We start from the raw sequence: 55586 nt of genomic DNA on the forward strand, positions 1-55586 counted from the left end.
GAAATCGAAGCTATGATCGTGCGTATTCCTCGTTGAATGATCCAGACGCGACATCTGTATCTGGACCCACTTTTCGCCGTATAACTTGTAGCTCGGCAACGAGGAGGACCGTCCCGACGGCGACAGCAAATGCCTGGGGAGTTGGGAAGGCTCCAATCGCAGCAGTGAAGGTAGTCACATAGGCCATCGGATGGGTGACGTGGAGGGCGTAGAAGACAGCCGTGCTGGCTACAAATGCGAGTAATGCGCTCCCGACAATCCGGAGCCCCGGCTCCGACATCGGCTCGATACTCGTCGGGGCAATCCCCTGAGCAAGAACAGTATACGTAATCCATCCGGTGACGAGCGCGGTTAGATGGCTGACCACAACTGTCTTCGGCGAGTTCTCCGAATCATGCGGGGAGAAGACGAGAAGATAGGCTGCGGGCGCAAGAGCGACGAGGATGCCCCAGAAGCCAGTGGCAATTGCAATTCCTGCGAGCACGGCGAGGAGAACGACGCCGTGACCGCTTGCCCAGATCACTCGTTGATCCATCGATTGTTTACGAGGATGGAGTTTCGCCCTCAAAGAGTGTTGCGTACGAGTGTGGAGCGGCGTGAACAACCGTGGCGCTACTTCGGTTCGAGTACCCGACGAACAATGCCCCCGCCGTAGGTGACTGATGTCTCCGAGAGCCGATGTAGTGAATCGTCGTTAGTGGCCACCGGAGACGAAGTGGAGGCCGACAATTCCAAAAATAATTACGGAGATGAAGAGGAGGCGGGCACTAGTCGCCGGTTCATCGAATAGGACGATGCCGAGCGAGGCGGTGCCCACGGCGCCGATCCCCGTCCAGACAGCATACGCAGTCCCGATCGGCAGATCCTGAACTGCTCTCGCGAGCAACACCATACTGATGATGAGCGCAGCGACTGTCCCCGCCGTCGGAATCGGTTCCGAGAGACCGTCAGAATATTCCAAACCGATTGCCCAGACAATCTCGAACAGGCCAGCGACGAAGAGAACGATCCACGACATTCCCCTAGATATTGCTCACAAATCGGACTATAGGTTTCGATACCGCCTTCGAGTCGCTATCTATGAGCTGGCGATTCGACGGAATAGGCCAGTCGGATCCTCAACAATGACGTGATCACCATCACAGAAATCCGGCCAGTTTGGGGCGGCACAGACGTCCACCGAGAGGTTGACTACGCTGGGTGTTGAACTGCCACACCAGAGATCATGACCTCCTCGACCCGCATCGAAGATACGTACGTCGCGGCACTACAACATGATCTCGTAGATGTTCCCTCGGAAGCCACGCTGGTGGGGGTGGTTCGACGACCAACCGGCTGGTTCCGAACGACTATCGACGAGAACTACCCCACACTCGGTCCCCCGGAGGACCTCCTCGACGCGTTCAAACAGCGTCACGAGGACTTCAAGATGCGAGGAATATGTGACGAAGGTGCGCATAATGCGGCCTGGGATGAGGTCGGGTTCGAGGACCGGTACCGATCACATCTTACCGACGCTGCGGAGGCCCAGGATGCAGTCGCTGAACTCATAGACCGACTGCGTGATGGAGAGCAACTCGTTTTCGTCTGTTTCGAGAACACTGATCAGAAACGGTGTCATCGAACACTTCTCAAAGAATACCTCACCACAGAGCGGTAGTCAGCTACTCAGTCCAATTGCGAGAACCCAGTTAGCAGAATACTACCGATATCTCATCCGCTTCCCTCAGTTGGGCTCTCTCTTGACTTGTTTTCAAACTCTGTGATGTAGCGAGTCTCCGTCTGCTTGTGGCTGGTCGTGTCAGTTCCTTCCTCTTCTTGAAGGGTCAGCTGAATTCCTTTAAAGTCATCCGGCGGATCAGAAGCGCGGCGAAACTCCAGCATCTCCCCTGAGTCCGTCTTGACGTACACCACTGCGCCACGACATTGCTGTACCGTCCCTTCGTAGTGGTTCCCGTCTGCATCAGTAGCCCAGATCCGATCGCCTGTCCCACAGTTGCGATGCGCATAATATCCGCCTTCAGAGATTGGTGCCCTATCGTTCATACCGACACAAGCGATACTCCGTGGAAAGCAAATAATACCCTTATGAAACAGTATAACAGTCACATTCAACGACGGGATTAGTCTTGGTTGACGGGCGATTTATACTTTGAAGTCACCGTGCCGTCGTCCGCACGCCACTGCCAGTACCAGTACTCGTTGTCGTTGATCGTCTTCTTCGTCAGCGTCGCCTTCGTCGGGACACCTTCGGGAAGTGGATCACCATGACCGTCGAATAGTGGCTCCGATTCCTCTCCAACTTCCTCCGTGTCGTCAGTCTGCCACTCCTGTCGGCGTTTATCATCTGCTCGGCGTTGAAGGAGTCGGATTACATCGTCTATCTCGGACGCTGTCAGCTCGTTCAACCAATCGTCGACTGGACCAGGAACTTCGGTCATCGTTGGTTAGACTGTGGCGCACGTTGGTTAACTCTTCACGTGGATCGGGCTAGTTGGAGACGCATCATACCCCACTGTTTCCAGTACTGGGCTGACAATACCACCTGACCGCTTCCGGGTTCTGCCCCGTAGTAGTCAGTATAGAGTAAAGGGAGAGTACTAGCGACGACGTGTACCAGTCTGAGAAAGCGGAATTCCGTCCATCGCTCCAAGCGACGGGCAGAAGTAGTCGTTACTTGCGGACGAGGTTCGTCGCGCGGGGTCCCTTCGGGGATGATTCGATGTCGAACTCGACTTCCTGTCCCTCTTTGAGGTCGTCGCCGCCGACGTCCTCCATGTGGAAGAACACGTCCTCGTCGTCGTCTACCTCGTCGCTGTCAGTCGAAATGAAACCATAGCCGCCCGTGTCGTTGAAGAAGTCAACCTTACCGTGTGCCATTGCAAATAAACCAACTCTTCGGTGGCGCATAACACTTCCGAGAGTCGCGCTCCCACGACCCCGGTTGTACTGGGCATGGAGAGCGATCGATCGCACGGACAGTGCAGTCGGAGTTCAGCAGTCTATTCATCATTGGGGGCCAAGTATTTACGCTGTGGTCACGAGGTATTCTCTGCATCGCCATGCAACCGTGCCACAACTGCCAGACGGTCATCGACGAGTATCTCCTGGATAAACAACTCGAACCCCTGCGCGAACTCACGGTTGACGAGTTCAACGTCTGTGCGGACTGCGCGACCATCGTCGCGGATGCATGCGTGAAGTGCGGCGGCGCGGTATACGTTCCTCGAAGCGAATCCGTCACCCCTGACTACTGCCCGGCGTGTCGCTCCGATCTCATCGATCGCACTGGCCACGACCCGGGCTGGACGCGTGGTCACGTGTCCACCTGAACGGCGACCGCTCTCGGATACTATTTTCATTGATGCGGTCGTTCAAGCGGCATATCTGCTGAAGGTGGTAGTTGAGCGGCCATCAGCCCCTCCAACCAATCATCAACAGCGTCAGGTATCTTGGTCGTCGTTGGTTAACCTGGTCTATTGTTGGTTAAGGCTAACAAAGTGCGCCAGGCTACTACGGCAACTCACCGCTCACCGCAACTAGATCCTCCTCCGTCCGCCAGCGATACAGCCGCCCTTCGCGGTCGAAAAGATCGAACACCCCATCTTGCATCCATCCGAACGGGTGTTCTTCGTCCTCGTATTCCCGTTTGAGGACGCGGCTCGTCACGAGGCGTACCGCGAGCGGTTGGGTGTGCCGACGTTTGACCCACGACAGGGAACTGCGTCGGCACCGCTCTGGTATGTGACTGAGGATCCGGAGGTATTGTATCGACTCCGTGCCGCTGACATCGAGCGCTGGGGGCATCTTCGGTCGCTGTTGGAAGTCGGGGCTATCGATGGGCTTCTGTCGGATATGTCCCGTGAGCAAGTCCGCAGGCACGGCGCTGCACTAGAGGTATTCGTCGAAACCTATACAATGGGGCGTGGGAAGGCCGTTAACCGCGATGTCTTAGAGACTAGTGGCGCCGTCAGCGACAGGTTCATCGATAAAGCCAGTAAGTTGGCGGATCGCGTCGACGGCGATCCGACGGCGGTCCTCGACGGCCTCTCGAATCAGATAAACTACTTCCGCGAAGATGAGGTCGACGACTTACGCGACTACCTCCGTGAAGAAGGGTTCCTCGATCCGAGGCCGACGAGGCCGGACGAACAGATCCGGTCAGCGGTGGTCGATACCTACTGTCAGCACGGGCTAGAGCCGACGACCGCGGCAACGGCCGCAGATGAACTCCTGTCTCGGATCTCGGCGAGTCCGAAACCCAGTGAGTTAGATGATTGATTGGCCCTACGGCACGAGAATTCCATCAACACGGCGGAAGGAGCTCGAAGCCACGCTGGCACTCGTTAGAGTTGGTGATCGGACCCTTAACCAACAGACGACGATAATACCGGAGGTTTGTTGGTTAACTCGCTGCTTGATCCCTATGTGAACCTCAACCACTCGTTCAAGTGTCCATGATGACTTATAAAGACACAGACCCCGTCGTTCAAGTGAAACTCGTCTCGACTCCCTCCTTCGTCCGTTACTCGCGGAGAGCTGTCTAGTGAGATAGCGTCTGCTTCCTGTATTAATTCTCCAGTACGGATACTATTAGTAGATCAGTGTGATAAAGCTTTGCACCACTAGAGATAGCGCGGTCTAGCGATCGCCCCCGTTCTAGAGCAGATTCACTCGAATAGTGGGGTCTCTGTCCCCCCCACCGTCTTTAAATACCCACGAGGACACTTGAAACACTTGAACGGGTGGTCCGGTACAACTAAGATGATTCCGATCCCACACCTCCGACAACGATGGGTGGCTTCGACTTCACACCGGCAAACTTCCCCTTCAAGGACCGGAACGCCCTGTTGGACGACTATACCCCCGAGGAACTCGTCGGCAGGGACGAAGAGCTCTCCGAGTACCATGCAGCACTCCAACCGGCGATCGACGGGAGCCAACCGGACAACATCTTCCTGTTCGGCAAGACCGGCGTCGGAAAGACAGCGGCAACGAAATTCCTCTTAGACAAACTCGAGACGGCTGGCAGCGAGTACGGGGTTGACGTACTCACGCGGATGATCAACTGCGACGGGCTGGATACGAGTTACCGAATCGGGGTTGAACTCGTGAACACCTTCCGTGAAGGAGACGAGAAGCTCAGCCAGACCGGTCACCCACGGTCGAAGGTCTACGACTTGATGTGGCAGACGTTCGACGACCACGGCGGAACTATCATTCTCGTGCTGGACGAGATCGACCATCTCCAGGACGACTCACTACTCTATCAGCTCAGCCGAGCCCGCGAGAACAACCTCTTGGAGGAGGCCCGAGTCTCGATCGTCGGCATCAGCAACGACCTCTCCTATCGGGAGCGGTTGTCCCCGAAGGTTCGGAGCAGCCTCTGTGAGCGGTCGATCAACTTCCCCGCGTACGACGCGAACGAACTGCGGGAGGTCCTCCGGCAACGGGAGACGATCGCGTTCCAGGAGGACGTGCTACAGGACGACGTTATCCCACTCTGTGCAGCATACGGCGCACAAGAGAGCGGTGACGCACGGAAGGCGCTCGATCTCCTCCTGAAGGCTGGTGACGTCGCGCAGATGGACGGAGGCGAGAAGGTCACTGACGACCATGTTCGGACCGGTCGACAGACTCTGAAACAGGAGGCGGTATCGAACGGGATTGTTGGACTGAACGAGCACGAGCGCACCCTACTCTATGGAGTAGCAAGCTTCGAGGCAGCAGACGAGACGCCTGTCCGGAGCCGTGACCTCTACCGGCGGTATGATACCTTCTGTGAACAGGAGGCGAAGGACGCGCTCACCAGCCGCTGGATGCACGACCACATCGACGAGTTGGAGATGCTCGGGTTGATCGAAGTCGAAAAGCGAAACGAGGGGTCGACTGGCGGCCAGTACAAGACGATTATGCTGGACCAAGACCTCGGGCTCGTTCTCGACGCATTGGACGAGACGATCGAGGCAGTCGGCATTCACCAGAGCATCCAAGGGATGATCGCGGGCTAGACCGAGTATACCGATTCCAGCGTTAGCTTTGGTCGACAGGGTACTTGTACTTCGAGGTCACGGTCCCGTCGTCGGTGCGCCACTGCCAGTACCAGTACTCATTGTCGTTGATCGTCTTCTTCGTCAACGTTGCCTTCGCGGGGACGCCCTCGGGAAGTGGATCGCCCTGGACGTCGAGTGACTGACTTTGGGTCGTCTCGGTTGTGCTCTCGTCGGTTTGCCACTCCTGTCGGCGTTTGTCCTCCGCTCGACGTTCGAGAAGCCGCGCCACGTCGTCAAGTTGGGCGGCCGTCAACTCGTCCAGCCAGTCGTCGACGGTATCGGGTATCTCAGTCATTGTTGGTTAACTTGCGTCTCTTGTTGGTTAGTGCTGTCGTCTCTCTTTTCTCTTACCTCCACTCCCAACGTTAGTTCTCACTGACCGTCGTCACTGACGTGCGCTGAAAGAGATCATCGATAGCGCCGGTATCTGCTAGTATACAGCGGATCATACAGAAGGAAAAAGAGGTAGTGAGAGTACCACCCATCGGCGGATTAGGGAACTCCGTCAACGGCGTCACGCAACTCGCCTTGGTTCGACCACGGGAAACACTGGTCGTGGAGTTCAAACAGCCGGAATTCGTTGAGATGAACCCAACTGTACGAGACAGCCTCATCAGCGTCGTCAACGCGCTCAGCGATGTGTTCGTGAAGATCCTCTACCGTCACATCGACGCCGTTGCGCTGAGCGGCGCCCGCGATCGTCTCAAGCTCATCATCAATCTCCTCATCGGTCAGACCTTCGCTGAAGTAGACGTTCACCGCTGCGGCAGTTGCATCGGCCGCTGAGTCGATTCGGCGGTCAGTCATCCACGCATAGTCACGTGGCAGCACGTACGAGCGCTCGAAGAACGATGTTGTACTGATCTTGCCCAGCTCAGTTACCTCGCCGCCTGCATCCTGTTCATAGACGGCTACGATATAATCGGCGTACGCTGCCAAGAGTACGAATCGAATTCGAAAGACTGGGAGCCGCTCAATATTGAGTTCGGGAAGGTCGCCCATCAAGAACGGGTAGGTCCCGAGTCGTTTGTCTAGCTCGTTTTGGACGATCCGGAGCCGGCGGATGTATGGGTCGCGGTAACTCCCGAGGATGAAATACGACGTCTCAGGCGTTTGGAGATGCGGCACCTCTCGGTTCGCGAAACTCAGAATCTCAGCCGCTTCATCCGGCTCCAACTCCAACCCTTGCAGCGCCTCGTCGACGAACTCAAACACATCCGCACTCGGCGGGTCGTCGCGACCACTCATCGTCTCATACCTGCATTCGTGCCGCTAAATACCTGCCGACCAGTATGGCTCAAGAACTTCTAAACCACATCAGTTGTTCCAAATCATTATCTGCGATTGCCCACTATACTGGGTAAGGAGAGATGAGTGACGTACCTGCCGCCGACGGACCATTTGAGGAACAGCGGCAGATCTACGACCTGCTGTCACAGGAGACGCGCCACTTGGCCTTGCAGTTCATCCTCGGTCATCCTGCCAGCCTCCCATCGCTGGATGAACTCGCGCATATGCTCCCGAAGAACAAAGCGGCGATCCGGGAGCAGTTGCAGGTCCTCATCGACGCGAACGTCATCGCTCGATATGACCACCCGCCGAACGCAGATGCTCGTGACCTCCCATCGCAGTTCTACGGCCTCACTGAGTACGGTGTAGGGGTACTTGAGGAGTACAATTATCTCAGCGGCCTTCCGGTCGCACGGGCAGTGTACGGCCGCACGCGGCTCTCTGAGAAGGCGCATCGACATCAGGATGCACCACGACCAGAACTCCCTGCGGCCGTCGCTGAGCGTCTCTCGCTTGACGAACCCAGCGGCTCATTCGATCGGATCGCGCGCTATATCCGGGAACGCAAATCCGACACACACAGTGTTGACGATCAAATCGCGCTTGTGCGTGCCTTCTACGATGCGGGTATCACCCCCGATCACGAGGGGCTGAAACGCACGGAGCTTGGGGAGATACTTGATGTCGACCTTGAGTACCAACCGCAAACAGTCCTTACTCACTTGGTCGATCTCGGCCTCCTCTCGGAGACGACTCCCCCTGGTCCCGATGTCTTCGCGATCAGTGAACAGCGTGATGAGATCGTCAACGGTGCGGTAACCGAGGAAGCAGAGCGGAATCTAGAGGCACTCATCGGGCACATTGACGACAAACTCCAGCCGATCACGCTGGATGAGGACGCTACCGAGCTTACCGGAAAGCAGACAGGGCTCTCGTCACCATCGGTTGCTATCGCTGACGGTGCTGGGCGGAGCATCCGGAGTATCTTAGCGACGGAGTTCAACGTCACTCCTGAACGGGTTCCGGAGACGCTTCGCTCAGGAGATCCGGTGGATCGGCTCAATACTGCTGTCAATGCGATCGAAGCAGCTGAGGAAGTGACGACATCTGAGGAGTACGGTCGAATTGTGTTCGTGAATCAGGCGTACCGCTATCGGCTGACAGAGCAGGCGATAGAGTTGATCGGAGCGTAACACTCCTTCCCTTCTGTTCCCAGTAGGTTTGAGCGCGCCCAAGGCCTCCAACCGCTGTGGGTCGCTGTAGACACGTGAGAGGGCTCTGTCAGAGTTACCGCTGGACCAGCCAGCTATTAGCTATCCCAGCCGTCTATGCCTGATTCGATATCTAAGATGTCTATTCCTGCCTAGGTGGCTATGATATCTATCTCGTCTTAGATAGCACATCCAGATATCCCATACCAGAACGAGTAACTGCTCTCAAGTATCTCGCTCGCCTGCTACTCGTTATTCGTCTTCACTATCTATGTCGTCTAAGACATCTTCAACGGTTTTCCCTTCTAAGCCCGCTTTCACCAGGGCGGGGTAGAAGTGACGGTTCTTCTCGAGCTCCTCTCCGTATTCTCGCTTGTGCTCCAGTTTCACCTCGTCGAATCGGAGGTCGAGTCGCGAGTGGAGATCCTCCGGGAGGTACATCAGAACGCTCGGGAGATCTTTGATGCTCCGCTGGTCGCTGATTGAGGCTTCGGAGGAAGTCGTCTCTTCCGGCATATCCGTCTTAGACGACTTAGACTTCTTAGACGAATTAGCGTCGTCCAAAGACTCGGACTCGCTTTCATCGCCACCAAATCGCTTGCTGAGCCGGTCTTGCATTCGCTTTCCGTCGTTGTCTCGGTCGGTCATGGGAGACTCTCCAGCCCCTCGATATGCTCTGCGATGCGCAGTAGTTCGTCCTGCTGGTCACAGTCCTCGTCGTGGGCGAAGATGGATGTGCCCGCGTTCGCAGCACGTTTGATTGCAGCTCGATTACGGAGTTCGAAGACGGGGATGTGCCCTCCGAAATTCTCGCTGAACCACTCCAACATCGCCTTTTGCTCACCGTCGAGGGGGTAATCGATGTTGCTCACGACGAGCGCCTGTTCTTGAATCGGCTGATCGAAGTTCTCCTCAAGACTGTCGATCTGTTTGAACAGGAGATCAAGCGCCCGAATAGAGGTATCCTCGGCCTCGACAGGAATGAGAACATTGCCACAGGCCAAGAGAGCGTTGTCCGTGAGTATCCCAAGCGACGGAGGACAGTCTATCAAAATCACGTCCCAGTCCTCGGCGTCTTCCAAAAGCATCGAGAACCGCTTTCGTGACTGCATCGCCGACACAAGGTCCTGCTCCAGTGTGAACATATCAATATTCGCAGGAACGACGTCGAACTCCTCGTGGGCGATGACTAAGTCGCTGAGCGTGTGCTCTTGTGGCGCTCGAATAGCGTCATTGAGGTTTGTCTTTTCGGCGCTGTATTCGTCGTCGAGCCCGACTGAACTCGTGAGATATCCCTGCGGATCAGCGTCGATCACCAGAACTCGGTTGCCTCGTTCGGCGAGCGCGCCAGCAATATTGACGGAGTCAGTTGTCTTCCCGACGCCTCCTTTCTGATTGACGATCGCGAGGGCTACTGTCATACGTGGCTATGCTATCTAAGAGGACTTAGACCGCATAAAAGTGCGTCAGACAACTACTGGCTCGAGAATCTAATCCTCAATACAAAATCGGCGAGGGCAATCAAGTTCTGTATCTAACTGCGGGAGGAGATTCTGCTTGGAAAATGCGGCGACGAATGAGGTACAAAGCTCTTGTCGGAGCTTCGGGGTAAGATGGTCCTGTTGTGGGGTTTCTCGTCGATGTTCATACGTAAGTTCGGTGAGTTGGCTTCGAATGCTCATCTCTCCCATGAGCGAAGGTTCTCTCTGTCCGATGGGCTTTCCATAGAGTACCCAGTCAATGCCGTCGGTCCCGATCCCGACAAGGTACTGGAGTTTTTGATTGGTTGTATATTTGATGAATGTATCGTCTTGTAAATATCCTTTTATTTGTGCGGCTGCGGCTCCCTCTCTTTCTTCCCGTCCGAGGCGTTTAGCCTCGACAATACAGAGAGTTCGAGCTGGTGGATCGTCAATCTGAAAATCTGGTTGCTTCTGTTCTTCTTCGATGAGCTTCGCTGGGCGCCATCGAACATCCTTGTAACCGAGAGCGCGTAGAAGGGGAACGATGAGATATTGTTCAGTGAAAAACTCTGGCTTCTGTTGAACGACTCCCCCAACTAAATCCTCCCCCTTGAGGATCCGCTCTAGAGCTGCGGAATCCGTCGTCCGGTCTTCAAATTCACTGATAAATGTTTGAAGCTCCTGTAGCACACTATAGGCAACAGCTTCATCTGAGTCTGGAAACCGCTCAATCACTACTCCGGCTCATATTAAACTGGTATATATTTTGTTCCTGGTAGTATCATCTTCGGTAGAATGATTCGTAGTTCACCCCTGGTACTGACAGTTCCCCTCACCAAATTCGGATGCCGTTTTGCGTGCGTCTCGCACCTGCTAAGGAAAGCTGTGCATAGAGCTATGCACAGAAGGCATTATACCACCGCTTTGACCATATGGGGCCATGCGCCGCCGGACAGTCCTCCACGCACTCGCCGGGAGCATCGCCCTCCTCGGCGGGTGTCTCTCCACGCCCGATCCAGCAGGGTCCACGACTCCAGTCGAATCGGGCACTTCAGCCAATACGAACTCACCAGCTACTGACGGCCCGATGCTCTCGATCGACAGCGTCGAGGCCGGCAACTCCCGGAAGAACTTCCAGTCAGCGCTCGCGCGATGGCGCACCTGGCTCGAAGACGAACGCGGTGTGACCACGCTTGAGGGACTCGATGTTCCCGACTGTCGTCGGTACGCTCGCCACCTCAAACAGCGCGCTCGCGACGGCGAGCTCAAAGCCGGCACTGCGACCACCTACTACGCGTACGTCCGTGCGTTCCTCTCGTTCTGTGTCGCCGACGAGTTCCTCGACACCAACCCGGCGAACTCATCAACCACTACACTTTGGTCTACCTCGGCAAGGTGGGTGGCGGTCTCTTCGAAGATGTGCTCGCAGGTGTACTCATTACGCCGTCGGGGTGGTCTACAACGCTCCTTCTTGGTGGTGTACTAGCAGTCAGAGCGGGGATTAGGGGCGCTTGTTCTCCGGACACCACAGCCGACGTGAACTAGCTCTTCTCAACACTCCCCGAATGACGACAATTGTGATCGATTCGTTTCGCGTCTTTGATCTGCCACTCTTGGCTCATCTGTGTACGGGACTCGTCGGTGGAACACTCATGACGCTTGAACCGAAGATGTTCCCGATAACCACCATGGAGTCGTCCTAACAATTGAATCGCATGGATATCGGAACGGGCCAACTCGTACTCACAGGTGCAATGGGGCTCTTCTTGATGGTGGTCTTCCGGTGGCTAATGCACGTGGAGGAGTGGCGGTCGTATTCAGTGACTGCCGGCGGGACGGGGACAGACCAGCACGAAACTGAGCACGCAGAGAAACCAAGCGGTCTCGTTCGCTGGCTTACAACCGTCGATCACAAAGACATCGGTCTCATGTACGGGACGTTTGCACTGCTCTCGTTTGCGTGGGGCGGAATCGCTGTCGTTCTGATGCGAACGGAACTCACGACACCTCCAGCAGACCTTCTCGGAGCCAGTTTCTACAACGCCCTCATGACGACACACGGGATTACGATGCTGTTCCTGTTCGGAACACCGATGCTGGCTGCCTTTTCGAATTACATGATTCCGCTACTGATCGGTGCTGACGACATGGCGTTCCCGAGAATCAACGCAATCGCCTTCTGGCTATTGCCCCCCGGTGCGTTGCTCATCTGGGGCGGATTGATACTCGAACCATTGAGCATCGGTATTGAGGGAGCACAGACCGCGTGGACACTGTACGCTCCCCTCTCGATAGAGCAGTCAAATCAAGGTGTTGATCTGATGATTCTTGGGTTGCATCTGACCGGTCTGAGTGCCACGATGGGAGCAATAAACTTCATCGCGACAATCTTCACCGAACGTGGTGAGAACGTCACCTGGGCGAATCTCGATCTCTTCTCGTGGACGGTACTTGTCCAGTCTGGTCAGATTCTCTTCGCGTTCCCACTCCTCGGAAGTGCCCTCATTATGTTGCTACTGGATCGTAACTTCGGGACGACGTTCTTCACCGTCGAGGGGGGTGGCCCGATCCTCTGGCAGCATCTCTTCTGGTTCTTCGGCCATCCGGAAGTCTACATCCTCGTCATCCCTCCAATGGGTCTCATAAGCTACATCCTGCCTCGATTTGCCGGTCGAAAACTATTCGGCTTCAAGTTCGTTGTCTACTCCACGCTCGCCTTGGGCGTGCTCTCCTTTGGCGTCTGGGCACATCACATGTTCGCGACGGGGATCGATCCACGCGTCCGGGCGTCGTTCATGGCGATCTCGATCGCAATTGCGATTCCCAGCGCGGTCAAGACGTTCAACTGGATCACAACGATGTGGAACGGCAGCCTTCGGCTGAACACGCCGATGCTCTTCTGCGTCGGATTTATCGCTAACTTCATCATTGGCGGTGTGACTGGCGTGTTCGAGGCATCCATCCCTGTTGATCTCATTCTTCACGACACGTACCACGTTATCGCTCACTTCCACTACGTTATCATGGGGGCAATCGCATTCGCTATCTTTGCGGCCGTCTACTACTGGTTCCCGTTGTTCACCGGGAAGTGGTACCAGCGGACTCTTGCCAAGTGGCATTTCTGGCTCACAATGATTGGGACGAATCTCACCTTCTTCCCGATGATTCTTCTCGGATACGGCGGTATGCCACGTCGGTACGCCAGTTACGATTTGACCGTCGGGCCGGTCGCCTACTTCACTGACCTCCACCAGCTCGCCACGCTGGGTGTGTATATCTTAGCCGTCGGCCAGCTAATCTTCGCATGGAACATCGTTACATCGTGGTTGGAAGGCCCCGAGATCGAAGATGGGGATCCATGGGATCTCGAAGAAACCGGGATGGTCACCAACGAATGGCACTGGCTCGATCGAAAGCGGGAAACAGCACTCATGGATGGAGGGGCCGACACAGAGAACGACCGCTCATCTGCAGAGTGATTTACACTGCGCCCGATAGTATGCACACTAGCCCGCTGCAATCATGAGCTCACAACAAGAGACGTCCGAAGCCGAAGCAGAGGCGAGCATCCCACAATCACCACAACAACGGCGTCTCGATACAAAACAGGAGCGCGCTCGTACCGAAGAGAAGACCCAAACAGAACAAGCCGCCGGAAAAGACTGTCCAGCTCAAAGTCTTTCGATACGACCCTGATGTCGAAGCAAAACAGGAGCCTCGATACGATGGTTTCCAGGTTCTGTTGAACGAGAGATGACGGTCCTCGATGCACTCATCTATGCCCGTGACCACTTCGACTCGAGTCTGACTTCCGTCATTCCTATCGAATGGCGGTCTGTGGAAGTGATGGCTCCTTCACCAACGGGCAGCAGTGCCTGGGATGCCAAACACAAATTAGGATCTTCACGAACCGATCCAAGTCGAACCACTCCCACACCATCCAGTCATCAAAGATCGCGTCGTGGATATGGAACGGTTCTACGAACGAATGGGCGAGGTAGAACCGTACTTCCAGACAAACGAGCTGCCGACAGGGAAACTCGAGGAACAACGCCAGAATCGGGAAAATCGCGAGAAAATCAAACAGGCCGCACGCTGTATCTGGTGTGGCTGTTGTACCGCCTCGTGTAACCTGTCATAGACAGACGAACAGTACATCGGACCGGCAGCTATCGTTAATCGGTTCTACTTCGATGAACGGGAAGGCGACAACGTCAAAGACCATCGTCTCAATTTCCTCGCGAAGGAACACGGTGTCTGGCAGTGCTACACCCCGTTTTCCTGTACCGAGGTATACCCGAAGGACATCCCGATCACCGAAGAGATCCAAGAGATGAAACGCGAAGCGATCAAGCGTGACCTCAAATTCCGGTGATCACTCGGACAAGCGCTCAACCGCTCTTTCGTGGATCTCTACCTCGTTCGGCGCTGCAAACGCCTCGTCAGCAGAGCGACATTCATGAGCTCGCTCGAACCATTCACTACGCTTCCAGTTCTCGTAATCTTCTCGTGTCTCCCAGACGGTCATCGTAATCGCTCCGAGTAGGGATATGTGACTCGGTCAGCAGTGAATGAATAACTGGCATTCGGGAGATCAGCACGGATACTCGGAGTAATGCGAACCGACCGCTAAGACGACTCACGAACGTGTTCGGGAGTATCGAGAGGCACCCTGACGACAGTATACAACTAATGAGCGTCGTTCCAGGGAACCTCGAAACCACGCAACAGCCACCGATGACGGTTCCCCTCCGGCACTTCATTGTCGGACTCGGGTTCCTACTCGTGGGGGTACTCATCGGCACCGCCGCCATCGTCGACGTGACACCCGGATTCATGATCCTCGCCCACGTTCATCTCCTCCTCGTCGGATGGACCTGTATCAGTATCATGGGCGCGATGACGCAGTTCGTTCCCGTCTGGTCAGGCACACAACTCCATTCTCGACGCCTATCGACCCTGCAGCTGTGGTTGGTCACAATCGGCCTGATCGGGTTTGCTGTCAGCCTCCTCAGTAGCGCCCTGACATGGCTACCGATATTTGGAGGCGTGATGGTACTCGGATTTTGGACGTTCGTTTATAATATCGGCCGAACCCTCCGACCGCTCTCTTCGTACGACGTGACCGAGCGTCACTTTGGACTCGCACTCGGGTTCTTCCTCCTCCTGACCACTCTCGGCTTTCTCCTCGCTTTCGATTTCGTCTATCCCGTGTTCTCACCGCTCTCGATATCGCGTGCAGAGGTGATACAGAGCCATGCGACACTCGCCGTTTTCGGGGCTGTACTGACGACCGTCTTGGGGGCACTCTACCAGCTCGCGACGATGTTCACGCAAACCAAGCTCCACGGGATCGATATCCAGTTGCGTCGAATCGAGGAAGTGGGCTATCCCGTCGGCGTTGTACTCCTAGCAACTGGTCGACTGGTTGGTGGGGAGATACTCGCCCAGATCGGGGGAGTGCTAGTCATTATTTCGCTCCTCGGATTCGGTGTGATACTCGGACGGCGACTCTACGAAACACAGGTCGACTGGACACCGATGCTCTCGCGGTACGCCGTCGTGGTCCCTACGATGGTGTTCTGGGCAGTGCTTACAGTACCGTACTGGATTACAGACCCACTGGCTCGAAACACGCTGTTCGGTGCACCGGGGACGGTCCATCTGCTCGTCTTGGGCGTCATCGGCTTCGTCGTCCTCGGGACCCTCTATCACATCATTCCGTTTATCATCTGGGTCCACCGCTATAGCGATCTATTAGGGTACGAGGCGGTCCCGATGATCGACGATCTCTACAACGACAGAATTGCAACTGTCGACTTCGTTCTATTGGGAGGCGGAACAGGGATATTCGTCGTGTCCGATCTGTTCTCGCTTCCGTCAATGAGTGCTGCAATCGGTGGAATATTGGTGCTGGTAGGTTCGCTCCTCTTCCTCACCAATATGGTGAGCGTCATCCAAGAACATAGTCCACATTCACTTTCCGGCATCCTCTTCAGTACGTTCCGGACGGATCGGGATTCCTCATCGGAAGAATCGATTGAACCTGTCGACGGTCGGTAGCCCTGGAGATATGGATGGGATTGGTCATGGAGTCTCGAACACGTTCGGGTGAATACTCACCCTGTGGACCGCGGAACTGTAGAACAACAAGAGTCCTTCCAGAACCCCCAACGCAGACCATTCTGCTGTTCAAGTGGTCTAAACACTACGATCGGACTCAGCCACCGGAACATTGAGTACTCATGTCAGAACTTACCACCCTCGACGAACTCACGAAAGCACCGCACGCGGAAATATTCGAAGAGCGACGGCCACGGGCAGTTCGTCTTCAGCTGGATACCGATGAACACGTTCCCCCGCACACCCATCCTGGGACAAATATCGTGCTTCATCTTGTCTCTGGACATCTGGAGCTGACTTTGGACGACGAGACCTACGACGTGAAACCAGGACAGCTCGTTCGATGCAGTGGTGAGTGCGAAATCTCACCCCATGCACTCGAACCGAGTACGGCCGTCGTCGTGTTCGCGCCGAAGGAGGATGGGTCCGATTAATCGCACCACAGCAAGGGGTCGGACTCATTCGTTTCTGATCGGGAGCGATAGCGACCTCACTCGATGGTTGAGCGCACCCGTTCGAATTCGATTTCGGCTGATCGCTCACGATCGACTGCTCGGGTCCCCATCTCTTCGATAAACGCTGCATCCGACAGATAACCTAAGTGGTCTGTACAGTGAATACAGACGCTTGGAGCGCTGAGTACACGAGAAATGAACCAGCCCCAGCATCGGGGATGGCGTTCCTGCTGCCCTTCTCGGTCACAACAGTCGCATGTTTGAGGACGGGCAAACACGCTTCAGCGATCGTGAGTGGCACTTCTGTGGCTTTCTTCACTGCGGCGGTCTGAGCTGTTCCATCACGATACGCTGCAAGCAGCTCATCGACTACGGCTGCATCTTTATCGGCGAGGTTCAGAAGAATCCCCTGCTGTGTCCTGAGATATTCCTGTACCTTAGCCATCTCATCTTCCACGTTTGCATAGCCCTCTTTCCCGATGGTATGCAGACACACTATCTCACAGTGCCGTTCCGATAGCGCCGACGAAAGTCGCAACTGTGCCTCCAACAGGGGTCCCCTTCTGCGATGCGACGTTATTGAGGAAATCGCTGATTGGTTGGTCGCCGTAGCTCATACGAATGAATACGTAAACCGATCCAACATTGGTATTTTATTGCACACCCACCATCTCGTAACTCGTTCCCGACGATACTAGACATCGGCCATTCGAGAAATCGGTTCAGTCACCCTCATCGATATTCGACGTACATGGCCAGGAAGCCATCTCAGAAGGGAGCATCCGGGTCACTGCGGCTCGGACGTTCATTCTGCCTAGCGCGTTCCATAGGAGTGGAACCGACGCCTCCTTCGGGAACATGCGTAATAGACTCGGTCGAGAGGAATTTGTCCTCTAGCTCTTTAAGTTGCTCGTTAATCGCATCGCTCTGGTGATGCATCCGAGCAGCTCGAACGCGGACGAGATCGTAGTCGTGACGGTCCGACAAGCCGTTCCACGCGCGGAAGGAGCCGATCGTGAGCGTGTGGGTCTGGGGACAGAAGGGGGTTGTCGGCGTGAATTCAGCCCGAAGGACGGATGAGTCATTCCGTGTCTCTGCATACCGATAACCGGCGTTCTGGTGGCGGGTATCGAGGTTCAACCGTGCCAGATTGTAGTTGAACGTCATATCGTAGACTTTTCGTTCCTCGAACAACTCACGAGTGAGCTTGTGAAAGGCCACATGGTCCTCACCCGAGAGGATTCGATGACCCTCAAGAAAATCTCCGGGATCTGGGAGATGTTCTAGGACGAACTCGTCGTATTCGTCGAAGAGTCCGCCATCATCGCTAGTGCCGCCAAAGGGGGAAGGGAATCCAGCCATGGACGACGATACGTACGAGCCCAACCTATCGTTGGTCCCGGACATGTTCACCGGTTCGGGCGAGAAAGTGGCGAATGCGAGTAGAATCGAGAATGCACTATTGAGCGAGGAGCGACGCTCACACTGTGTCGATATGAGCTTCGGAGATACCCGCGATGTCCATCGGGAGACGGATTCGAATCGCCTGCGTCGTCAGCGGCGAGATACCGCACCCACCACAGGCACCCGAAAGCTGTATCCACACTTCACCCGACTCGGGATCGAGATCTTGTATCGCTGCGTTCCCACCGTGCATTGCGATCTGAGGGAATTTCGTCGCAAGAACGACCCCACTTCCTCTAATAACGCCTCCGCATCTTCCGCTATCTCATTCGAGGCGGTCGAAGTATCGGCCTCCATAGCTACTCCTTGGACTGCAAGGAGTGAATCAATTCGTCCGAATACCTTCTACTGTCTCAGCTCTCCAATAGATGAAGAGACAACAGTTGACTCAACTGATATACACACGAGTTACATGGCCCCCGCATCCACATTGCTGGATGTATTCCCATTCCAGATCGTTAGCATCGACCATTTCGTCGAGGGCATCGTAGAGATATTCGGAGGGATGACCATGGTCACCGTGCGTAACGAGATTGACGTGATTTCCCGGTTCAGTGTGTTCGATCGCGTCGATAGCCTGTGAAATGACGAGATCGATATCGGCAGCGTGCTGTGGTTTCTCGAGATTCGCCGACCACGAATTATCGTGCATGCGGTCGGTAACTGGTTCGGCCTCACCGTGTCCGTGATCGTGGTCGTGAGAGGTACTCATCTTCGTCTAGAGGGAAGACACGAGCAGTGAAAGAAGCGAGCCCGAACATCTTCGGCCAACGGATGGGCGGTGGGCACATCGAAAGCCAACCGGGGTAATCTAGGTCCCGCAGTTTCTTCGACGTAATGGATCTGCGATTCCAGTTCGTTTCCCCGTTGGCGCGGTGAGTACCAGAAAGCTCCTCCGAGACGATTATACTTCCGGTGTATCCGTTAGAAAACGTGATACGAGGAATGGCCCGCGGCGCAGTCCCGACAGGAGCAGCAACGATTTTTCTGAGCGGGACCGCCGCCGCCCACGTTGATCACGTGGTCGATGCAGACTCGGAGACGATTGGCGAGACAATCCAGCTCGTTATCCCGACGATGACGGACCCGCTGAATGCCGTCCTCTTAGCCGCCGGTGTGGTCGGGCTCGTGGGACTGCTCGCCGGCTGGCTCGTTGTCAGGCCATTCTCCCGTGACATCGCGGAGTTCCGCGCGACGATGAGGGAGTACACCGGCCTCGTTTCCTGGCTCTTGCGCATCAGTATTGGCTTCTCGCTGGTCGGCGCAGGCTTCGCAGGTTACTACTTCAGCCCAGCCGTACCGATCGAGGCGCGGTTGCTCCAGATAGGCATCGGCTTCCTGCTTCTGTTCGGCCTCGCAACGCGTGCAGTCGCCGCTATCGGGTTGGTCGCGTACGTCGTCGGCGATTATGTTCGGGATGATTGGTTAGGCTCTCGAAAACCAATCCCCGGATATGACATACTCTAGAATCCGGGTGAGCTGGACCGAACGACAGCGAATTATCGGTGGTGCGATAGCGCTCGTTGCTGGTACAATCTGTTTACTGGCACTAACGACGACAGGAACTAGAAGTGACTTGAGTGAGATGATACTCGCGCTCATCAGTGTTGTCCTATTCGTCGTTGGAACACTCTCGATCGGCACCTCTGAGCAGGATCAAGTCTAATGGTCTCCATCAGCTTCGATTCCCAACGGACGTACGATGACCAGCGCTTCACAGCTCGAACGGTCTTCGAAAGTACCAGGATGAAGGTGGTCTTGGGATACTTCGCACCAGGGCAGTTCATCCCCGTCCATACCCCGAAGAGTGACGTCGTCATCGCGGTACAGTCGGGAACCGCTATGGTTCGTGACGGTGCTGAAGAACACAACGTCAACCCGGGCGACGTGGTCGTGGTTGAGGCAGAAACCGAGCGTGGGATACGAGCCGATGAAACAGAACGGATGGAGGCGTTATTAGTGACAGCGCCGCCACCCACGGACGAAGAACATGGCCCTGTCCGAACGGGAATCCGCGAGAACACGTTCGACCCTCGAGGGGGTAGCACCGCTTCCGACGACGTATACTGAAAAGCGTATTATACTACTAAAGAAGCCACGACGACATGGTGAAGGATGAGAAAATGGATCAAACGATCACCACGACATGACTGCGGCGACGGTCTCTCAGTGGGCTCGGCGATATGTTCTCACCAGTGTCATGTTCCTCGTAGCCTGGCAGGTGGGGATTGTCGTCGGAATACCGCGGTACGCCGAAGTGGTGCTTGGCATCTATGGGTTCGTTCTGCACATGGTGTTCGGGAAGGCATACTCGCTTGTTCCGACGTACTTCGATCGCAAACTCGCATATTCGTACGCTCCAGCGGTCCAGTTTCCATTCGTGGTGGCTGGCACAGGCGGCCTCACCGGAGCAGCGCTTCAAATCGGGCCGACGTGGCTCGGATCGGTGGGAGTGCTTCTGTGGGGTCTCGGAGTCAGTGTGTTCCTGGGGACGCTCTTCTGGACAATTCGTGGGAACCTCACGGGCCGCGACACCGCGACGGGTGAAACGAATGCCGATCGGCAGCCGATAGACCGCCTGGCAAACGGCTTCGTTCCGATCGCACTGGGATATCTGATCCTAGGGACGTACGAAATGCTCGCGATCTACACCGGACTACCCCTGCTTTTCGATGGATACGTTCCTCGAGTGACCCACCTGCTTGCAGCGGGCACAGCTGGATTGCTGATCTTTGCGCTCGGGTTTCGACTTCTTCCTCGATTCATGGTCGCATCTCCGCCGCGGACGCTCGTCGCGGTGGTCCTCCCAACAGGGGCCCTCGGACCGATACTACTGGCTACCCACCTTGGGAACAACCCCTGGTTTCAGCTAGGAGCATTCGTGGAAGCGATCGCAGTAGCTGGATTTGCTCTCGGGGTCGGGGTCCTATTCGTTCGCTCGGAGCGGCGACGTGTGGGCTTCTACGCTGTCCTCGCTGGAGCAACCAGCGGTGTTATCGCAGTCGCACTCGGCCTGTGGTTTGCGTTCGGTCAGCAGTCGTCGGCACTCGTGCTGGCACATCTCCGGCTGAACCTCCTCGGGTTCCTCGGGCTCACGATTATTGGGATTGCGTATCAGTTCTATCCACCCGCTGTCGGAGTCTTTCCAGGAGCGTCGAATCGAACTGCGCTCGTCTCGATTGCTAGTCTTGCGAGCGGCTTACTCGTCCAAGCCGTTGGGCTCGGCGGCCACATACCGCTCCTGACGACACTAGGACAGTTGTTGACGCTCGGCGGGACACTCTTGTATGCATTCCTGATCGTCGCTGTATTCACTGCACGATAACGGTCGAATTCCATGGACGCACATCGATTACGGCACTCGGAACGAGAGATACAATGAAAAGCTAGAAAGGTGGGGTCGCCCATTACATTCCGTCAGTAGTTGAGGTAACGGGGTCACCCAAAGCTCATAGTGAATGAAAACGCATAGATTTCTTGGAAGGATAGGAGACGGGCACTGTCTAGTTCTGGACCTCCTCGGCTGGCGTAATTCATCGAGTGCCTGATTCGACCGATCGTGGTTATAGTGGCATCTGAACCGCCGCAACCATCGTCTCGCGTTGTCCGGACTGCCCGCCAAAATGAGTGAAAGCGGTGGATCCGCATCGTGACCGTCTGAAACTACTTTTCGATGTGATTTCGCTCGCTGTAGTCGAACTGACCGCTCAAGTCATGACGGAAGAGGGCAGTCAGATAGCCACCAGCATCGACGAGAAACTCGGCGTCAGAGACGTCGTGCTACTCGGTGAGACGATGGAGGAACGCCGCCGCGGGATCGGTCCCGCGGCGGCTGTACACGTCGATCTCTAGCAGAAGTCGTGACCCCGTGTCGATTGCGGCATACAGCCACTTTTCCTCCCCATCAACCTTGGTCTGTGTCTCGTCGACCGCAACCTGCCGACGACTCTGCCGTCGGCGGGTCGCTCTGGTCCTCGGAGAGAGTGTGCGTCCAGTTCCAACTCGCTCCGTGAGAGCGCTTGACGCCGAGTAAGTCAAATACAGCGACGACTTCTCGAAGGGAAAGACCCATTGAATGCAGCCGTACCCCGAACATTCACCAGGATGTTCGGAGTGCGCTCATTCTCCCAAACGTCTTCACAACCCACAGCTAATGTCTCTTTGAGCCGGTCTGCGAGTTGCATAAGCACTTCTCGCTACGACCTGCACTCCTTAATCTCCCTCAACTAGACAGTGCCTCAAGAGCGGGATATCACAGACTTCGAAAAGTTCGTTTGCTGTCATGGACTTTTTGAGATGTCTGATGATGATACGGCAGTCAGGAGCATCGAGGGCATCCAGCACGTTTTGAAGGTCCGGAGCGTCTGAACGAACGGATCACGTACCATTGGCTCTGATCGGGAATACGCTGGCATCCGAATGGCTACCCGGCCTGTTATGAGCTAGGAACAGTTTATCAAGGCACTAACTACTGCTAGGTGGAGTCTCTCACCTACTGCAGATCGTTGTAGACTGTCTGGAGATATATGATTTGAATCCTATTTCATGAGTTCAGTGATTCGGTTGTTGTGCAATCGAGGTTTTCGAGGAACTGTTTGATAATTTTCTCTTCCGCCCGGTGCAGCGTCTCACTGCACGTCGATTTCGCGAGATCGAGTTCTTCTGCGAGTTCAGTGAGCGAGCACCGGCGGGGAGTATCGTAGTATCCGTGCTCGACAGCTGCATGAATGAGTCGTAATTGTCGTTCCGTTAGCAACTGTTCTGGTTCGATGTCCTGGTGGACTTCGTTGACGGTGAACGGAATACCGAACTCATCCAGCTGCGTACCGAGTTCAGAGAGACGATGTTGCGGTGCCGTGATCTCCCAATCTGCTTGACCACCTGTGATCGTGAATGGCATCTCCAGTGGCACCCCAGAATCCTGAACTGGGAAGAGAAGCAACGGCATCGTGGTCTCAAATTGCAGGAGAGCTGTGTCCTCGGATCGTTGCAGTATTTCGAGTTCAGTCACGGAATCGCTGGCCTGGATGTCAGCGATGACATCCGCTAAATTAGATGCTGTTATTTCGGCGAGGCCCACGCCGGCATCTTCGCCGGTGAGGGCAGCTAATATTCGTACGCTGGCGTTCGGGTGATCCCGTGTGATATCGCCGATCCAAATCCCGTGAGGGATTGTAATTGTGAGGTTGGCCTGTGGCATCGGTCTCCGTTCGAATATATTCGGTTGTGACACCAATCAATATTGCCGAACACGTTCGCTTCTCACTTCAGTCGGCGGAATCCGGGAGAGACGAACATAATCGGCATAATGGGTATCTCAGATCATCACGAACGGGGGACCATGAGTATAGATACGGTCGACGAGAAGACCAGTGAACTAGATGCCAGGGAGATCGACGGTGAACCATTCGGTGAGATCATGGCTGCACTCGATTCACTTCCTGACGATGGTACTCTCGTCCTCATCAATAGCTTTGAACCGGTTCCCCTCTACACGGTGCTTGAACAACGTGGATACACGTATGAGACGTCTCAGGTGGCTGAAGACGAGTGGCGTGTTTCGATCACCGCTGTGTGAACATGTTCGGAACAACATCTCTATCACGGTAGCTGATAACCTAAGACGTATGACAGACACAACGCTCGATGTCAGGAATATCCCTCCAGCGCAACGTCATCCGAAGATCCATGCCGCGTTCGCCGAGCTCGAAAGCGGAGAAATCCTGACGCTAATCAACGATCACGAACCCAAGCCGCTGTTCTACGAGATGCAGGCTGAAGTCGAAGAATTCGACGCCGATGAGTACACCGTTGAGCACCGAGGGCTGGAGAAGTACGTCGCGAAATTCCCAAAGAAATAATCGATCGGTCACTCGCACCAGATCACCGTCACGACGCTCTCATCTGTCTCAATCGTTTCATACTCGTATCCTCGATCGGTCAACTTTGGATACAGGTGTTGTGGTGCTCGATCGTTTAACTGAACGAGAATTGTATCTGTATCGAGGTCGGCCAACCGCTCCAGCGTGTTCTGTAGTGGTTGTGGTGGGGGGAGTTCGCTTGCATTCAGTGTCTCCCAGGGACGGTTACGCGGAGCAGCCGTCTCCGAAATGATCTCGGTCACGTCAACCATACGCTTCCGTAGAACTCGACAGAAACAGACAGTTGTCCCGAAGATGTTCAGTTTCAGTGCATCGCAGTACTCGTAGCCACCGGCACGTTCACGTCGGAACCGTAGTTTTCGAACACGTTCGGCAGTTCACTTTCCGTGGGGGAGGTCGAATCGAGCCCCATGAGAGTGAGTTTCGTGTTATGAAGTGTTCAGCACACGAGAACCAGCGTAGGGTACACTGGTCACTCCCTCGACAGACATTCATGGCACAGAATGTATCATCACCTAACTGAGCATACTATGAGATCGGATTCAATCCACGAATCGTCTACCACACCATCAGACCCCGACAGTATCGATCCGGAAACCGTCCAGCAAGAGATCCGAGCGCGCACCGAGGAAATCAAACGGCGGGAACTCCGGCAGGCGTTCAATCAACTCGAAGCGTGTGGGACACTCACTACTGAACAGCGTCAGATCATCAGACAGATGGCAATGACAATTGTAGACGAAATTCTGACTGCTCCCGAATCGATGCTTGAAGACGCCTCAGAGCACAACCCCGAAACCGTACAGACCGCTGTAGAACTATTCGTTCCAGATCGAGAAAAAGCGAGGTGAGACGAATATCTTCGGGGGAATATCCGTGGTGTACGGCTGGTTACTACCGAATATAATGGCGACAGACGATCAGCTGGTGAACCGGCGCGTAGTTCTCAAAGCTACTGGGGGAACAGTGATTGGGACGGTATTGGCTGGATGCACCAGTGGAACGGAGGCGGCAGATGACCAATCCAGGGGCGTCGAAGCTACAGACAGTGCAGAAGGGAGCAACAGTGACGAGTCGGCTTCAGCAGATGTCGATAGCTGGATGGCTGATGTCGGAAACTACGAAGAGATATCGGATCTAACCGGACAGAGTGAGGTGTTCGTCGAGACAGGAGCAGACGGAAATGGAGGCGACTATGCATTTGAACCGCCGGCGATACGCATCGCATCCGGTACCACCGTCGTCTGGGAGTGGACCGGGCTAGGTGGAAGCCACAACGTTGTTGAAAATGACAGGGCCTTCGAAAGCGAACTCACGCAAGAGGAAGGTCACACATTTGAGCACGCGTTCGATACCAGTGGCACGTACAAATACTACTGTCTACCGCACAAGGCGATGGGAATGAAAGGCGTCGTCGTAGTCGAATGAATTGCGGGGACCTTGTTTAGACGCTGTAGAGAACGATCCACTCCGGTGAACTACTGACATCTGAGTCAGATCTGAGTAGTGTGCCCTCTCGTCCCTCTCACTTCACAGATCGTCTCATAACACTAGCGAAACGCGCTGTCTCTGGCGATCTTCACCAGCGGTCAAGAAGGGCGACGGCGGCTACGCTGACTGGGTAATCGTTGTAATCCACGGCCTCTGCGAATACCTTGGCCTTCCATATCGACGGCCCCTCGACGTGCTTCACGGGATGCACGGGATCGTCAAGAAAATTCCCAAAGTATGGGATTCCACCGCATACTCTTCGACTGTCGCTCCCCATCATTGCTAGAGACACCCATTCGGAGTGAGCGAAGGTAGGTACCGAGATCAACACTCATGACTAAAACACAACTCGATATCGAAGACGGTCGCACAGACGACGGACAATCGGTCACGGAGTCCCAGCCGCTCTCATCGTGTCCTGAATGTAATGGACAGATTGTTCACGACGACGAACACGGTGAGACGACTTACGAAGAGTGCGGCCTAGTCCTCAACGAGAATTCCATCGACCGGGGCCTGGAGTGGCGTGCGTTCCCAGCGACGAAAAAGACGAGAAAAGTCGGGTTGGGGCACCGACCACCCAGCTCAGGCACGACAAGGGGCTCAGTACGACGATCGGTTGGCAAGACAAGGATGCGTATGGCCAATCGGTGTCCGGTCGGAAACGAGCCCGCCTCCAGCGCCTTCGCACGTGGGACGAACGGTTCCGGACGAAAGACGCCCACGAGCGAAACCTCAGCAGGCACTCGGCGAGATCAGTCGTATGGCATCTGTCCTCGATGTTTCGGATCCTGTTCGGCAAACTGCAGGGGCAATCTATCGCCGGGCAGTCGACGAAGACCACCTGCCAGGCCGGTCCATCGAAGGTATGGCAACAGTCGCCCTGTACGCTGCAGCCAGACAAAACAGGACGCCACGGCAGCTAGCCGCGTTCGCTGAGGTCAGTCGTGTCGAGGAAATCCGCATTCAGCGTGCTTATCGGTACGTCTCCAGAGAACTCGGTCTGGAAATCGAGCCGGCTGATCCGCTGGAATACGTCCCCCAGTTCGCGTCAGCACTCAACGTAAGCGACGAGGCAACGCGCCAGGCCCGCGATCTCCTCACCACCGCAAAGGCAGCGGGGGCACACAGCGGGAAGAGTTCGGCCGGTCTCGCTGCGGCCGCGCTCACGCGGCGACACATCTTACGAACGAGCAGCTGACACAGGAGACGGTGAGCAACGCGGCCCACGTGAGCATGGTTACGATTCGAAATCGCTACCAAGAACTGCTCGAGGTCTACGCTGAGGAAGAGGGCTATACACAATGAACAAACATACAGAATCATATCGGGGAGAGATAAACGACCGCTGGTCAAGCGAGCGACGTCATGAGTGAACTCGGTCGCGATACCGACCGAGAGATTCTTGCAATACTCGTCGCGGATTCACCACGCCATGTTATGGAGAGTCGCTCGTCGACCACCCCGCCACGATGTCCGCGTCCTACCTCGCAGACGCCGAACGTGAGGCCGCCAGAATCTCGGATTCACTCGTTCGGATCGCCGTCGGCGTCGAGTATGTGGACGATCTACTCGCTGACCTCGATCAGGCCCTCGAGAATCGGTGAGTCCGTACCCGAGGACTGTAACCGTGAGTAGAATGGGGATCTGTCCTGCTTGCAGTCGAAAACTACGCGGCTTTGACCGACTCGATCAGTTCGTCGTAGTCGGGTTCGTTCGTCGGATCGTCAGCAATCCAGCTGTAGGTGATCGTCCTGTCTTCGTCGATGACGAACACTGCCCGATTCGCGATGTCGTAGAGTCCGAGCTCTTTGATGTCGATCTCGAGATCGTATGCCTGGATAGCGTCGCCGGACATGTCGCTGACGAGGTCGAACTCGATCCCGTGTTCCTCGCGGAAGGCGCCTTGGGAGAACGGAGAGTCAGCGCTCACGCCGAAGACGGTTGCCCCAGTATCCTCGAACTCGTCGATTCGCTTCTGGAGTGCGACCATCTCGTTCGTACAGGGTGGAGTGAACGCGCCGGGGAAAAGGCCAGGACGACTGGACTGGCACCGACGTGCTCATCGAGGTCGAACGATTCGTGGTCCCTAGTGCCGAGCGTAGCGGTGAAGGTCGGTGCGTTGTCACCGTTAGATGTCATCACTAAGGAGTTTGATCGGCCTACAGAAAAACTGTCCCCCGAATATCATCGAAGAATGAGCTTCGTTATTGATCACGTCCTGATGGTCCTCAGGCTGTCTGGATATCAATAGTAGTAACTCATGATTAGCCACATCGTGGGCGCCATTGAGGACCCGTACTAACGGAGTTTCGTAATAGTGAGGATCGTAGTCCTCCCCCAATTTTACCACCCAAGTTTTCTTTGGCTGGTTGATAACGTATTGGGGCACCATATGGGACCAGCTATTTGGCTGGCCGTCCCGTTAACTACTCGCAAGACTCGCACCTATGAAAGGGAGATAGCGCGACCAGCCCTAGACTCATATCCACCTCCGACTAGTTATGAATTCCCAACAGACATCGACAGACACGGAAGTTGAACCGACGAGCGAGTCGTCACCGCAACAGCGCCGACTCGACGAAAAACGCGAGCGAACAGCCACGAAGGAGTCGCAAGCAAACGCTGAGGAGTCCCCTCACGCTGATGAGGAGACGACCCATCTGAAGGTCTTCCGCTACGACCCCGACGTTGAGGAGAAACAGGACCCTCGATTCGACGATTTCCGCGTCCCCTACCGACGGGGGATGACCGTACTTGATGCGCTCATCTACGTGCGCGACCATTACGATTCCTCGCTTACGTTTCGGCACTCGTGTCGAATGGCGGTGTGCGGGAGCGATGGCCTGTTCATCAACGGTCGTCAGCGCCTCGGCTGTCAGACGCAGATATCCGACCTTGACGAACCTATCCACGTTGAGCCGCTTCCCCACGAACCGGTCATCAAGGACTTAGTCGTGAACATGGAGCACTTCTTCGAGCGAATGGAATCGGTCGAACCGTACTTCGAGCCAGATGAACTCCCTGACGACGAACTCGAAGAACAGCGCCAGTCGCCCGAGAATCGTGAGAAGATCAAGATGGCGTCGCGATGTATCGAGTGCGGTTGTTGTACCTCGTCGTGCAATCCCGCGCAAACTGACGACAAATACATCGGTCCCGCGGCTATCGTCAAGGGGTATCGCTTCTCTATGGACGAACGAGAGGGAGAAGATGCAAAGGAACGTCGGCTCGAACTGCTTGAGGAGGAACACGGGGTCTGGCGGTGTCAAACCCAATTTTCGTGTACGACCGTCTGTCCGAAAGACATCCCAATTACTGAGGAAATCCAGGAGATGAAACGCGAATCCGTCAAACGAAACGTGAAGTTCTGGTAACGGACGGAGATTGCCTTAGAACGATTCGTCCTTTTCGTCCCGCGGGTACTCGCCGTCGCCTCCTTCGATGTTCGCTCCCCGATCGTCGTAGTACTTCCGTCCGATGTAATCATCGTCTAGATTGCCGATATCGAATCGAAGAGATCGTCGATGGTCTCGTACACGTCATCGTTATCGTCGGTCAAGGTTTCTCCAATCGTCTCCGAGTCAACACCGTCGGGAGCGTCGACGGTGGTCTCCCCGACCTGATCGAGTACCGTTGTGTGGTCCGCAGGGTACTCGAACTCATCTTCGAGATATTTGTGTAATTATGGTGGTCTCATCGTATCTTATCGGAAGCGAGTGTTTGGTTGCTCATCGTTCCTCGGTGGTAGCACTTGCCCGGCTCGGTTGCCCACAGTGGTACTGAGTGGTGACGGTGAAAAGGATATTTCTTACGTCCGTCGCAATCGGTGTTCGCGCTCAATATCCCGTAGCTGCGGGATCAGCTCGGAGTGTTCGGTGACATGGATGATATATCGAGGAACGTCCCTTGTCGTCCGGGCCATGAACGGTTCACCCCAGAAACTCAACAACGCGTCCGTCCGGTCGTTTTCCGTGCCGCCGAGGATGAACGAGACGTTCTCGTTAAGCTCTCGCCAGATAGGTTCTCGCACCGTCTCGCTCCTATTACAGTCTGCTACTTTGGGTTTGACTTCAGTTCGCCAGCGCTCTCGCTCACTTTCATCGAGAACGAATTGGATCGACGTGACGTTCGGATTCTCGATTGCCGGCCGGAGCAGAGAATCAAAGAGGTCCTGCGGAATGAACATGAGCAGGCAGACGTTGAACCAGACCATCTCACCGCGGGCACTTTGACAAAACCGCTTGCTACGCGGTCGGAGATTCCCCGGTCCGACGAGCTCGATCTCGGCAGGCTCAAGCGCAGATCGGATCTCTTCGACCGTTCGTTCGGTGTGATTGATCGACTCAGCCAGATCCTCGGTCTCCGATTCCTGACGGAGATCGCGGAGGAACATTAGCGCGAGCAGAACGAGGGCAATCATGAGAAGAGCACTCTCCTCAACGATGTGGAGGAAGTGAAGGATGAGTGCAAGGACAGCGGCGAGGATTCCAGCAACGGCGTCCCAGTCGACCCGCTTGAGTTGCTGTCTCATCTATGAGACTCCACGCTTGGCGCCGAAACTCCAATTACAACCATATGCGTCTGTCTACCTGTGAGGGGTATATCTCTGTTTGATTTCACCGTTTGCCACCTCTGGTGACTAGCAGTTATCGTTCGCGATCCGATCTATTCATACGAACCCGTCCTCGTTCATCCTCTCTGCCCAAATAGATGGCCGTAATGATTTGGATCGAGATCGACGAGAGCACATGCTCTTTGTGACTTCCCCAAGGCCTACCCAGATTACACTCCCATCCACCATATGGCCCAGTGTTACACCATCGGCCATTCCTCTCGTTCAATAACGGAATTCCTCTCGGCGTTACACGGACATGGGATAGATCTGGTCGTCGATGTTCGGCGTTTTCCCGGTTCCAAGCACAATCTGCAGTTCAACGCGGACGCTCTCGCCGAAACGCTTGCAGAAAACGAAATCGAGTACCGTCACCTCGAGGCACTCGGTGGCCGACGGTCGAGCTCGCAGACCGACTCCCAGAATACCGCGTGGGAGAACGACTCCTTTCAAGCCTACGCCGACTACACACTCTCCGAAACATTCCAGAATGCGCTTGAGGAACTGATCGAGTCCACCCAAGAGTACACGCCGGTGATCATGTGCGCTGAAGCGGTGTACTGGCGGTGTCACCGACGAATCATCGCCGATTGGCTTATCGCCGCCGGCCTCGAGGTCGTAGACATCTTCGGCCCTGATCGTGCCAACATACACGACCTGACGCAGTTTGCGGAGATCCGTGATGGACGTGTGGTCTATCCAAAGGATAATGACGAATCGTGAACGCCAGAAGGCAACCTCCGGTGCCGCGATGGCGAAATCAGTGGGTGCTTGATGCTGATCCTCTTATTGATACTATCGAAACCAGATGCTCTATGGTCCTAGTTGGTCTTGATCAGGCTCGGATGACTATGAGTAGATGATTCAGTAACGTCTTTGAGAAAGGAGTCAATAAACATACTATTCTTCTGAAAAGTAATGCTAAGATAGGTCTCCAATAGCCTTCCCAGTGAGCGAGAATAGTGCCTTCTCTACTCGCTCGTGTCAGGGAATCAGCTGTGTGCTATCATCGTCGTAAATCGTGATTGTCTCAACGGGACAGACGCACGCAGCCATTTGTCGACGCCTCGCCAGCCAGCTCACGTTCTAGTCACTCCCGCTGGTCGGCAGAGCCAACACATCCCTCCGTGGTCGAACGCCACTTGTGTGCACTGTGGCGGCATCGACGTGAAGATAGACGGCAAACTTAAGCTTGAGTTCCGACTTGCGGACCCGTCGGCCGATTTAGGATCGGCGCATCGAACGGACGTCGGGTCGTTCGAACCGATCGCGGCAAACCAGTCAGTCGGCCGCGAGTTTGTCCAACCCAGCAGATTCGATGTCTTCGCCGTCGACTGACGAGCGCAGCGTGTCCATGCCGTCGTCACGGTCAATATTGAAGTCGGTCTCGTAGAGTTCGTCGACGTGGGTCAGTTCCTCCTCGGAGAGCTTTGGCACGTCGCTTGCGGCCGCCCATTCGTCAATGTCTATTTTCGTACGGAACGTCGGGGTAACGCTCGCGACGGACTCATGGGAGAGCAACCACGCGATCGATGCCTGTCCCATCGTCCGCTCGCCGTCGCGTTCTAAGAAGCGCAGTTTTTCGAGTTTTTCCCAGCCGGTCTCGTACCACTCGTCGGGACGGAAGCCACGGTGGTCGCCCTCGCCGAGTTGGGTGTCGGGTGTGACCTGCTCGTTGAGGATACCCGAGGAGTGGGGAACTCGCGGGATCAGGCTGGTCGACGACCCCGTTCGCTCGATCGTCTCAAGGAAGTGGTTGCCGACCTCCTGCTCTAAGACGTTCCAGACCAGCTGAACTGAGTCGAATTCCTCCTCGATCGCAAGGTCACCCTCGGCGAGCCAGCCGATCGAGGGACCGAGTGCGAGCCCAACGGCGTCGATTTTGCCTTCCTCTTTGAGTTCGTCAATCAATTCGAGGACATCGGGGGTGATCTCGTCGACATCGGCATTGTGCAACTGAAGGATGTCGACGGAATCCATCTCAAGGCGTTCTAAGCTCTTTTTGACAGCGTCCCGGAGGTAGTCTAGGTCCATCTCCTTGGGGAGTTCGCCGTGGCCGGTCTGCGGATTGCGGTAGAAGTCGTAGCCGACCTTGGTGGCGACGGTCACCTCGTCACGGACCTCGGTCAGTGCCTTCCCGACTAATTCCTCGCTGCGGCCGTGGCCATAGACGTCGCCCGTATCAAAGTACGTGATGTCCTGCTCGACAGCATACTGGATCATCTCGATGGCGTCCGCTTCGGAACGGTCACCCCACCAGTCGGTGCCGACCGTCCACGCGCCGAAGCCCACCTCGCTGACCTCAACTCCGGACTCGCCGAGTTCGTTATATTGCATAGCCGCTCCTTTGAAGCAGGAGGGTTAGAGTCAGTGATTTTAGCTGAGTCTTAACAGCCGGTTGAGCGGCGGTAGCAGGCCGTTATTGACGGATCGATCATTGCTTATGGATCCTCCGAATGTCTTCCTAGGCCGAGTTGATTTGACTGGCCCCGAAGGAGACTAGTGGTTACTCTCTTGACCTAAAATCCTTTTCCGTCTAAGATCGCTTTGCAACGCATTTGTTCTGGATCCCTGTATTCCTAGCTATGACGGATGTGAGCGAGAGAGAGTGGAACCGCCCCAACTATTGCCCGTTCTGTGGGGCGAAACCAACCGATTTGGTACAGGGTTCATTGCCCATATTGAGTGTTGTGAGGAATGTACAACTCTATTTGGGAAATGGCGTCAAGTGACCGCCGGGGATATTGAAGGGGAGTGGTCTATGTAGTTCCTCTGATGTCATTCAGAACTCTTCCCGCCCGCACTTGATTCTCCGTTCTTTTGTGCAAGGACGAGTAACGCGACACTGTCTTCGATAGCGCTGGGAGCAATTTCGTGACTTCCATCGAACCGTATCACTTCGCCTGCTTTCACTCGGTGGGGGTCTTCGTCTAGCTGTAATTCAAGCTCGCCCGAGATGAGATACAGGATGATCTCACGGTCCGGATGAGTGTGAGACGGGAGACAGTCACCTCCTGCGAGGGTCAACCGAACAGTCTTCGGCTCTTCAGTCGGGAATACGTTAGCATGCGGTACTCCGTCCAGTTCTTCTACCGACGTACTAGTTATCATCAGTTGTTTCAACATCACGTTCAGTGCAGCTTCGTCATTCGGTGTTTGACTTCTACGCTACTGAACAGAGACACGGACGACGTGCCCGCCACACCCGCACTGTTCGATGTACTCCCACTGGAGATCCTCCGTGCCGAATCGGCCGGAGAGGGCGTCGTAGAGATACGTCTCCGGGTGACCGTGCGCTTTGTGCGTGACGAGATTCACATGGTGACCGTCTGTCGTGTGTTCGATCGCTTCTATCGCGTGTTCCACGAGTAACGCTCGGTCGGTTTCATATTGCGGTTCTTCGAGGTTAGCTGACCATGAGGTTTCGTGTACCCGGTCGGTGACGGGCTTCGCGTCGGCGTCTGTGTGATCAGTGCCAGGTGATTGATTTACCATCACCATCTAGTTGGTGTTCTACCTCTAAAGCCAGACGGAGGATTCTCATGTATTGGGCTTCACCGATAGCGAAGCTTTTCTCCCAGTTCGAAGAGGTTCTCATTACCTCACATTGTGCGGGTTCACTCTGGACTACTATCGGAACGTCGCCAACCTCATTCGAGAACATCTCGTCCACATTGACGCTGACGAGGACCTCGTCAATCAGATCGTCTAATCAGGCAGCCTGTAATTGATTATTTTCTCTACGATACGGTGGCCAAACGATTCAGGTTGTGTCCGGTTTCGATGTCTTGTGACACGTTAGATCGGAGGTCAATTCTCGACCAAGTGAGGATCGAAAATGGCACTCAATGTCGAGGAAAGTCAGCGCCGGCCCCTGTTCTAGGACTCCTTTCGCCATCGAACTCTCAATTATCTTATCTATCTCCGTAGATTAGCTACGACTGATGAGCGAGGACGAAACGGTGTTCTACCGTCTCGGCGGTCACGAAGCGGTGGAGAACATTGTAGACGACTTCTACGACCGCGTCTTAAATGACGAGCACGTGATTCGTCACTTCGAAGATAGCACCACAACGGAACTCCGGGCTCATCAAGTCCAATTTATCTCGGCGGTAACCGGCGGCCCAGTCGAGTATTCAGGAGACGACATGCGCGAAGCTCACAGAGGAATGGGTATCACCGACAACGAGTTCGACGCCGTGGCAGGACACTTGGATACGGCACTGGCTGAAAACGAGGTTCCCGATGAAGACCGCAAACCGGTTCTCAAGACGGTCAAGGAACTGCGCCCCGAAATCGTTGAGGTATCGTAAAGAGTGCTCTGTCAGGATAGTAGCTCTAAACCGCCAGTTAGCTCTCTTTTTGACTCTGACGCATTGTCTTTAACCGATCACCTTCTGCTTCCACCGTACGATGATCGACTACGGTTTCTCAACGCTCGCTATCGACCGACCGAAACGGAGTGTAGGTGAGGCGACTGGTGATATCGTCCCGCCAATTCATCTCTCTACAACGTTCGAGATGGAACGACCGAGATCACAGGGTCACGGATACAAGTACAGCCGGTTCGGTAATCCAACGCGGGACCATCTCGAAGAGACGTTGGCTTGCCCAGAGGGAGTCGACCACGCACTTGCCCTCTCGTCGGGAATGGCTGCTATCTCGACGGTGTGCTTTGCCGTCCTCTCGCCCGGAGATCACGTTGTCGCCTTCGAGTCGCTGTTCGGCGGGACGAAAGAGATGTTCGACGAGTTGGTGGCCCCGATCGGGGTCAATGTCAGCTACGTTGATGCAACCGATCCGGAGAACGTAGCAGCAGCGATGACCCCGGAGACGGAACTCGTCTAGATGGAATCACCAACGAACCCACTCTTGAAACTCTGTGACATCGGTACTATCGCCGACATCACCGGCGAGTACGACGCGTTGTTCGCCGTGGATAACACGTTCAACACACCGTACGTACAGCGACCGATAGAGGCAGGTGCCGACGTCACGGTTTACAGCACGACGAAGTTCCTGAACGGACACAGTGATGCGACGGGAGGGGCGATCCTCACCGACGACGAAGCACTGAGCGAACGATTCCGGTTTGTGGGGCAGAACGGATTCGGAGCGGTGATGTCACCATTCGACTGTTATCTCGTCCAGCGAGGGCTCAAAACGCTCTCCGTGCGAATGGACCGACATCAATCGAACGCGCAAGCAGTTGCCGAGTTCCTCGCAGACCATTCATCGGTGGCGACGGTGTACTACCCCGGATTGAGTGACCATCCGCAACATGACCTAGCAAGTAAGCAGATGAACGGATACGGCGGTGTCGTCTCCTTCGAGATAGAGGGTGACGGTGCCGAGACGAGGGCCTTCCTCCAAGAATTAGACGTGTTCAACGTCGCGGTGAGTCTCGGCGGTGTTGAGTCACTAATTGAACACACGGCCTCCATGTCGGCGGGGAATCTAAGCGTTGAAGAGCGTCAACGTGCAGGGATCTCCGACTCCTTGGTTCGTGCGCCGGTTGGAATCGAAGAGCGAGACGATCTAATCGACGACTTGGCCTCTGCTCTCGGGAAGCTCTGATCTACCACGAACACAGACGAGCAAAAGAGTGAATCCAATTACTGATCTACTTGTGTCGGTTCTAACCCGTCATCACGTTCACCGTTCGGCGGTGACTGTGACACAGGTTGGACGGCGTCGGTATCGATTGGCAGAAACGTTCGCTCATCCCGACCGACGATGTGGCCGAGCACCATCCATTCAGTCGTCCCCTCGACGCCACATTGGATACACCGATCTGAAAGTCGCGCCTCGACGGAAGCGGCGTTGACGCCGATCTCTGTGAATCCCTCTGCGAGGAAGTCGGTTACCTCGCAGCCGCAGAACTCGCTTTCAGTTAATCGCCAGAGGGTGCTGACACCAAGTTCGCGCGTCCCGTTGACGCTCAACCAGGCACCTCTATCGACGAGGCGCAGAGACGTGGTCACGGATTCAGTTGACGCGGGGAACTACTGTCAGTATCGACGGTTGCAACATTGATCGTTATCTCAGAGGCTCACTCCGGTGGACATCTTCTGATACCGACTGTATCTTGTTCAATCTCCCGTGACGAGAGCGGCAACCGACATCATCCCTACACGAGTGGTAACCAACAAGAGAACTGGTGCTGCTGGTTCTGTTGGTTACCTACGGAGCGGGGAAGGAGACGCTCTGCTCACCGGCGACTTCCTCCAGTCCATTTCGCTGACGATGAACAACGTAGCGTCATAACAGCAGTACCCACAGCTGCGCCCGTATCCTACTCCGCGACGTAGGGCCCACACTCGCTCGTCCAAACGTTCGCCTCGCATTCAGCGCACGCCGCACTCTCCAAGTCACTTGGTGACGGGCCGGAGTGGGCGACTGCCACCCCGTCTGTCTGCGACGCCGTCTCAGGCCACACGCCATCCATGGGCCTACCAGAACGACCAGATGTGATCAAGGCCGTACTGGATCGCGTCACGGACGGTCACGTGATCCGCGCCACGGCCGCTGTCGTCCCAGCCGTCGACGGGCCAGAATTCGCCGAACTGTGGCACCCCGTTTTACGCTCGCGGCGTTCATTCAGCGTACAGCGAGTAGAGGATGATGCCGAATCCGACCGCCGTCAGCGCGCTCTCGATCGTCAAGACGAGTCCCGAGTTGAGCCCGAACGTCTGATGGGCCGTACCTGCGAGTAGTGCCCCGAGCGTTACGGTCGCAAACCCGACCGCAAGCAGGCGAAGTGGGTTCGCCCCCGTCCGTCGGTAGGCCCTGTACGCGAACCACGTGATGAGTCCCCCGAGCGCGAGTGTGATCGTCTTGAGCGCGACGACGACCGTCGGGAGGTAGGCACTCGTACTCACGTTTCTCGGCGCAGCTCCGACCACATGTTCGCGAGCTGTCTGTCGGGCCCCTTAAGCGCCCGGACGATCGAGACATCGAAGTCACGGCTTTGAGTCAGATGAAACGAGACCTCCTCGAACGCAACCCGATAGAGCGTCTGGTGATGACCGTCTTGCCGCACCTTCGTCCGCGTCTCCAGAAGGGATGCCTCCTCAAGGAGGTCGAGCTTCCGGTACGTAGTTGAGAGGGGAACGTCGGCTTCCTCGGCGAGTTCACTCACAGTCATGGGCTCATCTAGCGCTCGTACGAGTTGCCGACAAGTAGGATCATCTAAGCTAGTGAGGACTTCTTCGACATCGGGCGCATCGTCCGCCCCGAACGGATTCCGCACCATACTCCGACGACGAGAGCCACGGGAGTTAGTTCATTCGCTCGTCCCGAACCCCCGGCCCGCGTGCCGGAGCTACTCCGGCCGTTCGGGAGCCGGGAGTTGCTCACGACTCGGTGGTGTCGGCCGTCCATCCCCAGTTAGGTGCATGACGACCGGGATCCCGAGCGGCGACAGCAGGACCAGGAGCCCACTGGCTACACCCGCGAGCAGCCCCGGGTCGATCCCGCTGAAGAGGCCGTTTGGTTCGCCGTCGTCGACGACGACCACGCCCCGCATCCCGAGCACGGCGTGTGCCTCACAGCCGTATTTGACTACGCCTTCCTTCTCGAACGTCTGTGTGAACTCGGCGCCCTGTTCGGTCGTGAGTTCGCTCCGGAACGACCCGTCGAGCGCGGCCACGTTGTGCGCACCCCCCGTCCCCTTCCACCGCCAGACGACCGTCGTCCCGGGGTCAACGCGAACCGCCGCTGGGCCGAAGCCGAACGCACCGCCGTTGCCGTCGACGCCGACGTCGACGACTACTTCTGACGCACCGCGTTCGCCGACGACTTCCGTGTAGTTGTCCGTCCGGTCAAGCCAGCCGTCGAAGGTCCGACCCCGGGTCTCGGTCTCCTCCGTGGTGCCGAGCGATGCGGACACGTCGCCCACGAGTAGCGCGCCCTTCATGCCCATCGGCTTGTGGGGGGCGCACGCGTACCGGATGATCCCGGACTCGCTCGGGGTGTATGTATAGGTGGCACCGGCGTCGCTGTGATACTCGGATTCGAATGCGCCGCTCTCGGCGACGACATTGTGTGACCCGCCGTCGCCCGTCCACTCCCACGTCACCGTCGTCTCGGGGTCGATCCGAACGGCGGCGGGGCTGAAGCCGAACGACCCGCCGTTGCCCGACGTGCCGACATCGATCTTGGCTTCGGCCTGACCGCGTTTGTCGACGATTTCCGAGACGTTGTCCGTGTTCGAGAACCACGCCACGAGATCGGGTCCCGCCTCGCCGCTGGTCGCCTCTTGGGCGGCCGCACGCGGTGCGAGGACGCCTGCACCGACTGCCGCGCCCGCGGTCGCCTTCATGAACGTCCGCCGTGATGTGGATAGTGTTTCCATGTTTGTCCCTCCGAATCAGGCCTCGTAGCCCGCGTATCCCATGATCTTCGTGAAGATATCCGTCTGCATCGCCTCCGTGTAGACGATCCCGGTGAGCATTCCGCCGGGGTAGGACGTGCCGTTGCGGACGTGATCCACCTTGTGACAGTGCATCAGGTAGATCCCCGGATCGGCGTCGGCCTTCAGTTCGAGGGTATACCGCTCAGCGGGCGCGACGTTGATCACGTCCTCCTCATGACGGGCGGCCTCGGGGATCACGCCGCCGTCCTTCTCGACCACCGTGAAGCGGTGGTTGTGGATGTGCAGCGGGTGGCTCATGAACCCCGCGTTGACGAAGTGGACTCGCATCGTATCGCCTGATTCGACGATCATCGGTGACCCTTCCTCGGGGTGGAGCGTGTACGGCGCGGAGCGGCCGTTGACGGTGAACGCGTCGGGCCGACGGTTCGCGATGTCGTAGGTGGCGTCCTCGCCGCCGTACTGCCGCGAGAGGCGGGTGTCCCACTCCTTGACCGTCATGAAGTACTCCTTGTCGGCCTCCTCGTATCCCTCGGGGTCGACCCGGAGGATGCCGTACATCCCCATCTCCATATGCCACGGCGTGTTGTAGTGACAGTGGTAGAGATGGGTCCCCGGCTGATTGGCGGTGTACGTGTACGTATGCGACTCGCCCGGGTCGGCCTGAATCCCCGTCGTGGTGGGGACGCCGTCGTTCTCCCACGTCTTGCGGAGGCCGTGGACATGGAACGTGTGCGGCATCGACATCGCGGTGTTGTCGAGCGTGAGTTCGATCTCCTGGCCCTCAGTGACCCGGAGAACGGGTCCGGGAACGCTCGGCGTGCCGTCGTTGGCTTGGAACGCCCAGACGACGGGGAGGTTGATCGGCCCGCCCATCGTGTCGTGAGGGTGGATATCGTGTCGCGCCTTCACCGCACTGATCGTGACCTTCCCGTCGAGCGCGTCGAGGTCGACCATCTCAGGCTTACTCGTGAGGGGAAGCTGCTCCGTGGTCTGTGCGAGGACCGCGTTGGGCTGTGTGTTGGCCGGAGCCGTACACCCACTGAGCGAGAGGACGCCGGCGCCGCCGGTCGCCGCGAGGAACTGCCGTCGAGAGATTCCCGTGCCGGGTGCGCCGATCTGTTTACTCATAGTATAGTTACAACACGGGACGGATAGAGCATATAAACGAATCATCATTCTCCAACTCCGAGAACGGTATCCGGAACTCGTGAAACAGGAGAATTATCGGTGCTCGTTCCCGAGTGAGATATCGAAGAGTCGTCGCACGTACAACTGGCGAATATCCCTCTATTGCTACGATGTCGTCCTAGTTCTCCTGAATCTATGTCTTAATTCCCGCATAATCAGTGTGATACTGGGGATTTATGACACCGGCTATTCGACAGGCGAATAATGAAGGTCAAACGGTCGACACTGGCGAAGGCGCTGCTTGTCGTCTTCGTATTCAACCTCCTGTTCATGGGGGGAGGAGCCTACTTCGCGTACCAACAGTCGCCGGAGCGACCCGACCGGATCGTCGGTCCCGATGGAACAGTTCTCGCTACGAACGAGGAACTCGTCGAAGGCAAGGCCGTCTTCCAACAGAACGGGTTGATGAATCACGGGTCGATCCTCGGCAACGGCGCGTACTTCGGCCCCGACTACACGGCGGACGCACAGGATCGATTAGTCACGAACATGCGCGAGTACGTCGCCCGCGAGCGCTACGGGACGACGTACGCGGAGATCGATCAAGCGGAACAGGCGGCGGTGAACTCGATCGTAGAGCGGCAACTCCAGAACGGGGAGTTGGGGGAGACCATACAACTCACCGCCGCAGAAGCGTACGCGTATGAGCAAGTACGAGAGGCGTATGTCGAACGCTACTACGGGGGATCGCTCGAACACGGTGTTCCGGCACAGTTCGTCGGGTCACAGGAAGACGCGCGCCGGTTCGCCGACTTTGCATTGTGGACTGCGATATTCTCGACGGTCGACCGGCCGAACGCCGACATCTCGTGGACCAACGAGTTCCCGTACAATCCCGGCGCGGGGAACACGCCGCCCGTCTCCGCGATGACGTGGAGCGTCGTCGCGATGGTGCTCCTTATCGCCGGGGGTGGCGCCGGCATCTGGCTGTACAGCTCGATCGACCTTCCGGAGCCGACTACAGAGGGGGTTGACGTTCCAGAACCGAGCGAGGTTACGCTCTTTCCCAGTCAGTTCGCGGCCGTCCGATTCGTCCCGATTGCAGCGGTTCTCTTCTTGGTTCAGACTCTGCTCGGCGGGCTGATGGCACATTACTATATCGAGCGTGAGGGGTTCTACGGCATCGCAGAGGCATTGGGAATCGACGCGATGGCGACGCTGCCGTTCGCCATCACGAAGGCGTGGCACATCGACCTCGCGGTGCTGTGGATCGCGACGCTGTGGCTCGGTGTCGGTCTCTTCCTGCCACCGCTACTCACGGGCAGTGAACCGGCCAATCAGAAGTCGTACATCCACGTCTTACTCGGCGCACTGCTCGTTGTGGTTGTCGGTGGGCTCGTCGGGATCTGGCTAGGTTCGCAGGGCTACATCGACGGTGCGCTCTGGTGGATCCTCGGCAACGAGGGGCTGGAGTACCTCGAGGTCGGCCGACTCTGGCAGGTCGGCCTGCTCGTGGGGTTCGTCCTCTGGACTGGACTCATCGCTCGTGGGTTCAAGCCACTGCTCGACCGTGAGGAGCCGTATGGACTTGCGCATTTGATCGTCTACGCGGGTGGGTCGATCGGTCTGCTGTTCTCGGCGAGCATGCTGTACACGCCCAAGACGTCGATGGTGGTGACGGAGTTCTGGCGGTGGTGGGTCGTCCACATGTGGGTTGAGGGAGTATTCGAGTTCTTCGTGGTGGCTATCGTCAGCGTTTCGTTGGTCTCGATGAACCTGCTCACCCGGCGGAGCGCCGAGAAGGCTGTGATGTTCGAGGCGCTGTTCGTGATGGGGGCGGGCGTCATCGGCGTCTCCCACCACTACTGGTGGATCGGCCTCCCTGAATACTGGGTGCCCATCGGGAGCGTCTTCTCCACGCTGGAGTTCATCCCGCTGGTGTTCATTCTCTACGAGGCGCTCAACGAGTATCGGGCGATGACTGCCGCGGGCGAGGAGTTCCCCTACCGTCTTCCGTTCATGTTTATCGTCGCCTCGGGGTTGTGGAACTTCGTCGGGGCGGGCGTACTCGGGTTCTTCATCAACCTCCCAATCGTCAACTACTACGAACACGGCACGTTCCTGACGGTCGGGCACGCCCACGGCGCGATGTTCGGCGCGTTCGGCTTCCTCGCGCTCGGGTTGGCGACGTACGTCCTCCGATTCACGACGAAGCCTGGGGAGTGGGACCCGACGAACCTGAAGCGCGCGTTCTGGGTGTTGAACGCCGGACTGGCGTGGATGGTCGTGATCGGTGATATTCCTGTTGGGTTCCTCCAACTCGAAGTCGCCTTCACGCAGACCTACGACGCTGCACGCTCGCTCGCGTTCTACAATCAATCGCTCGTACAGAACCTCTTTTGGGCACGGCTTCCGGGAGACGTACTCCTCATCCTCGGTGCTGGGCTGTTCTCGTACGACGTCGTGAAGAAACGGTTCGTCCGCCGCGAAGAGACAGCTCCGACCACCGGCGGAACCATCATCTCACGCCGGATCTTCGGTGAAGACGAGGATGCAGGGACCGACCTCGGCGACGACTGAGGGGTGCCGTTCTGTCCCGGCGATGTGCCGTTCGGCGCAGCGCCCAAGTGAGTGAGCCAGCGACGTTTCGGTTGCTTCGGTCGTGTCCCCGACTCGGCGTGGGTGAGGCGGTGGTAAGTCGACTTAGACGGGGTCGAAACAGTCCGTTCGAACGCTCGCCGAACAGAGGACACAGCCCTGTTCGAGGAGTTCGTCGCGGACGTACTCGTCCACGACGATTCGCTCCCCACAGGACGGGCAAGAGAACCGATACCTCCGGACCATCTAAACTCAGTGCGCCCGGAAGATCCTAAATCGATACCCCTCCGTATTTTGGGTCATTAAGGCTTCTCGAACGCGAATACGTCGTCCCTCGGCTATTCTCCTTCGACGCGATGTCGCCTTCTGGCGCGATCTCGGTCAGCTATCTGTCGAATAAGCGCTCGAGTAGTTTCGCCTGTGCGGTCGAGAGATGCTCGACGAACGTCGTCGTGGAAATATTTAGTGCGGTTGCTACCTCTCCTGCGTTCGCCTCCTTCGGATGATCGAAGTATCCCATTTCGTGGGCCGTCTGCAGGGCCTCACGTTGTCGTTCGGTGAACTGGCCACGGTCGATGTCCACGAGGTCGGTCGAGAACCCATCACTGGGCTGATGGAGGCGGCGAAGGTGAACCCCGTCGGAGTTCTCTCGAAGGTCGGAGACGACCTGTCGGACCGTTCGGAGGTCTTCGGCGTAGAACGTCACCGAGAGACGTCCTCCGTCGACGTGAATCCTCCTGACTGGGCACTCGTGGCGTTCGACGAGTTCGCAGGCACACTCCTGTCCCTTCGGACGACGGAGACGATACACGCCGTTCGCCTCGTCGATCGACTTGACTGCCGACCGAGTATCGGGGCCCGTGTCTCCCGTTTCGAACTCTTCCGTCACGAACCCCTCGTCGCTCGTGAGTACGGTCCGTGACACCTCCGTTATCGTCGCCGCTGGCTCGGCCGCGGACGCCACTTGGCACACACCCGGGTCTCGGATCTTCACCTCCGCGAGGACACTTTCCTGTGCCATATTATACTCCTTCTCGTGATCCTATTAATTAATTCCTTCCATCAGGTACTGGGGTAGACTTAAAGCCCCCCTATATTGAGGGAGAGTGCATAATCTCCCTCACAGCTAGCTTCTGTCTGGCTCTTTCCCCGATCTGGGAGAGAGAACTGGAGCGCAAAACGGATGACAGCGAAGCCAGAGGGAGGGACGATACTACGGCGGGAGACGCTCGTCATCGGAGTCCTCGTCACGCTCGTCTTGCTCCCGATGTGGTACGTCGCACTCCACGGGGAACCGGCGAGCGAGGAGATAGCGATCGATCAGAGCGTCAGCGACATTCAACCGCTCAGCGGTCCGATAGACGCGCCGAACAAGCTCTCCCCGAGTCAGGTCGGCGTGATCGTCTGGGTGGCGTTGTTCGGTCTCTATGGCGTTCTCGTCGGTGCTCATCGGTTCATGAACAGTGCCGTTCGACCAGCCGACGCCGACAGAGCCGTCTCGGATGGGGGCTACTCCGGTCGCTCCGACACCGAGAGTCCCCCGAGTCCGTCCGACGAAATGGGTAGTTCCTCGTGGCTGAGTACGGAGCGACGATGGCTCGTCGAGTATCACGGTGCGACGGGGTCGAACGAGGGGCTGATCGTGATGGCCGCGCTGACGGTACTCGCGATCGCGTTCTCTGCGCTGTTCACCGGCGAGTACCTGACGCTGGCACGAACGCAGTACTTCGGCCTCTACGCGGCGGGGTTGTTCTTCTCGCTCGCGGGGCTCACCGTCGCGTACTACGCGTGGTTCATGCCACACATCGAGGTCATGGAGAAACGGGAGCACTAAGCCATGGAGGATACGAACCGACCCGACGAAACGCAACGGTCACGAACTGTCGAACCGTCGACCGACCCCTGCGAGTGCTACCCCTGTACTCGAGCGGACGGGGGGACGAAACCGACGACGCCCGAGGACGGCGACGGACGGCTGGGTCGGCGAAACGTGGCCAAGGTACTCGCTACAATGGGCGGACTGGCCGCGGTCGGGAGCCTCGCAGCCCCGCTCGCGGGGCTCACCCGGGTGTTTGAGCGCGAGTACACCGGACCGATCTACAGCGACGGCGTGCCGCTAGTGGACGCCGAGGGAGACCGGATCGACGAAGGTTACCTTTCGATGGGGGAGTTCACGACCGTCTTCCCCGAAACCCGACCTGGACTCGAAGACGCGCCGACGCTGTTGGTCCGTTTCCCCGAAGAGGAATACGCCGAGCCGACGAATCTGGAGTCGACCGTCTCCGGGTACGCCGCCTACTCGAAGGTCTGTACGCATGCGGGGTGCATGGTAGCGAGCCAGGAGGGACAGACGATGGTGTGCCCGTGTCACTTTGGGAAGTTCAACCCGATCCGGGGCGCCACAGTCGTCGGCGGACCGCCGCCGCGACCGCTCCCACAGGTTCCGATAACGCTGTCGAACGACGGCTACCTCGTTGCTGCCGGGGATTTCGAGGGGCCCGTCGGTGTACAGGAGTGAGATCGGATGAAAGACCGCATCTACGGCTGGTTCGACGGTCGGTTCGACCTCGACGACGCCAGCGGGTTCCTCGGCAAGGCGTTCCCGGCGGAGGACTCGTTCCTCCTCGGCGAGGTGGCCCTGTTCACGTTCTTCGTACTGGTCATCACGGGCGTGTTTCTGGGGTTCTTCTTCGAACCCAGCACCACCGAGATCACGTACGAGGGGAGTGTCGCTCAGTACCAAGGCGAGGAGTTACCCGCGGCGTTCGCGAGCGTTCTCAACATCACGTACGACATCCCCTACGGGATGTTCCTCCGGCGGATGCACCACTGGGCCGCGCACTTCTTCGTCGCCTCGATCGGCCTCCACCTGCTCCGGGTGTTCTTCACTGGCGCCTACCGCAACCCGCGCGAGCCCAACTGGGTGGTGGGCGGACTGCTCGCCGTCCTCGCCATCTTCGCGGCGTACACCGGCTACTCCCTCCCGTTCGACGAGTTCGCCAGTACCGCGACCGGTATCGGGTACAGCATCGCCACCTCCGTACCGGTGGTCGGGGACGTCCTCGCGAAGATCGTCTTCGGGGGTCAGTATCCGTCGAGCGCGACCGTCCCCCGGTTCTACTTCCTCCACGTGTTCCTCATCCCGGTCGCCATCATGGCGCTGATCGGCGTCCACATGACGATCCTGATCAGGCAGAAACACACGGAAGGACCGCGGAGCGGCGCCGTGTCGGGCGGCCCACCCGTCGACCGCGACGACGACACGTACGTCGTCGGACTGCCGGCGTTCCCGAACCAAGCGGCGGTGAGCGTCGTCGTGTTCTTCCTCACACTGGCGTTCATCTCGCTGCTCGCGGGTTTCCTGCCAGTCCACAACGTCGCGGAGTACGGTCCGAACGACCCAGCGTCGACGCCCGCGCTGATCATGCCCGACTGGTTCCTCATGTGGGTGTTCGGGTTCCTGAAACTGATGCCGTCGTGGACGAGTTTCACCGTTCCCTTCACCGACATCCACGTCTCGACGGAGTTCCTCAGCGGCGTCGCCCTGCCCGGGCTCGTGTTCGGCCTCCTGTTCCTGTGGCCGTTCATCGACTACCGGGAAGAGCCGACTCACTTCACGGTCGATCCGCTGCGCCGCCCCTGGCAGACGGCCGTCGGTGTCGCGGCGGTGACGTTCGTCATGATCGCCTCCATCGCGGGGATGAACAACATCCTCGCGGACATCATCGCGGTATCGACCGACACCATCAACACGATACTTCTGGTGGGAACGCTGGTCTATCCGGTCGCCGCCGGCGCGATAACGTACTACGTCCTCCGAGAGAGCGACACCGAGACCGCGGACCCGGGAACGTCCGCTACCGACGGCGGTACTGGGACGACGGAGACGGCTGGGTCGGAGGAAGAGGTGGATAGCGTGTCGAACGATCTGTCGCCGCGAGGGGGACGCCCCGATGAGTGAACGCAGCACGGCGGGTACCAGTCGGACCTACCGAGTCCTCGATGTGACGACGAAGCTCGGCGGCCTCGCACTCGTTGCTGCGGGACTGGAGGCCGGCGGTGCGACGACGACGGGGCTGGTGCTCGGCGTCTGTGGAACGGCGCTCGGACTAGCGACCGTGTTCATCAACGGACCAAACGATACCTAATGAGTGATCATCAATCGAACGGAGAGACGAACGACTCGGGCGAATCGAACAGCCGCCTCGGTCGGCGTGGCTTCCTCAAGGGAGTCGGCCTGTCGGCCGCGCTCGGCCTCTCAGGCACCGGCGTCGCCGATTCGCTGACGCAGATGACCGGCATCGAACGAGTCAGCGGGAGCGACTACATCGGTGACTACCCCTACCGCGACTGGGAGGACTTCTACCGGGAGAAGTGGGACTGGGACTCGGTCGCCCGGAGCACTCACGGCGTCAACTGTACGGGGAGTTGCTCGTGGAACGTCTACGTCAAGAATGGCCAAGTCTGGCGGGAGGAGCAGGCCGCGGACTACCCCGAGATCAACGACGACCTCCCGTCGTCGAACCCACGCGGGTGTCAGAAGGGGGCGTGTTACACCGACTACATCAACGCCGAACAGCGGATCAAACACCCGCTCAAACGAGTCGGACAACGCGGCGAGGGGAAGTGGAAACGGATCTCGTGGGACGAGGCCCTCACCGAGATCGCCGAGAAGGTCATCGAAGAGGTCCAGGAGGGGAACTACGACGCCATCTCCGGGTTCACTCCGATCCCGGCCATGAGTCCGGTGTCGTTCGCCTCTGGGTCACGACTCATCAGCCTTCTCGGCGGGGTGAGTCACAGTTTCTACGACTGGTACTCCGACCTCCCGCCCGGCGAACCCATCACGTGGGGGACCCAGACCGACAACGCCGAGAGCGCCGACTGGTACGACGCCGACTACATCATCGCGTGGGGGTCGAACGTCAACGTCACCCGGATCCCGGACGCCAAGTTCTTCCTCGAAGCTGCCTACAAAGGGACGAAGCGGGTCGGGATCTTCACCGACTACTCCCAGACGGCGATCCACTGTGACGATTGGCTCTCGCCGCAGGCGGGCACCGACGCCGCGCTCGCGCTCGGGATGGCCCGGACCATCGTGGACGAGGAGCTCTACGACGAGGCACACCTCAAAGAGCAGTCCGACATGCCGCTGCTCGTCCGGGAGGACGACGGGAAGTTCCTCCGCGTCGCCGACGTCGCCGGTCTCTCGACGGACGGTGACGCTGAGAAGGTGTTCGTGATGGTTGACCAGCAGGGCACCCTCCGGACCGCACCGGGGTCGCTGGGTAGCAGGGATGGCAAACACGACGAGAACGCGAGCATCGCCCTCGATTTCGACCCGCGACTCGACGTGGACCGAACGGTCCCACTTCGCGGTGACGACACCGTTGAGGTTCGGAGCGTCTGGGCGCACGTCACCGACGAACTGTCGAACTACACGCCGGAGCGGGTCAACGAACTCACGCAGGTCGGCGAGGAGACACACCAGGAGATCGCCCGCGAGTTCGCCAACGCGGACAGGGGGAAGATCATCCACGGGAAGGGAGTCAACGACTGGTACCACAACGACCTCGGGAACAGGGCGATCCAACTGCTCGTGACCCTCACCGGCCACATCGGCCGGCAGGGGACGGGGTTCGACCACTACGTCGGACAGGAGAAGATCTGGACATACCACGGGTGGCGGGAACTCTCGTTCCCGACCAAAAACGTTCGATCGGTGCCGACGACGCTGTGGACCTACTACCATGGCGATATCCTCGGCAACATCGAACCCGAGACCCGTAGGCGGATTCAGGAGTCGATCGACAGGGACTGGATGCCGGTGTACCCCGAAGAACGGGAGGACGGGTACCGTCCCGACCCGAGCGTCTTCTTCTGCTGGCGCGGCAACTACTTCAACCAGTCGAAGGGCGGCATCGCCATCGAGAACGTCCTCTGGCCGAAGCTCGACCTGATCGTCGACATCAACTTCCGGATGGACTCAACGGCGCTGTACAGCGACATCGTGCTTCCGGCGGCGAGCCACTACGAGAAGCACGACCTGAACATGACGGACATGCACTCGTACGTCCACCCGTTCACACCCGCCATCGAGCCGCTCGGGGAGTCGAAGACCGACTGGGAGATATTCCGGCTGCTCGCGGAGAAGGTGCAGGAGATAGCCACGGAACGCGATCTGGATCCGATTTCGGATCGTAAGTTCGACCGCAATATCGACCTCGCGTCGATCCACGACGACTACGTCCGGAACTGGCTCGACGACGAACCGGACGCCTTGGTAGAGGACAAGGCGGCCGCGGAGTTCATCCTCGACCACTCCGAGGAGTCCAACCCCGAGGAGGGCGACGGCCGCATTACGTTCGACGACACGGTCGAACAGCCGCGCCGGTTCGAGGCCGCCGGCGACCACTGGACGTCCCCGCTTGAAGACGGCGAACCGTACACCCCGTGGAAGCGATACGTCCAACAGAAGAACCCGTGGCCGACGTTCACGGGGCGACAGCAGTACTACATCGACCACGACTGGTTCCTCGACCTCGGCGAGGAGGTACCGACCTACAAGGACCCGGAAGTCCTTCAGACCGAACAGGAGTACCCGCTCCGGTACAACACCCCGCACGGTCGGTGGTCGATCCACTCGACGTGGCGGGACAACACCCACATGCTCCGCCTCCAGCGGGGCAGGCCCGTCGTCTACCTGCATCCCGACGACGCCGAGGAGCGGGGCATCGAAGACGGGGATACGGTTCGAGTGTACAACGACCTCGACGACATCGAGGTCGGGGTGAAGATATACCCCAGCGCCCAGCCCGGCGTGGCGAAACTCTACTTCGCGTGGGAACGGTTCCAGTTCCCGAGTCGGAGCAACTTCAACACGCTCGTCGGGATGTACATGAAGCCGACGCAGTTGGTACAGTATCCGGCTGACAGCGGCGAACACCTTGAGTTCATCCCGAACTACTGGGGGCCGACAGGCGTCAACAGCGACGTCCGCGTCGACGTCGAACTGGTCGAGGACGCGTCCGGCGACGAAGGGACCGACACCACGACCCCAGCGGGGACGGAGACCGTCGTCCCCGAGACGCCCGCGTCGGACCAGACCGTCGCCAGTACCGAGACGACGAACACCACGAGCGAGGACGCGACCGACTTCGACGGCGTTCGGAGCGACGCGACCAACGGGGACGATTCCTAATGAGTTCACAGAACCAACAGAACGAGACGGCCACGACGGAGACCGGGCAACAGATCGACGTCGCGGAGGGTATCGACCACCAAGTGGCGATGGTGATGGACCTCAACAAGTGCGTGGGATGTCAGACGTGTACCATCGCCTGCAAGAAACTCTGGACGGACTCGGGCGGCCGCGAGTACATGTACTGGAACAACGTCGAGACCCAACCGGGGGCGGGCTATCCTCGCGGCTGGGAGGACGACGGCGGTGGCTACGCGTCGGCCGAACAGGCTGAGGACGATAGTCACCTCGAATACCAGGAGGGGGACGGTACGCTCCCGTCGCAGGAGGACTACGGCCGAGCGTGGGAGTTCAATCACACCGAAGTGATGTACGACGGAAGTGACGCACCTCTCCGCCCCGAAGGGGAGGACCCCGAGTGGGGACCGAACTGGGACGAGGATCGGGGCGGCGGCGAGTACCCCAACTCGTACTACTTCTACCTCCCGCGGATCTGTAACCACTGCACGCATCCGTCGTGTGCCGAGGCGTGTCCGCGGAAGGCGATCTACAAGCGCGAGGAAGACGGTATCGTCCTCGTCGACCAGGAGCGGTGTCGGGGGTACCGCTACTGCGTCGAGGGGTGTCCGTACAACAAAGTCTACTACAACGTGATGCGTAAGCGCTCGGAGAAGTGCATCTTTTGTTATCCTCGCATCGAGGGCGAGAACAGCGACGAGGGTAATTTCAACCTCAACGACGGCGACGCCGTCCCGCCCGCCTGCGCGACCGAGTGTCCGCCGCAACTCCGGATGGTCGGCTTCCTCGACGACGAGCAGGGACCGATACACAAACTGGTCAACGAGTACGGGGTGGCGCTCCGACTCCACCCCGACTACCACACCCAGCCGAACGTCTACTACATTCCGCCGTTCGCTCCGCCTCAACACTCCGAGGACGGCGAGAGTATCGACGTCGAGCGGATCCCTCGCCCCCTGCTCGAAGAACTGTTCGGTGAGCAGGTTCACGAGGCGCTCGATACCATCGAGCGCCACCGCGATCGAGTCCGTCGGGGCGACGACAGCGAACTCATGGACATCCTCACGACCAACAATCCGGCCCAGCAGTACCGACTGGAGGCGTTCGACTAATGCGGCCACGACGACTCGAACCGGAGCTCCCAGATCGCGGGTTCACGACCGCTCGAACGGGGAGTCGTGAGCGACGCGAGGGAGATATTCCGGTCCCACCGCGCTCTGTTTCCGGGGTGTTCGAGGGGTGACCGACGAGTTCTCCGCGACGGCGCGGAAACTCCTCGTCGCCGGTGCGATCGTCCTCGCTGCGGCGGCCGGCCCAGCGCTCGTCGCCGGTCGCCCCGCGGACCAGATCCCGGTAATGGCGGCCACGCAGTCGCAGGCAGAGACGATCTCGAACCCGACGGCTCCGGCGTGGAACGACGCCTCGACTGCTACCCTCCCGTTGTCGAGTGCGCCGAGTCAGGCTCCGAACGCCAACGAAACCTCGATCGATCGAGTGAACGTCAAGGCAGCGTACACTCAACAGCGTCTCTACGTTCGACTGTCGTGGGACGACGGTACCGAAGACGGGAACGTCACTCCCTCACAGTACGACGCGCCGCGGCTGAACTCCTACGGTGACGCCGTCGCCATTCAGTTCCCCGCTAACGTCAGCCAACAGCCCGGGATCGCTATGGGGAGCCCCGAGTCGAACGTGAACGTCTGGTGGTGGAACGGCGACATGGGTCGGCAGGAACTGTTGGCCGCGGGGCCGGGATCTGCGACGGAGTTCGAGCGAACGTCCATCTCGACCAACGCGACGTACCGGGACGGCCGGTGGCACGTCGTGTTCTCCCGCCAGCTAACCGTCGACGACCCGAATCGAGTCTCCCTCGCAGTCGAGCAGGACGTCCCCGTCTCCTTCGCGGTCTGGAACGGGTCGAACGCCGAGCGCGCGGGGAGGAAGTCCGTCAGTGAGTGGTACTCGATCCCGTTCGGTCCGGAGCCGCCGGGGCCGCCGTATCAGACCGTCCTCTGGGCGATCGCCGGACTGGCGATCGCCGTCGTGGTCGTCGTCACCGGCACGGCGATCCAGCGAGGTGACTCGTGATGTCGTCCGATAACCCCGACACTGGCGCCGCCGAGGGGACCGCTCACGACCGTGACGGCCCGCCGCTCGACGTGGGCGACGTCGACCCGGATCCGGCGGCTCGCGGGACCGTCTACGCCGTCCTCGCGAGCGCCTTCGACCACCCCGACGAGGAACTCTACGACGTGTTGGACGACGGGTCGCTCCGGAGTCAGCTCTCGACGCTGTTCGACCGGACGCCGCTCGACGTGGCGACGACAGGGGTCGATACCGACGACGACTACGACACCCTCTGTGCGCGGTACAACGACCTCTTTGTGATCGGGTACTCGGAGTACGAGGACCGGACCGACGGCACCCTCTCGACCGACGAACCGCCCGTCCCGCTGTACGAGTCGGCCTACCGGCCCGACGCGTCGTGGACCGACGTGAACCTTGACCTCGCCCGGGCGTACGACTACTACGGAATGCGACCTGCCTCGTCCGACCGAGAACACCATGATTACCTCGGGCTCCAACTCGAGTTCGCGGGCTACCTCGCTCGGCGGGAAGCTATCGACGACGGTCCCGACGCCAGGCGAGCCAGACTCGACCTCCTCGACCGTCACCTCCGGATCCTCGTCGAAGGTGTCGTCGAACGCATCGAGACCGAACCGAACACCGGCGCCTACAGCGGGTTCGCTGAGTTCCTCGACGAGTTCACCGCCGCGGACCGACGCGACCTCGCCGACCGACTGGAGGGGAACTAGCGTGAGTTATCCTACCGATGCGGTCCGCGAACGCGCTGCGACGGTGCGAGAGCGCGTGCGCTCGGTCGTCGGTACGGCGAGTGAGAACGTGTCCGGGAGCTCGACGGCGTCCGTCCGCCTCGCGGCCGGCCTCGTGGCCGTCCTTGGCCTCGGGGTGTTGACAGCCACCCGGATCCTCCTGAACGCTCCGATACCCTTGCCCGGCGTCGTATCCGGCGTCTGGTTCGACACGGCGACGACTGCGGCGACCGTCGCTCCGGCGATCGGGGGACTCCTCCTCGGGCTGACTGCACGCGACAACTGGACACGGATCGGGCTCTCGCTGGCCGGCGCGTTCGGGCTCGTCTCCGCAGTGACTGATACTGTCGCCGTGACGGCCGTCGGCGCGCTCCTCCTCGGCGGCTGGCTGACGCTGGTCGGGACGGCGACGACGGAGCGGTCGTCGTCCCGCCCGCGTGCCCGAATCGGTATCGTCTTGACTCTACTCCTCGCGGGGCTGACCCTCTCGCTGCTCGGAGCCGTCGGCGTCCGCTCGGCGACCGTTCGACCCGTCGGAACGACAGTCACGCTCGTCGGGATGGCGACGACGCCGTTCGCGTTCCGGCCGCGGACGAACTCGTTCGTCGTCGGTGGTATCGCCGCGGCCGTGACCGCTCATCTCGCCGGGGCGGCCCCGTTCGTCTCCGGGGCGGTGATTCTGGTCGCCGGAAGCGTCGTTGGCGCGTCGACCCTCCTCTTGGCGGCGGCAGTCGGTGGACTAGCGACGACGGTCTCGACGGGGGTGGTGAATCGGCAGGTCGCCCCGACGGCGATGGGGCTACTACTCCTCTCGGTCGGTGTCCCATCCTCTATCCCCCGAGCACTGGGGACAGTCCTCGCGGTGGCATTCGTCGCGGCTACCCTCAACGATACGGTTGGTGATACGACATGAGTCATGAACACGAACACGGACACGATCACGGAGGAAGCGAGAACGACCGCGCACACGACCACGACTGCGGATGCGGGAGCGAGTGTGGTTGTGAGAGCGACCCGTACTCGGACGATCCCGAGTACGAGGAGGTCGAAGAGGAACCAGACCCGCAACTCGACCCGACGAAGAGCCCGGGATTCGGCCACTCCCTCGACAGCCTCGCCGACATCGAGGTGAGTCGGGACGTGACGATCGGCGAGATGGACCCCGACGAGTTGACCGCGAGCGATACTGACCCGGTCGCAGATGCCTCGGCTCGGGAACTCCTCGCCGACCTCGAGGACGGCTCTAAGACGGAACGGCGGCGTGCCACGTTGGCGCTCTCGGAGACGGACGGGTCGGAACCGGTCGTCGCCGCGCTGTCGACGGTCGCGCTCGGCGACGACGACCCCGACGTCCGCCAGTTCGCCGTCGAATCGCTCGCCAAACTCCGGGCCGACGACGCCGGGGACGTGGCGCTCGCCGTCTCACAGGACGACGACGACCCCTGGGTCCGGGCCGAAGCGCTGGTCGCTCTCGACCGTATCGACCGGGAACGCTACGCCGATAGATTGGACACCGCATTGGACGACGACCACCACGCCAGTCGTCGGAACGCCCTGATCTCGCTATTCAAGCTTCGAGGGGAGGACGTACTGGATGACGCCATCGATCTGGCGACCGACCCAAGCGAGCGAGTTCGAGAGTGGGCCGCCCACATCCTCGCGGGGATCGACGACGACCGCGCCCGCCGCACGCTGGAGGGACTCGCGACCTCCGATGACAGCGACATCGTCGCGTTGACCGCAAGACACGCACGGTCGGTCGATTCCGCCCGTTTCCGACGACGCTTCACCGGCGCGATGGCGGAGGGGGACACCCTCCTTCCGGGCGAGGACCTGCTGAATCGACAGCCCAACCTCTGACCGATGACTCAGTACGACCAACAACTTCAGGAAGACGTGGAATCGACCCTGCGGTCGGTCGAGGACTCCCGGACCGGCATGGACGTGTTCGAGGCCGGTCTGGTCGAGAACATCGACATCGACGACGCCACGGTTACCGTCGAGGCCGACCTCAACCAGTTCGACCCGCGGACGAGCAACGAGGTCATGGAGACGATGCTGACCGCGATCCGCGACGTGTCGGGTGTCGAGAGCGCCCACGTCGAACCCGCTAGTGTGGACACCGACGACCGAGTATCGATCGCCGAAATCGACACCGTGATCGCCGTCGCGTCGACGAAAGGTGGCGTCGGCAAGTCTACGGTCGCGACCCAATTGGCCTGCGCGCTCGCTGCCGACCGCGACGTGGGGTTGTTCGACGCCGACATCTTCGGTCCCAACGTGCCCTCGCTTCTCGACGTCGAAGGACCGATCATGGCCGACGACGACGACAATCCCATCCCGGTCACCATCGACGGGATGGAGGTGATGAGCGTCGGATTGATGACCGAGGGCGGCCCGCTGGCGTGGCGTGGTGCGATGGCTCACGACGCGCTCTCCGACCTGTTCGCTGACACGGCGTGGGACGCTCCCGACACGCTCGTCATCGACCTCCCGCCGGGAACGAGCGACGTCCTGTTGACGACGCTTCAGGAGGTCCCCGTCGACGGCGTGGTCTTCGTCACAACGCCGTTCCACACCAGCGTTGAGGACACGCGCCGGAGCCGTCGGCTGTTCGAGGAGAACGGTGTGCCGGTCCTCGGTTGTGTGGTCAACATGGATCATTTCGTCTGTGAGGACTGTGGCAGGGACCACGAGATGTTCTCCGAGCAGATGCCGACAGAACGACTCGACATGCCCGTGTTAGACTGCCTGCCGTTCTCCCCCGATCTACAGACCCAACCGGAGCCCGGAGTCGTCCTTGACCCGTTCGAGACGCTGGTGGAAACCGTCGTAGACCGACTTCAAGACACAGATCGACTGGAGTTACCCGACGATCCGGTCGATATACGCGACCTCGAATCACAACAGCGGGTGAAACGCGTACGCGATGCGTTTGAGAGTCTCGACCCGGGTGAACCCTTCTACCTCCTGAGCGACCGTGATCCGACTCCCGTAGGTCAATTCTTGACCGACCTCATCGGAATAGATGGCGAGCCGACGGAGGTGTTTCCCGTATTCACCGTCGAGCGGCGAGGACTAGAGAAGTGGGCACTCAAGGCTGTTCGGCCGTGAATCCGAGCGTTACAAGATCCAGTCCTCCCCCTGTATCGGGTATCGTCCTCGCGGGCGGTCAGAGTCGACGCTTCGGCGACGAGAACAAGGCAATCGCAACCTTGGCCGGCTCTACCTTCCTCGAACGTGTCCTTGGGACCGTTCGCGACGCGACGGACAACCGGCCGATAGTTGCGCTCAACGACGAAAGCCAGCGTGCTATGCTCCTGTCTAACTCGAAGGCGAACATAGCCCCTCGCTTTGCGTTCGACGCGCCTTCGTTGGAGGGA

The 55586-nt window shown here is 58.2% G+C and carries 59 protein-coding genes and 9 pseudogenes (1 of these 68 only partly in view); 38 read left to right on the forward strand and 30 right to left on the reverse strand.

Going from position 1 to position 55586, the window contains the following annotated elements:
* Positions 1–10: 10 nt before the first annotated feature.
* Together AC6RUA_RS18065 and sugE are read right to left on the reverse strand one after the other, a co-directional pair.
* Positions 11–535: a hypothetical protein gene (locus AC6RUA_RS18065; RefSeq protein ID WP_499816033.1), complete on the reverse strand. Its 525-nt coding sequence runs from the start codon at positions 533–535 to the stop codon at positions 11–13.
* Positions 536–694: 159 nt separating this feature from the next.
* Entirely contained in the window at positions 695–1018 is a 324-nt protein-coding gene (gene sugE, locus AC6RUA_RS18070; RefSeq protein ID WP_499816034.1) for a quaternary ammonium compound efflux SMR transporter SugE, read from the reverse strand.
* A gap of 207 nt (positions 1019–1225) precedes the next feature.
* Between sugE and AC6RUA_RS18075 the strand changes: the two genes are divergently transcribed.
* Positions 1226–1660 (forward strand): DUF488 domain-containing protein, encoded by a 435-nt coding sequence (locus tag AC6RUA_RS18075; RefSeq protein ID WP_499816035.1) that lies wholly within the window; start codon positions 1226–1228, stop codon positions 1658–1660.
* A 53-nt stretch (positions 1661–1713) separates the two neighbouring features.
* Here AC6RUA_RS18075 and AC6RUA_RS18080 read toward each other — a convergent pair whose 3' ends face one another.
* The 3 genes from AC6RUA_RS18080 to AC6RUA_RS18090 form a co-directional block, all read right to left on the reverse strand.
* Positions 1714–1914 (reverse strand): hypothetical protein, encoded by a 201-nt coding sequence (locus AC6RUA_RS18080; protein WP_499816036.1) that lies wholly within the window; start codon positions 1912–1914, stop codon positions 1714–1716.
* Between the two features lie 209 nt (positions 1915–2123).
* Entirely contained in the window at positions 2124–2441 is a 318-nt protein-coding gene (locus tag AC6RUA_RS18085) for a hypothetical protein (protein ID WP_499816037.1), read from the reverse strand.
* Between the two features lie 232 nt (positions 2442–2673).
* Positions 2674–2880: a cold-shock protein gene (locus AC6RUA_RS18090; protein WP_499816038.1), complete on the reverse strand. Its 207-nt coding sequence runs from the start codon at positions 2878–2880 to the stop codon at positions 2674–2676.
* 182 nt (positions 2881–3062) lie between these two features.
* On the opposite strand from AC6RUA_RS18090, the gene AC6RUA_RS18095 reads away from it, so the two are divergent.
* The 3 genes from AC6RUA_RS18095 to AC6RUA_RS18105 all read left to right on the forward strand — a co-directional run bounded on the left by AC6RUA_RS18095 (position 3063) and on the right by AC6RUA_RS18105 (position 6011).
* Positions 3063–3332: a DUF7571 family protein gene (locus tag AC6RUA_RS18095; RefSeq protein ID WP_499816039.1), complete on the forward strand. Its 270-nt coding sequence runs from the start codon at positions 3063–3065 to the stop codon at positions 3330–3332.
* Between the two features lie 292 nt (positions 3333–3624).
* Entirely contained in the window at positions 3625–4281 is a 657-nt protein-coding gene (locus AC6RUA_RS18100) for a hypothetical protein (RefSeq protein WP_499816063.1), read from the forward strand.
* A gap of 512 nt (positions 4282–4793) precedes the next feature.
* Positions 4794–6011 (forward strand): Cdc6/Cdc18 family protein, encoded by a 1218-nt coding sequence (locus AC6RUA_RS18105; protein WP_499816040.1) that lies wholly within the window; start codon positions 4794–4796, stop codon positions 6009–6011.
* A 22-nt stretch (positions 6012–6033) separates the two neighbouring features.
* Here AC6RUA_RS18105 and AC6RUA_RS18110 read toward each other — a convergent pair whose 3' ends face one another.
* Positions 6034–6348, reverse strand: coding sequence for a hypothetical protein (locus AC6RUA_RS18110; protein WP_499816041.1), 315 nt, complete (start codon positions 6346–6348; stop codon positions 6034–6036).
* A gap of 197 nt (positions 6349–6545) precedes the next feature.
* A complete protein-coding gene (locus AC6RUA_RS18115; RefSeq protein WP_499816042.1) occupies positions 6546–7301 on the reverse strand; it encodes a DUF8170 family protein in 756 nt (251 codons plus the stop codon).
* Positions 7302–7423: 122 nt separating this feature from the next.
* On the opposite strand from AC6RUA_RS18115, the gene AC6RUA_RS18120 reads away from it, so the two are divergent.
* The gene (locus AC6RUA_RS18120; RefSeq protein ID WP_499816043.1) at positions 7424–8536 is read left to right on the forward strand and encodes a hypothetical protein; all 1113 of its coding nucleotides are present in this window, start codon (positions 7424–7426) and stop codon (positions 8534–8536) included.
* Between the two features lie 270 nt (positions 8537–8806).
* Here AC6RUA_RS18120 and AC6RUA_RS18125 read toward each other — a convergent pair whose 3' ends face one another.
* The 3 genes from AC6RUA_RS18125 to AC6RUA_RS18135 all read right to left on the reverse strand — a co-directional run bounded on the left by AC6RUA_RS18125 (position 8807) and on the right by AC6RUA_RS18135 (position 10752).
* Complete coding sequence (locus tag AC6RUA_RS18125) at positions 8807–9202, reverse strand: DUF8160 family protein (RefSeq protein WP_499816044.1); 396 nt, start codon at positions 9200–9202, stop codon at positions 8807–8809.
* Positions 9199–9975, reverse strand: a complete 777-nt coding sequence (locus AC6RUA_RS18130; protein WP_499816045.1) for a ParA family protein — start codon at positions 9973–9975, stop codon at positions 9199–9201. The genes AC6RUA_RS18125 and AC6RUA_RS18130 overlap by 4 nt, the downstream gene beginning before the upstream one ends.
* Positions 9976–10044: 69 nt before the next feature.
* A complete protein-coding gene (locus AC6RUA_RS18135; protein WP_499816046.1) occupies positions 10045–10752 on the reverse strand; it encodes a hypothetical protein in 708 nt (235 codons plus the stop codon).
* A gap of 352 nt (positions 10753–11104) precedes the next feature.
* On the opposite strand from AC6RUA_RS18135, the gene AC6RUA_RS18140 reads away from it, so the two are divergent.
* From AC6RUA_RS18140 to AC6RUA_RS18160, 5 genes and pseudogenes are all read left to right on the forward strand, one after another.
* A complete protein-coding gene (locus tag AC6RUA_RS18140; protein WP_499816047.1) occupies positions 11105–11503 on the forward strand; it encodes a site-specific integrase in 399 nt (132 codons plus the stop codon).
* 229 nt (positions 11504–11732) lie between these two features.
* Positions 11733–13496 carry a cbb3-type cytochrome c oxidase subunit I gene (locus AC6RUA_RS18145; protein WP_499816048.1) on the forward strand — a complete coding sequence of 588 codons (1764 nt, stop codon included), beginning with the start codon at positions 11733–11735 and terminating at the stop codon, positions 13494–13496.
* Positions 13497–13539: 43 nt separating this feature from the next.
* Positions 13540–14392, forward strand: a pseudogene (locus AC6RUA_RS18150) (succinate dehydrogenase/fumarate reductase iron-sulfur subunit).
* 317 nt (positions 14393–14709) lie between these two features.
* Complete coding sequence (locus AC6RUA_RS18155) at positions 14710–16080, forward strand: hypothetical protein (protein ID WP_499816058.1); 1371 nt, start codon at positions 14710–14712, stop codon at positions 16078–16080.
* A gap of 182 nt (positions 16081–16262) precedes the next feature.
* On the forward strand, positions 16263–16574 hold the full coding sequence (locus tag AC6RUA_RS18160; protein WP_499816049.1) for a cupin domain-containing protein: 312 nt from the start codon (positions 16263–16265) through the stop codon (positions 16572–16574).
* A 163-nt stretch (positions 16575–16737) separates the two neighbouring features.
* Here the strand turns inward: AC6RUA_RS18160 and AC6RUA_RS18165 are convergent.
* The 3 genes and pseudogenes from AC6RUA_RS18165 to AC6RUA_RS18175 form a co-directional block, all read right to left on the reverse strand.
* Positions 16738–17212 (reverse strand): annotated as a pseudogene (locus AC6RUA_RS18165) (cyclodeaminase/cyclohydrolase family protein).
* 151 nt (positions 17213–17363) lie between these two features.
* A complete protein-coding gene (locus tag AC6RUA_RS18170) occupies positions 17364–17957 on the reverse strand; it encodes a DUF7998 family protein (RefSeq protein WP_499816050.1) in 594 nt (197 codons plus the stop codon).
* Positions 17958–18447: 490 nt separating this feature from the next.
* Complete coding sequence (locus tag AC6RUA_RS18175; protein WP_499816051.1) at positions 18448–18771, reverse strand: CGCGG family putative rSAM-modified RiPP protein; 324 nt, start codon at positions 18769–18771, stop codon at positions 18448–18450.
* Between the two features lie 221 nt (positions 18772–18992).
* Between AC6RUA_RS18175 and AC6RUA_RS18180 the strand changes: the two genes are divergently transcribed.
* The 3 genes from AC6RUA_RS18180 to AC6RUA_RS18190 all read left to right on the forward strand — a co-directional run bounded on the left by AC6RUA_RS18180 (position 18993) and on the right by AC6RUA_RS18190 (position 21384).
* On the forward strand, positions 18993–19526 hold the full coding sequence (locus AC6RUA_RS18180) for a hypothetical protein (RefSeq protein ID WP_499816052.1): 534 nt from the start codon (positions 18993–18995) through the stop codon (positions 19524–19526).
* Between the two features lie 198 nt (positions 19527–19724).
* Positions 19725–20129 carry a cupin domain-containing protein gene (locus tag AC6RUA_RS18185; protein WP_499816053.1) on the forward strand — a complete coding sequence of 135 codons (405 nt, stop codon included), beginning with the start codon at positions 19725–19727 and terminating at the stop codon, positions 20127–20129.
* Positions 20130–20259: 130 nt separating this feature from the next.
* Positions 20260–21384: a hypothetical protein gene (locus tag AC6RUA_RS18190; RefSeq protein ID WP_499816054.1), complete on the forward strand. Its 1125-nt coding sequence runs from the start codon at positions 20260–20262 to the stop codon at positions 21382–21384.
* 178 nt (positions 21385–21562) lie between these two features.
* Here the strand turns inward: AC6RUA_RS18190 and AC6RUA_RS18195 are convergent.
* A pseudogene (locus tag AC6RUA_RS18195) lies at positions 21563–22243 on the reverse strand (IS6 family transposase).
* A gap of 359 nt (positions 22244–22602) precedes the next feature.
* Positions 22603–23259 (reverse strand): helix-turn-helix domain-containing protein, encoded by a 657-nt coding sequence (locus AC6RUA_RS18200; protein WP_499816055.1) that lies wholly within the window; start codon positions 23257–23259, stop codon positions 22603–22605.
* A gap of 141 nt (positions 23260–23400) precedes the next feature.
* Between AC6RUA_RS18200 and AC6RUA_RS18205 the strand changes: the two genes are divergently transcribed.
* Both AC6RUA_RS18205 and AC6RUA_RS18210 read left to right on the forward strand, forming a co-directional pair.
* Entirely contained in the window at positions 23401–23637 is a 237-nt protein-coding gene (locus tag AC6RUA_RS18205) for a DUF2249 domain-containing protein (RefSeq protein ID WP_499815898.1), read from the forward strand.
* A gap of 49 nt (positions 23638–23686) precedes the next feature.
* Positions 23687–23920: a DUF2249 domain-containing protein gene (locus AC6RUA_RS18210; RefSeq protein WP_499815899.1), complete on the forward strand. Its 234-nt coding sequence runs from the start codon at positions 23687–23689 to the stop codon at positions 23918–23920.
* An 8-nt stretch (positions 23921–23928) separates the two neighbouring features.
* Here the strand turns inward: AC6RUA_RS18210 and AC6RUA_RS18215 are convergent, their stop codons facing one another.
* Entirely contained in the window at positions 23929–24192 is a 264-nt protein-coding gene (locus AC6RUA_RS18215; protein WP_499815900.1) for a DUF2249 domain-containing protein, read from the reverse strand.
* 279 nt (positions 24193–24471) lie between these two features.
* On the opposite strand from AC6RUA_RS18215, the gene AC6RUA_RS18220 reads away from it, so the two are divergent.
* The 5 genes and pseudogenes from AC6RUA_RS18220 (at position 24472) to AC6RUA_RS18240 (ending at position 27039) form a co-directional block, all read left to right on the forward strand.
* Positions 24472–24792, forward strand: coding sequence for a glutamyl-tRNA reductase (locus AC6RUA_RS18220; protein ID WP_499815901.1), 321 nt, complete (start codon positions 24472–24474; stop codon positions 24790–24792).
* 25 nt (positions 24793–24817) lie between these two features.
* Positions 24818–25369: a halocyanin domain-containing protein gene (locus tag AC6RUA_RS18225; RefSeq protein ID WP_499815902.1), complete on the forward strand. Its 552-nt coding sequence runs from the start codon at positions 24818–24820 to the stop codon at positions 25367–25369.
* 71 nt (positions 25370–25440) lie between these two features.
* Positions 25441–25661 (forward strand): annotated as a pseudogene (locus tag AC6RUA_RS18230) (IS5/IS1182 family transposase); the annotation flags it as partial.
* Positions 25662–25765: 104 nt separating this feature from the next.
* Positions 25766–26740, forward strand: a pseudogene (locus AC6RUA_RS18235) (transcription initiation factor IIB).
* Positions 26741–26904: 164 nt separating this feature from the next.
* Entirely contained in the window at positions 26905–27039 is a 135-nt protein-coding gene (locus AC6RUA_RS18240) for a PLP-dependent transferase (RefSeq protein WP_499815903.1), read from the forward strand.
* A gap of 62 nt (positions 27040–27101) precedes the next feature.
* On the opposite strand, the pseudogene AC6RUA_RS18245 reads toward AC6RUA_RS18240, so the two are convergent.
* Positions 27102–27574 (reverse strand): annotated as a pseudogene (locus tag AC6RUA_RS18245) (redoxin domain-containing protein).
* 362 nt (positions 27575–27936) lie between these two features.
* Here AC6RUA_RS18245 and AC6RUA_RS18250 point away from each other — a divergent pair.
* On the forward strand, positions 27937–28809 hold the full coding sequence (locus AC6RUA_RS18250; protein ID WP_499815904.1) for a succinate dehydrogenase/fumarate reductase iron-sulfur subunit: 873 nt from the start codon (positions 27937–27939) through the stop codon (positions 28807–28809).
* Between the two features lie 116 nt (positions 28810–28925).
* Here AC6RUA_RS18250 and AC6RUA_RS18255 read toward each other — a convergent pair.
* Positions 28926–29039: pseudogene (locus AC6RUA_RS18255) on the reverse strand (hypothetical protein); the annotation flags it as partial.
* 204 nt (positions 29040–29243) lie between these two features.
* Positions 29244–29966 (reverse strand): hypothetical protein, encoded by a 723-nt coding sequence (locus AC6RUA_RS18260; protein ID WP_499815905.1) that lies wholly within the window; start codon positions 29964–29966, stop codon positions 29244–29246.
* Between the two features lie 270 nt (positions 29967–30236).
* Here AC6RUA_RS18260 and AC6RUA_RS18265 point away from each other — a divergent pair, with 270 nt between their 5' ends.
* Positions 30237–30770: a DUF488 domain-containing protein gene (locus AC6RUA_RS18265; RefSeq protein WP_499815906.1), complete on the forward strand. Its 534-nt coding sequence runs from the start codon at positions 30237–30239 to the stop codon at positions 30768–30770.
* 558 nt (positions 30771–31328) lie between these two features.
* On the opposite strand, the gene AC6RUA_RS18270 is transcribed toward AC6RUA_RS18265, so the two are convergent.
* A complete protein-coding gene (locus tag AC6RUA_RS18270) occupies positions 31329–32384 on the reverse strand; it encodes an aldo/keto reductase (RefSeq protein ID WP_499815907.1) in 1056 nt (351 codons plus the stop codon).
* A gap of 271 nt (positions 32385–32655) precedes the next feature.
* On the opposite strand from AC6RUA_RS18270, the gene AC6RUA_RS18275 reads away from it, so the two are divergent.
* Complete coding sequence (locus tag AC6RUA_RS18275) at positions 32656–32814, forward strand: DUF7501 family protein (protein ID WP_499815908.1); 159 nt, start codon at positions 32656–32658, stop codon at positions 32812–32814.
* An 11-nt stretch (positions 32815–32825) separates the two neighbouring features.
* Here AC6RUA_RS18275 and AC6RUA_RS18280 read toward each other — a convergent pair whose 3' ends face one another.
* Positions 32826–33173, reverse strand: a complete 348-nt coding sequence (locus tag AC6RUA_RS18280) for a cupin domain-containing protein (protein WP_499815909.1) — start codon at positions 33171–33173, stop codon at positions 32826–32828.
* Positions 33174–33215: 42 nt separating this feature from the next.
* Positions 33216–33542, reverse strand: coding sequence for a CGCGG family putative rSAM-modified RiPP protein (locus AC6RUA_RS18285; protein ID WP_499815910.1), 327 nt, complete (start codon positions 33540–33542; stop codon positions 33216–33218).
* Positions 33543–33991: 449 nt separating this feature from the next.
* Between AC6RUA_RS18285 and AC6RUA_RS18290 the strand changes: the two genes are divergently transcribed.
* Positions 33992–34360 carry a group I truncated hemoglobin gene (locus AC6RUA_RS18290; RefSeq protein ID WP_499815911.1) on the forward strand — a complete coding sequence of 123 codons (369 nt, stop codon included), beginning with the start codon at positions 33992–33994 and terminating at the stop codon, positions 34358–34360.
* A 100-nt stretch (positions 34361–34460) separates the two neighbouring features.
* A pseudogene (locus AC6RUA_RS18295) lies at positions 34461–35624 on the forward strand (trans-sulfuration enzyme family protein).
* Between the two features lie 38 nt (positions 35625–35662).
* Here AC6RUA_RS18295 and AC6RUA_RS18300 read toward each other — a convergent pair.
* The 6 genes and pseudogenes from AC6RUA_RS18300 to AC6RUA_RS18325 form a co-directional block, all read right to left on the reverse strand.
* Positions 35663–35992 carry a DUF8134 family protein gene (locus AC6RUA_RS18300; RefSeq protein WP_499815912.1) on the reverse strand — a complete coding sequence of 110 codons (330 nt, stop codon included), beginning with the start codon at positions 35990–35992 and terminating at the stop codon, positions 35663–35665.
* 238 nt (positions 35993–36230) lie between these two features.
* Positions 36231–36616: pseudogene (locus tag AC6RUA_RS18305) on the reverse strand (DUF6610 family protein); the annotation flags it as partial.
* A 27-nt stretch (positions 36617–36643) separates the two neighbouring features.
* Positions 36644–36928 carry a DUF7521 family protein gene (locus tag AC6RUA_RS18310; protein WP_499815913.1) on the reverse strand — a complete coding sequence of 95 codons (285 nt, stop codon included), beginning with the start codon at positions 36926–36928 and terminating at the stop codon, positions 36644–36646.
* Complete coding sequence (locus tag AC6RUA_RS18315) at positions 36925–37188, reverse strand: ArsR/SmtB family transcription factor (protein WP_499815914.1); 264 nt, start codon at positions 37186–37188, stop codon at positions 36925–36927. The genes AC6RUA_RS18310 and AC6RUA_RS18315 overlap by 4 nt, the downstream gene beginning before the upstream one ends.
* A gap of 183 nt (positions 37189–37371) precedes the next feature.
* Positions 37372–38403 carry a halocyanin domain-containing protein gene (locus AC6RUA_RS18320; RefSeq protein WP_499815915.1) on the reverse strand — a complete coding sequence of 344 codons (1032 nt, stop codon included), beginning with the start codon at positions 38401–38403 and terminating at the stop codon, positions 37372–37374.
* A gap of 15 nt (positions 38404–38418) precedes the next feature.
* The gene (locus tag AC6RUA_RS18325) at positions 38419–39552 is read right to left on the reverse strand and encodes a multicopper oxidase domain-containing protein (RefSeq protein WP_499815916.1); all 1134 of its coding nucleotides are present in this window, start codon (positions 39550–39552) and stop codon (positions 38419–38421) included.
* A 264-nt stretch (positions 39553–39816) separates the two neighbouring features.
* Between AC6RUA_RS18325 and AC6RUA_RS18330 the strand changes: the two genes are divergently transcribed.
* Complete coding sequence (locus AC6RUA_RS18330; protein WP_499815917.1) at positions 39817–42132, forward strand: nitric-oxide reductase large subunit; 2316 nt, start codon at positions 39817–39819, stop codon at positions 42130–42132.
* A 123-nt stretch (positions 42133–42255) separates the two neighbouring features.
* On the opposite strand, the gene AC6RUA_RS18335 is transcribed toward AC6RUA_RS18330, so the two are convergent.
* Together AC6RUA_RS18335 and AC6RUA_RS18340 are read right to left on the reverse strand one after the other, a co-directional pair.
* The gene (locus AC6RUA_RS18335; RefSeq protein WP_499815918.1) at positions 42256–42396 is read right to left on the reverse strand and encodes a DUF7560 family zinc ribbon protein; all 141 of its coding nucleotides are present in this window, start codon (positions 42394–42396) and stop codon (positions 42256–42258) included.
* Positions 42397–42535: 139 nt separating this feature from the next.
* Positions 42536–43171 (reverse strand): helix-turn-helix domain-containing protein, encoded by a 636-nt coding sequence (locus AC6RUA_RS18340; protein ID WP_499815919.1) that lies wholly within the window; start codon positions 43169–43171, stop codon positions 42536–42538.
* Between the two features lie 162 nt (positions 43172–43333).
* Here AC6RUA_RS18340 and AC6RUA_RS18345 point away from each other — a divergent pair, with 162 nt between their 5' ends.
* The 12 genes from AC6RUA_RS18345 to mobA form a co-directional block, all read left to right on the forward strand.
* A complete protein-coding gene (locus AC6RUA_RS18345; RefSeq protein WP_499815920.1) occupies positions 43334–43984 on the forward strand; it encodes a hypothetical protein in 651 nt (216 codons plus the stop codon).
* A 3-nt stretch (positions 43985–43987) separates the two neighbouring features.
* Positions 43988–44668 (forward strand): QcrA and Rieske domain-containing protein, encoded by a 681-nt coding sequence (locus tag AC6RUA_RS18350; protein WP_499815921.1) that lies wholly within the window; start codon positions 43988–43990, stop codon positions 44666–44668.
* Positions 44669–44674: 6 nt separating this feature from the next.
* On the forward strand, positions 44675–46111 hold the full coding sequence (locus AC6RUA_RS18355) for a cytochrome b (protein ID WP_499815922.1): 1437 nt from the start codon (positions 44675–44677) through the stop codon (positions 46109–46111).
* The gene (locus AC6RUA_RS18360; protein ID WP_499815923.1) at positions 46104–46298 is read left to right on the forward strand and encodes a DUF8120 family protein; all 195 of its coding nucleotides are present in this window, start codon (positions 46104–46106) and stop codon (positions 46296–46298) included. The genes AC6RUA_RS18355 and AC6RUA_RS18360 overlap by 8 nt, the downstream gene beginning before the upstream one ends.
* The gene (gene narG, locus AC6RUA_RS18365) at positions 46298–49351 is read left to right on the forward strand and encodes a nitrate reductase subunit alpha (protein ID WP_499815924.1); all 3054 of its coding nucleotides are present in this window, start codon (positions 46298–46300) and stop codon (positions 49349–49351) included. The genes AC6RUA_RS18360 and narG overlap by 1 nt, the downstream gene beginning before the upstream one ends.
* Entirely contained in the window at positions 49351–50481 is a 1131-nt protein-coding gene (narH, locus tag AC6RUA_RS18370) for a nitrate reductase subunit beta (protein ID WP_499815925.1), read from the forward strand. The genes narG and narH overlap by 1 nt, the downstream gene beginning before the upstream one ends.
* A 127-nt stretch (positions 50482–50608) precedes the next feature.
* Positions 50609–51457, forward strand: a complete 849-nt coding sequence (locus AC6RUA_RS18375) for an ethylbenzene dehydrogenase-related protein (protein ID WP_499815926.1) — start codon at positions 50609–50611, stop codon at positions 51455–51457.
* A complete protein-coding gene (locus tag AC6RUA_RS18380) occupies positions 51457–52185 on the forward strand; it encodes a molecular chaperone TorD family protein (protein WP_499815927.1) in 729 nt (242 codons plus the stop codon). The genes AC6RUA_RS18375 and AC6RUA_RS18380 overlap by 1 nt, the downstream gene beginning before the upstream one ends.
* Before the next feature lies 1 nt (position 52186).
* Positions 52187–53116: a DUF8068 family protein gene (locus AC6RUA_RS18385; RefSeq protein ID WP_499815928.1), complete on the forward strand. Its 930-nt coding sequence runs from the start codon at positions 52187–52189 to the stop codon at positions 53114–53116.
* Entirely contained in the window at positions 53113–54063 is a 951-nt protein-coding gene (locus AC6RUA_RS18390; protein ID WP_499815929.1) for a HEAT repeat domain-containing protein, read from the forward strand. Before AC6RUA_RS18385 ends, AC6RUA_RS18390 begins: the two co-directional genes overlap by 4 nt.
* Positions 54064–54066: 3 nt before the next feature.
* Positions 54067–55317, forward strand: a complete 1251-nt coding sequence (locus AC6RUA_RS18395; protein WP_499815930.1) for a P-loop NTPase — start codon at positions 54067–54069, stop codon at positions 55315–55317.
* A protein-coding gene (mobA, locus tag AC6RUA_RS18400; protein WP_499815931.1) for a molybdenum cofactor guanylyltransferase crosses the window boundary here: on the forward strand, positions 55290–55586 show its 5' portion. Its footprint extends 390 nt past the window's final position; the window shows 297 of its 687 coding nt (coding positions 1–297); it begins with the start codon at positions 55290–55292; its stop codon lies off the right edge, out of view. Before AC6RUA_RS18395 ends, mobA begins: the two co-directional genes overlap by 28 nt.

It is taken from the genome of Halorarum sp. SLYT50, from assembly GCF_059821265.1.

Excerpts from the sequence above, each read along its gene's own strand:
- AC6RUA_RS18220 (WP_499815901.1), top strand. The coding sequence starts at position 24,472 with ATGAGATCGGATTCAATCCACGAATCGTCTACCACACCATCAGACCCC.
- AC6RUA_RS18155 (WP_499816058.1), top strand. The coding sequence starts at position 14,710 with ATGAGCGTCGTTCCAGGGAACCTCGAAACCACGCAACAGCCACCGATG.
- narG (WP_499815924.1), top strand. The coding sequence starts at position 46,298 with ATGAGTGATCATCAATCGAACGGAGAGACGAACGACTCGGGCGAATCG.
- AC6RUA_RS18290 (WP_499815911.1), top strand. The coding sequence starts at position 33,992 with ATGAGCGAGGACGAAACGGTGTTCTACCGTCTCGGCGGTCACGAAGCG.
- AC6RUA_RS18185 (WP_499816053.1), top strand. The coding sequence starts at position 19,725 with ATGGTCTCCATCAGCTTCGATTCCCAACGGACGTACGATGACCAGCGC.
- AC6RUA_RS18105 (WP_499816040.1), top strand. The coding sequence starts at position 4,794 with ATGGGTGGCTTCGACTTCACACCGGCAAACTTCCCCTTCAAGGACCGG.
- AC6RUA_RS18140 (WP_499816047.1), top strand. The coding sequence starts at position 11,105 with ATGCTCTCGATCGACAGCGTCGAGGCCGGCAACTCCCGGAAGAACTTC.
- AC6RUA_RS18145 (WP_499816048.1), top strand. The coding sequence starts at position 11,733 with ATGGATATCGGAACGGGCCAACTCGTACTCACAGGTGCAATGGGGCTC.
- AC6RUA_RS18125 (WP_499816044.1), bottom strand. The coding sequence starts at position 9,202 with ATGACCGACCGAGACAACGACGGAAAGCGAATGCAAGACCGGCTCAGC.
- AC6RUA_RS18200 (WP_499816055.1), bottom strand. The coding sequence starts at position 23,259 with ATGCCACAGGCCAACCTCACAATTACAATCCCTCACGGGATTTGGATC.
- AC6RUA_RS18395 (WP_499815930.1), top strand. The coding sequence starts at position 54,067 with ATGACTCAGTACGACCAACAACTTCAGGAAGACGTGGAATCGACCCTG.
- AC6RUA_RS18330 (WP_499815917.1), top strand. The coding sequence starts at position 39,817 with ATGAAGGTCAAACGGTCGACACTGGCGAAGGCGCTGCTTGTCGTCTTC.
- AC6RUA_RS18215 (WP_499815900.1), bottom strand. The coding sequence starts at position 24,192 with ATGGTTGACGTGACCGAGATCATTTCGGAGACGGCTGCTCCGCGTAAC.
- AC6RUA_RS18265 (WP_499815906.1), top strand. The coding sequence starts at position 30,237 with ATGGCCCAGTGTTACACCATCGGCCATTCCTCTCGTTCAATAACGGAA.
- AC6RUA_RS18075 (WP_499816035.1), top strand. The coding sequence starts at position 1,226 with ATGACCTCCTCGACCCGCATCGAAGATACGTACGTCGCGGCACTACAA.
- AC6RUA_RS18340 (WP_499815919.1), bottom strand. The coding sequence starts at position 43,171 with ATGGCACAGGAAAGTGTCCTCGCGGAGGTGAAGATCCGAGACCCGGGT.
- AC6RUA_RS18085 (WP_499816037.1), bottom strand. The coding sequence starts at position 2,441 with ATGACCGAAGTTCCTGGTCCAGTCGACGATTGGTTGAACGAGCTGACA.
- AC6RUA_RS18175 (WP_499816051.1), bottom strand. The coding sequence starts at position 18,771 with ATGAGTACCTCTCACGACCACGATCACGGACACGGTGAGGCCGAACCA.
- AC6RUA_RS18115 (WP_499816042.1), bottom strand. The coding sequence starts at position 7,301 with ATGAGTGGTCGCGACGACCCGCCGAGTGCGGATGTGTTTGAGTTCGTC.
- AC6RUA_RS18280 (WP_499815909.1), bottom strand. The coding sequence starts at position 33,173 with ATGTTGAAACAACTGATGATAACTAGTACGTCGGTAGAAGAACTGGAC.
- AC6RUA_RS18250 (WP_499815904.1), top strand. The coding sequence starts at position 27,937 with ATGAATTCCCAACAGACATCGACAGACACGGAAGTTGAACCGACGAGC.
- AC6RUA_RS18260 (WP_499815905.1), bottom strand. The coding sequence starts at position 29,966 with ATGAGACAGCAACTCAAGCGGGTCGACTGGGACGCCGTTGCTGGAATC.
- AC6RUA_RS18345 (WP_499815920.1), top strand. The coding sequence starts at position 43,334 with ATGACAGCGAAGCCAGAGGGAGGGACGATACTACGGCGGGAGACGCTC.
- AC6RUA_RS18355 (WP_499815922.1), top strand. The coding sequence starts at position 44,675 with ATGAAAGACCGCATCTACGGCTGGTTCGACGGTCGGTTCGACCTCGAC.
- narH (WP_499815925.1), top strand. The coding sequence starts at position 49,351 with ATGAGTTCACAGAACCAACAGAACGAGACGGCCACGACGGAGACCGGG.
- AC6RUA_RS18360 (WP_499815923.1), top strand. The coding sequence starts at position 46,104 with ATGAGTGAACGCAGCACGGCGGGTACCAGTCGGACCTACCGAGTCCTC.
- AC6RUA_RS18110 (WP_499816041.1), bottom strand. The coding sequence starts at position 6,348 with ATGACTGAGATACCCGATACCGTCGACGACTGGCTGGACGAGTTGACG.
- AC6RUA_RS18065 (WP_499816033.1), bottom strand. The coding sequence starts at position 535 with ATGGATCAACGAGTGATCTGGGCAAGCGGTCACGGCGTCGTTCTCCTC.
- AC6RUA_RS18350 (WP_499815921.1), top strand. The coding sequence starts at position 43,988 with ATGGAGGATACGAACCGACCCGACGAAACGCAACGGTCACGAACTGTC.
- AC6RUA_RS18090 (WP_499816038.1), bottom strand. The coding sequence starts at position 2,880 with ATGGCACACGGTAAGGTTGACTTCTTCAACGACACGGGCGGCTATGGT.
- AC6RUA_RS18130 (WP_499816045.1), bottom strand. The coding sequence starts at position 9,975 with ATGACAGTAGCCCTCGCGATCGTCAATCAGAAAGGAGGCGTCGGGAAG.
- AC6RUA_RS18390 (WP_499815929.1), top strand. The coding sequence starts at position 53,113 with ATGAGTCATGAACACGAACACGGACACGATCACGGAGGAAGCGAGAAC.
- AC6RUA_RS18285 (WP_499815910.1), bottom strand. The coding sequence starts at position 33,542 with ATGGTAAATCAATCACCTGGCACTGATCACACAGACGCCGACGCGAAG.
- AC6RUA_RS18325 (WP_499815916.1), bottom strand. The coding sequence starts at position 39,552 with ATGAGTAAACAGATCGGCGCACCCGGCACGGGAATCTCTCGACGGCAG.
- AC6RUA_RS18270 (WP_499815907.1), bottom strand. The coding sequence starts at position 32,384 with ATGCAATATAACGAACTCGGCGAGTCCGGAGTTGAGGTCAGCGAGGTG.
- AC6RUA_RS18120 (WP_499816043.1), top strand. The coding sequence starts at position 7,424 with ATGAGTGACGTACCTGCCGCCGACGGACCATTTGAGGAACAGCGGCAG.
- AC6RUA_RS18210 (WP_499815899.1), top strand. The coding sequence starts at position 23,687 with ATGACAGACACAACGCTCGATGTCAGGAATATCCCTCCAGCGCAACGT.
- AC6RUA_RS18190 (WP_499816054.1), top strand. The coding sequence starts at position 20,260 with ATGTTCCTCGTAGCCTGGCAGGTGGGGATTGTCGTCGGAATACCGCGG.
- AC6RUA_RS18320 (WP_499815915.1), bottom strand. The coding sequence starts at position 38,403 with ATGGAAACACTATCCACATCACGGCGGACGTTCATGAAGGCGACCGCG.
- AC6RUA_RS18335 (WP_499815918.1), bottom strand. The coding sequence starts at position 42,396 with ATGGTCCGGAGGTATCGGTTCTCTTGCCCGTCCTGTGGGGAGCGAATC.
- sugE (WP_499816034.1), bottom strand. The coding sequence starts at position 1,018 with ATGTCGTGGATCGTTCTCTTCGTCGCTGGCCTGTTCGAGATTGTCTGG.
- AC6RUA_RS18205 (WP_499815898.1), top strand. The coding sequence starts at position 23,401 with ATGAGTATAGATACGGTCGACGAGAAGACCAGTGAACTAGATGCCAGG.
- AC6RUA_RS18160 (WP_499816049.1), top strand. The coding sequence starts at position 16,263 with ATGTCAGAACTTACCACCCTCGACGAACTCACGAAAGCACCGCACGCG.
- AC6RUA_RS18095 (WP_499816039.1), top strand. The coding sequence starts at position 3,063 with ATGCAACCGTGCCACAACTGCCAGACGGTCATCGACGAGTATCTCCTG.
- AC6RUA_RS18240 (WP_499815903.1), top strand. The coding sequence starts at position 26,905 with ATGTCCGCGTCCTACCTCGCAGACGCCGAACGTGAGGCCGCCAGAATC.
- AC6RUA_RS18170 (WP_499816050.1), bottom strand. The coding sequence starts at position 17,957 with ATGGCTGGATTCCCTTCCCCCTTTGGCGGCACTAGCGATGATGGCGGA.
- AC6RUA_RS18380 (WP_499815927.1), top strand. The coding sequence starts at position 51,457 with ATGTCGTCCGATAACCCCGACACTGGCGCCGCCGAGGGGACCGCTCAC.